Origin of the sequence: Chromobacterium fluminis (assembly GCF_011602385.1) — a bacterium.
GTDB classification, from domain to species: domain Bacteria; phylum Pseudomonadota; class Gammaproteobacteria; order Burkholderiales; family Chromobacteriaceae; genus Chromobacterium; species Chromobacterium fluminis.
Genome location: NZ_JAAOMA010000002.1, coordinates 113,051 through 168,191 on the forward strand (window position 1 = coordinate 113,051; position 55,141 = coordinate 168,191).

Below are 55,141 nucleotides of genomic sequence, written 5' to 3' on the forward strand. Positions count from 1 at the left end.
GGGATCACCGCGAGCGGCCAGCCATCATCATGGCCAACTTCGTCGACTTCGACTCCAGTTATGGCCACCGCCGCGACACCGCCGGCTACGCCCGCGCGCTGGAGGAGTTCGACGCGCGTCTGCCGGAAGTGATGGCGGCGCTCGGCGACGACGATATTCTGATCCTGTCCGCCGACCATGGCTGCGATCCTACCTGGGAAGGCACGGACCATACTCGCGAACATATCCCGGTGCTGTGCTACGGCAAGAACGTGCCGGCCGGCTCGCTGGGCGAACGCGCCACCTTCGCCGACATCGGCCAGACCGTGGCGGCTCACCTGGGCCTGAGCCCTATGGATTACGGCCAGTCCTTCCTGTGAGACGCGGCTGAATGCAATACGCCCCGGCGTTGGCGCGTCGGGGCTCTTTTGAATTTGGAGACTAAAGACGATGGCGACCCCACATATCAACGCCCAACCGGGCGATTTTGCCGAAACCGTGCTGATGCCGGGCGACCCGCTGCGCGCGAAGATGATCGCGGAAACCTTCCTGGAAGACGCCAAGCTGGTGACCACGGTGCGCAATGTGTTCGGCTACACCGGCACTTACCAGGGCAAACGCCTGTCGGTGATGGCCCACGGCATGGGCATTCCGTCCGCCAGCATCTACACCACCGAGCTGATCAAGGATTACGGCGTCAAGAACATCATCCGCATCGGCTCCTGCGGCGCGGTGACGCCCGACATCAAATTGCGCGAGCTCTTCGTCGCCATGGGCGCGTCCACCGACAGCAAGGTCAACCGCATGCGTTTCAACGACCACGACTACGCCGCCATCGCCGATTACGACCTGCTGCGCGCCGTGGTGGACACCGCGGCGGAGCAGGGCAAGCCGGTGACGGTGGGCAATGTGTTCTCCGCCGACCTGTTCTACGGCGTGCAGCCCAATATGCTGGAAGTGCTGGACAAAATGCAGGTCAAGGTCATCGAGATGGAGCTGGCCGGCATCTACAGCGTGGCCGCGCAATACGGCGCGCGCGCGGTGGGCATACTGACCGTGTCCGACATTATCCCCACCGGCGAGGCCACCAGCGCCGAAGAGCGCCAAACCACCTTCCGCGACATGATGGAAGTGGCTTTGGCCGCAGCGATCAAGCTGTAAGCGTTTGCTGATTGTCTGACAGCGCGACGGGGCTATTGGGCCCCGTTGTCGCGTCGTGAGGCGAAAAATCGAGATAAAAAACAAGGTTGCCCGTAATTTGCATTGCGGTGCGGAGGTAAGTTTGGCGTTGATTTAACAGCGATTTTTGTTGCTGTGACGCAAAAAGCCACGTTTTATAGTGCGATGCACAAAAAGCCTTGCAATGAAGCCAGTCTATGCAGATAATGAAACCTGCATCAGGACGTGGCATGCAAAGTGTGCGTTTTGGTGTTGTCTCCTCCATCCTCCTTCTTTAGGTGGAACTTGGCGCAACAAAGCTAGATGTTGCGCTTTTTTTTTTGCCCTGCCGCCGTCAAACCCTTCATTCCAACCGCATTTCCCCCTCGGAGCGGGCATCTTCGCCCGACAACCGGATTTCTGTTGTCTCACAATGGTTTGACAGCTGGATCAGGGCTGTAATAGAATCCGTAACTTTCAAGAATTACGATGGAAGAGTTCCATGAAGACCTTTTCTGCCAAGCCGCATGAGGTTAAACGCGACTGGTTTGTGGTCGATGCCAACGACAAGGTTTTGGGCCGCCTCGCTGCTGAGATCGCCCATCGCCTGCGTGGCAAGCACAAGCCGGAATACACCCCGCACGTAGATACCGGCGATTTCATCGTCGTGGTCAACGTCGAGAAGCTGCGCGTTACCGGTGCCAAGGCACAAGACAAGAAGTACTACCGTCACTCCGGCTACCCGGGTGGTATCTACGAGCGCAGCTTCACCGAACTGCAAGACAAGTTCCCTGAGCGCGTTCTGGAAAAAGCCGTTAAAGGCATGCTGCCGAAGGGCCCGCTGGGTTACGCCATGATCAAGAAGCTCAAGGTGTACTCCGGTTCCGAGCATCCGCACACTGCTCAACAGCCGAAAGTGCTGGAAATCTGATTTTAAGGCGTAGAAATGAACGGTAAATACTACTACGGCACCGGCCGTCGCAAGAGCTCCGTTGCTCGCGTGTTCATGCAAAAGGGTTCGGGCCAGATCATCGTCAACGGCAAGCCGGTTGATGAATATTTCGCTCGTGAAACCGGTCGCATGGTAATCCGCCAGCCGCTGGCTCTGACCGAGAACCTCGAATCCTTCGACATTAAGGTGAATGTTGTCGGCGGCGGCGAAACCGGCCAAGCCGGCGCGATCCGTCACGGCATCACCCGCGCGTTGATCGACTTCGACACCGCTCTGAAGCCGGCTCTGTCCGCTGCTGGTTACGTGACCCGCGACGCTCGTGAAGTTGAGCGTAAAAAAGTCGGCCTGCGCAAAGCTCGCCGCGCCAAGCAGTTCTCCAAGCGTTAATTCGCCGAATTCTGTTTTCAAGAAAACCGCCTGCGTTTGTCAGGCGGTTTTTTCTTTGCCTGTCGTTTTCCTGCTTTCTCTCTCCCATATTGCAAGGCAGCATCTCAGTGCCTACACTGTTGTTTTTGCGACGCGCTTTTACATAAAGGAATGGGCATGATCAAGGTGGGAATCGTCGGGGGCACCGGCTACACGGGTGTCGAATTGCTGCGCTTGCTGGCAGGTCATCCGTCGGCGCGCGTGACCGCGGTCACCTCGCGCAAGGAGGCCGGCATGAAGGTGGCCGACTTGTTTCCCAGCTTGCGAGGCCGCATCGATCTGGCGTTTTCCACTCCCGACGAAGCCCGGCTGCAGGACTGCGATGTGGTGTTTTTCGCCACACCCAATGGCATTGCGATGAACGAGACGCGCGAACTGCTGGCCGCCGGCGTGCGGGTGGTGGACCTGGCCGCCGATTATCGGATCCAGGATGTCGCCGAGTGGGAAAAATGGTATGGCATGAGCCACGGCTCGCCGGATCTGGTGGCCGAAGCGGTGTACGGGCTGCCGGAAATCAACCGCGAGGCCATACGCGGCGCGCGACTGGTGGCGAATCCGGGCTGCTATCCGACCGCGGTGCAGCTGGGCTTCCTGCCCTTGATCGAAGCCGGCGTGGTGGAGCTGTCCAGCCTGATCGCCGACTGCAAGTCCGGCGTGTCCGGCGCCGGGCGCAAGGCGGAAGTGGGCGCCTTGCTGGCCGAGGCCGGAGATTCCTTCAAGGCTTACGGTGTGGCCGGTCACCGCCATTTGCCTGAAATCCGCCAGGGCCTGGGCCGTGCGGCCGCGCAGCCGGTGGGGCTAACCTTTGTGCCGCACCTGACGCCGATGATACGCGGCATCCACGCCACGCTGTACGCGCGGTTGAAGGCGGATGTGGACGTGCAAGCGCTGTTCGAGCGCCGCTACGAGGGTGAAGCCTTCGTCGACGTGCTACCGGCTGGCAGCCATCCGGAGACGCGCTCGGTGCGAGGCGCCAATGTGTGCCGCATCGCCGCGCACAGGCCGCAGGGCGGCGACACCGTGGTGCTGTTGTCGGTGATAGACAATCTGGTCAAGGGCGCGGCCGGTCAGGCGGTGCAGAACATGAACTTGATGTTTGGACAGCCGGAGCAGGCGGGGTTGGACATCGTTCCCTTGCTGCCATGAGACACCGGCGCATGCGTGGAAAGAACTAGTTCGCTTGAAGACTCGCCATCGGCCCCAATATCCGACTAAAATAGTGGGTGAATGCCGCTCTGCCGGCTTGAGAAGGGGTTTGAGAAACCGCAGCGCGCGCAGCCAGGCCGCTGGCGAACCGTTGGCGGGTTTCTCAAGGCCCCGGAACTGAATTGCGAGGTTTGACATGACTAATGCTGCAACTGAAATGCCGTCCCCGATCAACTTCAGCCAAAGCGCTTGTTCCAAGGTGCAGGAGCTGATCGCCGAGGAAGGCAATCCCGATCTGAAACTGCGCGTCTTCGTGACCGGCGGCGGCTGCTCCGGCTTCCAGTACGGTTTCACATTTGACGAAATCGCAAATGAAGACGATACCGCTATAGAGAGACAAGGCGTGACCTTCCTGGTGGATCCGATGAGCTACCAGTATCTGGTCGGCGCTGAAATCGATTATCAGGAAAGCCTGGAGGGCTCCCAGTTCGTGATCCGCAATCCGAACGCCACCACCACCTGCGGTTGTGGTTCGTCGTTCTCGGTGTGATCCGGACGCGGTAGAATACAGGCTCGGGCTATTGCCCGGGCCTTTTTTATGGGGACAACAAAATGAATAAGCTGCCACCCGTCGTCTTGCCGAAGATCGAATTCACGCGTGAATTCGCGTTTAGCGATGCCGACTTCGAGCGCATTCGCAAACTGATCTACAAGGAAGCGGGCATTTCGTTGAACCCGTCGAAGAAAGACATGGTTTACGGCCGCCTGGTGCGTCGCATCCGCGAGTTGAAGCTTCCCGGTTTCGCCGCCTATGTCGATTTCCTCGAGTCGATCAGCGGCAAGCGCGAGTTCGAACAGTTCGTCAACGCGCTGACCACCAATCTGACTTTCTTCTTCCGCGAAGAACATCATTTCCCGCTGCTGGCCGAGCATCTGAAGAAGAAAGCGACGGCCGGCGGAGAACTGGCGATCTGGTGCGCGGCCTCGTCCACCGGCGAAGAACCGTATTCGCTGGCGATCACCGCGCTGGAGGCGGTGCCGGGCGCGCGCATCAGCGTGTTGGCCACCGACCTGGACACCAGCGTGCTGGAAACCGGCCGCAAGGGCATTTACGCCGCCGACAAGGTGGCGCGCCTGCCGCCGGGCTACGCCGCCAAGTATTTCGACAAGCAGCCGGACGGCAGCTTCCAGGCCAAGGCCCAGCTGCGAAATCTGATCACCTTCCAGCGTTTGAACCTGGTGGAGAGCAACTGGTCGGTCAAGCGCCAGTTCGACGCCATTTTCTGCCGCAACGTGATGATTTATTTCGACCGCGACACTCAGTTCGGCGTGCTCAAGCGCTTTGCGCCGCTCTTGAAGCCGGACGGCCTGCTGTTCGTCGGTCATTCCGAGAATTTCTATTTCGCGTCGGACTATTTCCATCTGCGCGGCAAGACGGTTTACGAGCACGCGAAGAAGCCGTAACGGCAGATCGCGGCTGGCAAGGTCAATGGGCAAGAGGGTCTTGCCCATTGGCTTTTGTGGAGAGTCGATGCGAGTAGTTGTTCTGGGCGCCGGCGTCATCGGCGTATCCACCGCCTGGTTTTTGGCGGAGAAGGGCCACCAGGTGGTGGTGGTGGACCGCGCCAGCGGCGCGGCGAGAGAAACCAGTTTCGCCAACGGCGGCCAGATTTCGGTCAGTCAGTCCGAGCCTTGGGCCAATCCGCGCGCGCCGTGGCGGGTATTGAGTTGGCTGTTGCGCGACGACGCGCCGCTGCTGTTCCGGCCGAGGCTGGATGCGCGGCAATGGCGCTGGGGCCTGGATTTCCTGCGCGAATGCCTGCCGGGGCGCAGCGAGCGCAATATGCGTCAGATGGTGGCGTTGGGCTTGTACAGTCGCGATACGTTGCGTGGTTTGCGCCGTGAGCTTGGCATCGATTACCAGCAATTGCAGCGGGGCATCCTGACCCTGCTGTTTTCCAATGCCGAACTGGCCCAGGCCCGGGCCGGCTGCTCGCAGCTGCAAAAACTGGGCGTGGAAAAAAGCCTGCTGACGCCGCTGCAGGCGCTGGAGCGGGAGCCGGCCTTGGCGCGCATTCTGCCCGAGTTGAGCGGCGCGTGCTGGAGCCCGGACGACGAGTCCGGCAATGTTCATCTGTTTACCGTCGCTCTAGCGCAGGCTTGCGCGCTGCGTGGCGTGGAATTCCGCTTTCAGACGCGGATCAATGCGCTGGAGCGCGCCGATGGAGAAGTGAGCGGAGTGTCCATTACCACCGCGGACGGGGCTTACGAGCGGATCGAGGCCGACGCTTATGTATTGGCGCTGGGTTCTTATTCGCCTTTGCTGGCGGCGCAGGCCGGCTTGCGCCTGCCGGTGTATCCGGCCAAGGGCTATTCCGCCACTCTGCCGATTTTGGATGCGGCCGCCGCGCCGTTGGCCAGCATTACCGACGAAGCCCACAAGGTGGTGGTGTCGCGGCTGGGCGACGAATTACGTATCGCCGGCACCGCAGAGCTGTCCGGCTATTCCACCCATCTGGAGCCGCGGCGTTGCGACTTGCTGCTGCAGCGCGGCCGCGCCTTGTTCGGCGACGCCTGCGACTGGGAGCGCGCGCGTTTCTGGAGCGGCCTGCGGCCGGCCACCCCGGGCAATGTGCCGCTGATCGGCCCCAGCCGCTTGCGGCGCTTGTATCTGAATACCGGCCACGGCACCTTGGGTTGGACCGAAGGCGCAGGTTCCGGTCGCGCGCTGGCCGAGATCATCAGCGGCGAAACGCCGGCGCTGGATTTTGCGTTTTGCCGTGCTTGAGCGATAGGCTCAACTGAAGCGAGTCGATGCTCGGCGCATGGTAAAATCGCGCCGATTCGGATTCCCATCGTCCGCCGTCGGCGGGCCAAGCCATTCATTTCCAGGAAAGATCGTCATGCGTATCGGAACGCCGCAAAGTCGCAGTGCCGTCAGGGTGATGTTGTTGGGCAGCGGGGAGCTGGGCAAGGAGGTGGTGATCGCCTTGCAGCGGCTGGGAGTGGAAACCGTCGCCGTGGATCGCTACGCCGGCGCGCCGGCGATGCAGGTGGCCCACGCCAGCCACGTGATCGATATGTCGGACGCCGCGGCCTTGCGCCGGCTGGTGGAGCAAGTGCGCCCGCATCTGATTGTGCCGGAGATCGAGGTCATCGCCACCGACGAGCTGTTGCGCATCGAGGCGGACGGTCTGGCCGAGGTGATACCCACCGCGCGCGCCGCCCATCTGACGATGAACCGCGAAGGGATACGGCGGCTGGCGGCGGAAGAGCTGGGCCTGCCCACCTCGCCGTACGCCTTCGCCTCCAGCTTGGAAGAACTGCAAGCCGCAATCGACGACGGCATCGGCTACCCCTGCCTGGTGAAGCCGGTGATGTCGTCCAGCGGCAAGGGCCAGTCGCTGTTGCGCGGGCCGGAGGACGTAGCCCAGGCTTGGCAATACGCCGCCAGCAGCGGCCGGGTGGACAAGGGCCGGGTGATCGTCGAGGGTTTCATCGATTTCGATTACGAGATTACCCAGCTGACCGTGCGCGCGGCGGACGGTGCGGGCGGCATCGCCACGCACTTCTGCGCGCCGGTCGGCCATTTGCAGCGCAGCGGCGATTACGTGGAGAGCTGGCAGCCCCAGCCCATGAGCGAACTGGCCTTGCTGCGCGCGCGCGAAGTGGCCAAGGCGGTGACCGACGCGCTGGGCGGCCGCGGCTTGTTCGGCGTGGAGCTGTTCATCAAGGGCGACCAGGTGTGGTTCTCCGAAGTGAGCCCGCGGCCGCATGATACCGGTTTGGTGACGCTGGCGACTCAGCGCTGGTCCGAATTCGAACTGCACGCGCGGGCCATTCTGGGCCTGCCGGTGGATACGGCGATGTTCAGCGCCGGCGCGTCGGCGGTGATATACGGTGGTTTGGACGAGGCCGGCATCGCTTTTGACGGCGTGGACGAGGCATTGCGAGTGCCGGGTGCGGACTTGCGTTTGTTCGGCAAGCCGGAAAGTTATTTGAAGCGCCGCATGGGCGTGGCGCTGGCTACGGCTGAGACGGTGGAACAGGCCCGCGAGCGGGCCAGAACGGCGGCCGCGTTGGTGCGACCGACGACGGGGAATAAAGCGTGAGCGATGAAGTGCGGGAAATGACGCCCTATCAATTATTGGGCGGCGAAGGCGTGGTGCGTTGGTTGACTGACCGTTTTTACGACATTATGGACAGCGATCCGGCGGTCAAGCCGCTGCGCGACATGCATCCGCAGGATCTGGCCGGTTCGCGCCAGAAGCTGTTCATGTTTCTGTCCGGCTGGCTGGGCGGCCCGTCCTTGTACATGGAAGCCTTCGGCCATCCGCGGCTGCGCATGCGCCATATGCCGTTTGCGGTGGACGAGGCGGCCCGCGATCAGTGGATGTCCTGCATGCGCCGCGCGGTGGATGAACTGGTGGCCGAGGATTGGCTGAAGCAAAAGCTGATCGAGGCCTTCCACAACACCGCCGACTTCATGCGCAATCAATAAAAAACTTGCGGCCGGCGCGCCAGTGTCCATGATGAGAGGAGGTTCTCGCATTTCATCTGGCGGAGATGGAGCGCATGGCGTGCAAGTTGTTGCTGTTGTGGCTGGGACTTTGGGCGGGTGCGGGCGCCGCGGCGGCGTGTCTGCCGCAAGCCTGGGCCTGCGCCTCTCCGTCCGACGGGGAGATCAAATCCGCGCTTCGGGACGCCGGCAAGGACATCACCATCGTCGGTCTGCGCTTTGAACGCGAAGCGGTCAGCAACCGTTTGTCGCTGTCCCCAGTGCTGGACCTGAACAAGCAAGCTCAGCTGTCCTTGCGTTTGACGCCCAAGCAGTTTGGCCTGCGTTTGAAAGTGAACACCGACTGAGCGCTGCTCCCCACTCCTTTTCGCCCCCTAGACCGCGAATACCCTCCAAGTCCCGGCATCGTTTCAGCTTCCGGACAGCGGCGGAATCGAGTAGGTGCCGGTGACATGGGCCACCGGTTCTTCCAGTTCGGCCGACAGCAGCAAAACTTCCCCCACTGCCAGCCGTTTGCCCAACTTCAGGATGCGGCCTTCCGCAATCACGTCCGCCGGCGGCGGTTTACGCAGGAAGTTGATGTTGAGGCTGGTGGTCACGGCCAGTTCCACCCTGCCTATCATCCCCAACACCACGGCGTACAGCGTGGCGTCGGCCAGCGCCATCAAGGCGGGGCCGGCGATGGTCCCGCCCGGCCGGATCAGGTCCGGGTTGAAGTGCATGCGCAACACCGCGCCGCCGTCGGCAATGGACTCGGTCCGAATGCCGAACAGGCGGACCAAGGGCAGTTCCTGGTCGATCAGGCTTTGGAATTCCGGGACGGATAGACGAGGCATAGGGCGCTCCGGCGCTGTGATCTAAACATCATCAAGCGCCGGAGCGCGGGCGTCAATGCCCGGCGGCTCGGCTTCAGCGCGGGCGGTGGCCGCGTTCGATCAAGACGCCGACGCGCTTGACGCCGGGCAGGATGCCCAGCTTGGTGACCGAGACCCTGGCCCAGGGCGCGCCGAAGTCTTCGCGGATCACCTTGGCGATGTATTCGGCCAACGCTTCCAGCAGCAGGAAATGCTGTTCGGACAGCGCCTTGCGCAGCCGTTCCACCACCACGCCGTAGTGTATGGTGTCGCCGATATTGTCGCTGTGACAGGGCGCTTCGCTGGGAATGCCGATTTCCAGGTCGATTTCAATGGTTTGCGGGGCTTTCCGCTCCCATTCGTAGACACCGATAATGGTGTCGGCGCGCACTTCGCGCAGGAATATGATGTCCATCAGTCTGTCTGGGAGTTGGGGTTTGCCGCCCGATACCGTAAAATCCGAAGCCTTCTATTCTAATGGATACACCATGACCACGACAGCTTTTGCCTTTGTTGTTGCGGCCTATCTGATCGGCTCGCTCTCGTTCGCGGTGATTGTCAGCAAGGCCATGGGCATGGCCGACCCGCGCAGTTACGGTTCCGGCAACCCTGGCGCCACCAATGTGCTGCGCAGCGGCAAGAAGCTGGCGGCGGCGCTGACCTTGCTCGGCGACGGGGTCAAGGGCTGGGTGGCGGTGGCGCTGACCGCCTGGTTCGGGCCGCAATACGGCCTGGGCGAGCAGGCGATCGCGATGTCGGCGCTGGCGGTGCTGATCGGCCACATGTGGCCGGTGTTCTTCGGTTTCAAGGGGGGCAAGGGCGTGGCCACCGCGGTGGGGGTGTTGCTGGGCTTTAGCCCGTGGCTGGCGCTGGCGGCGCTGGCTACCTGGTTGTTCGTCGCTTTCGTGCTGAAGATATCCTCGCTATCCGCCATCGTCGCCTGCGTGCTGACGCCGGTATACGCTTACTTCATCCTCGGGCCGCAAAGCGTTTACTTCGGCAGCTGCATCATCATCGCCATCCTGGTGGTGCATCGCCATAAGTCCAATCTGATCAAGCTTCTGACGGGGCAAGAGGACAAGATAGGCGACAAGGGCACGGACAAGGGCTCCTCCTGAGCTTTGTTCCGCCAATGGAAAGGCCGTCGCTTGCGACGGCCTTTTATTTTTGAGCGGTTCGAGTCAGCCGTCGGACAGTACCCGCAGATGGGCGGCCACGCTGCGGCCCAGCGCCGACAGGTCGTAGCCGCCTTCCAGCACCGATACCACGCGGCCGTCGGCGTAGAGATCGGCAATCTGCATCAGGTGACGGGTTACCCACTCGTAATCGGCCTCCACCAGCCCCAGCGAGCCCATATCGTCTTCGCGGTGAGCGTCGAAGCCGGCGGAGATGAACAAGATCTGCGGCCGGAAGTCGTGCAAGATCGGCAGCCACACCGTCTCCACCGCTTCGCGGAATTCGCGTCCGCCGCTGCCGGCTTTGAGCGGCACGTTGTGCATGTTCGGCCCCAGCGGTGCGTCGCCGCAATAGGGGTAGAACGGGTGCTGGAAGATGGACACCATCAGCACTCTGGGGTCGTCGCGCAGGATTTCCTCGGTGCCGTTGCCGTGATGGACGTCAAAGTCTATCACCGCCACTCGTTCGAATTGATAGTGGGCCAGCGCGTGGGTGACGCCGATCGCCAGATTGTTGAAGAAGCAGAAGCCCATCGCCTTGCCGCTTTCGGCGTGATGGCCGGGCGGGCGCACCGCGCAGAAGGCGTTGGGCGCTTTATCTTCGGCCACCAGTTCCACCGCTTTGACCACGGCGCCGGCGGCGCGTCGGGCGGCTTGCAGCGTGCCGGCGGACATCGCGGTGTCCGGGTCCACGCGAAAAGTGCCTATGCTGGGAGAGCAGGACTCCAGATATTCGAGATAGTGCGGAGGATGCACGCGCGCCAGTTGCTGTTCGGTGACTTCCGGCGCTTCGATCTCCTGCAGCCCGTCCAGTATCTGCGACGCCATGAGTTGATCGCGGATGGCGATCAGGCGCTCCGGGCATTCCGGGTGGCCCACGCCCATATTGTGCTGCAGACAGTCCGGGTGGGTGATGTAGGCGGTGAGCCCAGAGCGTTGCAAGCGATTTTTCAGCCAGGTCAACACGTGCGATTCCTTGTTGCGTACAATGGGCGCGGGATATGTGATATCGATAAATAGTGCGCGTAAGCGGGTGCAAATGCAATCTCTCTCCATTGCGTATCGTCAACTGAATCAGCTGATCCTGGGTAAGCCGCAGGCGATCCGCCTGGCCTTGACCTGCCTGATCGCTCGCGGGCATTTGCTGATCGAGGACGTTCCCGGCGTGGGCAAGACCACGCTGGCACACGGCTTGGCCGGGGTGTTGGGCCTGGAGTATCGCCGGGTGCAGTTCACCAGCGATCTGCTGCCCTCGGACATTTTGGGCGTCAATATCTACCAGCGAGATTCCGCCTCCTTCCATTTCCATCAGGGGCCGGTGTTTTCGCAGGTGCTGCTGGCCGATGAGATCAATCGCGCGTCGCCCAAGGTACAGTCCGCCTTGCTGGAGGCGATGGAAGAACGCCAGGTTTCGGTCGATGGCGCTACCTATCCCTTGCCCGAGCCCTTCTTCGTCATCGCCACCCAGAACCCGGCGGAACAAGCCGGCACCTTCCCTTTGCCGGAATCGCAACAGGACCGCTTCCTGATGCGCATTTCTTTGGGCTATCCGCCGCGCGAGGCCGAACTGGCCTTGCTGCAGGGCGAAGACCGCCGTCAGTTACTGGCTAAGCTGGTGCCGGCCCTGCGCCCCGGCGACTTGGTCGCGCTGCAGCGCCAGGCCGCAGAGCTGACCGTCAGTCCGGCCTTGGCCGGCTATGTGCTGGCCTTGGTCGAAGCCACGCGTCGGGACAGCCGCTTCGCCTCGGGGCTGAGTCCGCGCGCCGGTTTGGCGCTGGCGGCGGCGGCGCGCGCCTGGGCTTTGCTGGAAGGGCGCGATCATGTGTTGCCGGAGGACGTGAAAGCGGTTTTCCCCAGCGTGGCCGGCCATCGCCTGCTCGGCGGCAACGGCGGCGACGCCGCCAGCGGCCTGCTCGCCCATGTTCCCATTCCTTGATCCGCGTCGCCGTCTGCGGCAATGGATGTTGCGCCGCGCGATGCCGCAGCCGCATTGCCGGCTGGAGCAAAACCGCATCTATTTGCTGCCCACCCGTTTCGGCTTGACGCTGGGCCTGGTGGCGCTGGCGGTATGGATAGGCGCATTGAACTACGACGTCAGCCTGGCCTACGCCCTATCGTTTTGGGTGGCCGGCTTGCTGTTGGTGGCGGTGCTGCTGGCTTACCGGCAATTGGCCGGTCTGCAGCTGCGCGCGCTGGACGCGGAGCCGGTCTTCGCCGGCGACGCCGCGCGCTTCCGCGTGTTGCTGCGGCATGAGGACGGAGGCGAGCGTCAACTGAGCTTGGCGCTTGAGGACGGCGTGGAGACCCGGATTGAACGGCTGCCCGGCGGCGCGGAGTTCGAGGCGGGACTGAGTGTTTGTGGCAGCCGGCGCGGTTATATGGCTTTGCCGGCCTGTCAGATCTGGAGCGAGGCGCCGTTCGGCCTGGTGCGCGCCAGCGCTTGGGTCAGGCTGAGTGCCCAGGTGCTGCTGTTTCCCGCGCCCTTGCTGGACGGCCAGCGCGGCCGCAACCTGGGCGGTGGCGATCAGCCCTGTGATCAGCCGGGCGAGGAAGAGGACTTTTCTCATCTGGACGCGTATCGAGTCGGGGATTCGCCGCGCCGCATCGCCTGGAAAGTGCTGGCGCGCCGAGGCGCGCTGGTCAGCAAGCAATTTGCAGGGGAAGGACGCGCCGGCTTGCTGGCCTTGGACTGGCAGGATTACGGCCGAGGCGGCGACGTGGAGCTCAAGCTGTCGCGTTTGGCTTGGCGCGTCGAGCAGTGTGAGCGTCTGCGCCAACCTTATGTGCTGAAGCTGCCGACACGCAGCGTGGGCCCCCAGCCGCAACAGCGTTTATTAGCGCTGACGGCCCTGGCCTTGTATCTGGAGCTCGGCGATGAGCGTCCCTGATCGCGGCAGGGTGTGGCCGGTGTTGGCGGCGGTAGCCCTGAGCGCCGCGCCGCTATGGTTGCATCTGCCGTTCTGGCTGGTCGCCTTGGCCTTTGCCTTGTTGCTGGGCAAGGCGGTCTTGGTCTGGCGGCGCAGAGCGCCTCCGGCGTTCTGGTGGCTGTTGCCGCCCTTGCTCTTGGCCGCCTGGCTGTCCTGGCGCACGCTCGGCACTTTGGTGGGGCGCGAGGGCGGCGTCGGCATTTTGCTGCTGCTGCTGGGCTTCAAGGCGCAGGAGTGCGCTCAACTTCGGGATTGGCGGGTGTTGATCGCCCTGGGGGTGTTTCTGGCCGCCATGCCTTTGCTGTTTGACCAGTCGCCGTTGGCGGCGGCCTGGCTGGCTCTGAGCCTGTTGGCGCTGACCGGAGCGATGGCGGCGCTGGAGGGTGCGCCGTGGCGAGGCAGTCTGCGCTCGGCCGCGTCGGCCCTAGGCCTGGCGCTGCCCTTGATGCTGGTCTTGTTCGTGGTCATGCCGCGGCTGTCCGGCCCGCTGTGGAGCATGCCCAGCGAACCGGGCAGACAGGCGGTCAGCGGCCTGGGCGATAGTTTGGCGCCGGGCAGCGTCAGTCAGCTGATTCTGAGCCGGGAGCCGGCGTTTTCCGTCGTGTTTCCGCTGCGGCCGCCGCCGCGGGCGCAGATGTACTGGCGGGTCTTGTTGCTGGATCGCTTCGACGGCAGCCGCTGGAGCGGCGGTGAGGCGAGAGGCGCGGCGGCGGAGGGCGTCAGCGGCGGAGAGGCGGTGGAGTACGCGATCACGCTGGAGCCGGACAAGGGGCGCTTGCCGGCGCTGGATGTGCCGCAGCCGGGCGAGGGCGCGTCAAGTTTGCGATACGGCATGGTGTTGCGCGGAGACGGCAAGGACAGAAGGATGCAGCGCTTTTACGCCGTCAGCCGCTTAGGCGCGCGCTACCAGGCGGTTTTGTCCGACGCCGAGCGCGCGTTTTACCTGCGCTTGCCGCCCGGCAATTCCCGAGCGCGCGCTTGGGCGAGAGAGTTGGCGGCGAGCGGGGAGGGCGCTTTCGTGCAGGCGGCCTTGCAGGCGTTTCGAAGCCAGGGCTTTCGCTACACGCTGAATCCGCCCTTGTTGGACCAGCAAGACGAGATCGATCAATTCCTGTTTTCCAGCCGGCAAGGGTTTTGCGAGCATTACGCGTCGGCATTGGCGTTTCTGGCGCGCGCCGCCGGCATGCCGGCGCGGATTGTCGTCGGTTATCAGGGCGGCGAATACAACCCGGTGGGGCGTTTCTGGCAAGTGAAATCGTCTGACGCGCACGCTTGGGTCGAGATTTGGCTGGCGGAGAGGCGGCAATGGCTGCGCGTCGATCCCACTGGCGCGGTGGCGCCGCTGCGTCTGGCGGACGGCGCGGAACAAAGCGTGCCGGCGTTGAGGGAGCGCGGGATGGCGGGTTTGCCGCCTGCCTGGTTGCGCAATCTGCGTCAAAACTGGCAGGCTGCGGGCTTCGCCTGGCAGCAATGGGTGGTGGGCTACGACGCCGCTCGGCAGCGTAATGTGTTTCAAAGCTTGGGGCTGGGAGAGGGCGTGAGCGCGAGCAGCGTATTGCAGGCTTTGTTTGTTGGTGTCTTGCTGGCGAGTTTGCCGCTGGCTTGGTGGTGGCGACGGGGCCGCGGACGGGAAGAGCCGATGGCGCGGGGCTGGCGGCTGTTGTTGGAGCAACTGCGTCGGCGGCGGATAGAGGCCAGTTCTTGCGATGGCCCTTTGGAGCTGTTGCGTCGGGCCAAGCCCGGTTTGGCGGATGCGGAGTACCGACAGTTGAAGGCGCTGGTGCATGATTATGTGGCCTTGCGCTACCGCTCGCGCGCCGCAGAGGCCGCTCGGCAGCGGGACTGGCTGCGCCGCTGCCGCCGTTTTCGTCTGGCGCGCAAATAACGAAGCCCCCGGGAAGCCGGGGGCTGCTGGCGGCGACGGAAGCTGTCGCGCGCTACAACAGAAAGTCCTTGGAGATGCCCTTGCGGCGCAGGATGCGGCGCAGTTGTTCCAGGCCTTCAATCTGGATCTGGCGCACGCGTTCGCGGGTTAGACTCAGTGCGGCGGCCAACTCCTCCAGCGTGCAGATTTCGTAGCCGTTGAGGCCGTAACGGCGCTCGATCACCAGTTTTTGCTTCTCGTTCAGCTGGCCCAGCCATTCATGGACGAAGTGCTCCAACTGGCTGTTGTGCAACTGGATTTCTGGCTCGTCATGCTGCTCGTCTGGGATGGATTCACCGATCGACAGCATTGGGTCGATGTCCAGCGGCGCGTCCAGCGAGGCCATGCGCTCGTTGAGGTTCATCACCTTGCGCACATCGTCCACCGGCTTGCCCACCAGATGGGCGATTTCATCCAGCGTCGGCTCGCGGCCAATCTGGCTTTCCAGGTGGCGCGAAGCGCGCAGATAAACGTTGAGCTCCTTGATCACGTGCACCGGCAAGCGGATGGTGCGAGATTGATTCATGATGGCGCGCTCTATGCTCTGGCGTATCCACCAGGTGGCATAGGTGGAGAAGCGGAAGCCGCGCTCCGGATCGAACTTTTCCAGCGCGTGCATCAGACCGATATTGCCTTCCTCGATCAGATCCAACAGCGCCAGGCCGCGGTTGATGTAATGCTTGGCGATGTTCACCACCAGCCGCAGATTGTGTTCGATCATCTTTTGCCGCGCTTCGAACTCGCCGGCCACCACGCGGCGGGCCAGAGCCAGTTCTTCCTGCGGCGTCAACAGAGCGTTGTTGCCGATATCGTTGAGGTAGATTTGGGTGACGTCGGCAACTTCTTCGTATACCGGCTGCGCTTCGCCGACTTCCTCTGCCTCCACTTCGGCAACGGCTTCCTCATTGCTTTCCTCGTCGAGAATTTCTTGCTCTTCGAGAATGTCGAGTTCGCTACTCATGTTCTACCCCCGTCTCTTTCTGATCCTGGACGGGGGCCCCGGCCGCCCGTCAGGACTTATGGTCAAGGTACTGCATCGGATCCACCGGTTTGCCGAGGCGGCGGATTTCAAAGTGCAGTTTCACTTGGTCGGCGTCGGAATTGCCCATTTCGGCAATCTTCTGCCCTCGCTTGACAGACTGGCCCTCCTTTACGAGCAACTGGCTATTGTGGGCGTAGGCCGACAGGAAGGATTTATTGTGCTTGATGATGATCAGCTTGCCGTAGCCTCGAAGGCCGGTGCCGCTGTACACCACTTTGCCGTCTCCCGCCGCCAACACCGGCTGGCCGCTGCGGCCGCTGATGTCTATGCCCTTGCTGCTATCGGAATATCCCCGAATCATCTTGCCTTCCGTCGGCCACAGCCACGGCACCGCGTCTTCGTCCGCTTTCGCCGCGGGCTTGCTGGCCTCTGGCTTGCTGGACGGCGTCGCCGCCGGGGCTTCGACCTTGGCCGGAGCGCTTGCCGCCGCCGGCGCGCCGGCGGAGCTGATCGGGGCTTGAGCGTTCTTGTTGTTGCCCGGTCCTCCCTCGCTCTGGGCGGACAGGGTTTTTGCTGCTTCTGCGCTGTAAGGCAGTTTCAGGGCTTTGGGGTAGGCCTTGACACCGCCAGCTTGGACAGTTGCGCTTTCCATCGGAGCGCTTGACTGGGCCGGAGCGGCAGCCGTCGTCGGCTGGCCGGCGCTGGCCGCCGGGGAGGCGTCTCCGCCGGGCGGGGTCAAGCGCAGCAATTGTCCTACTTTGATATTGTTGTCCGGCAGGTTGTTCCAGGCCGCGACATCCTTGTATTTCAGGCCGTTGTTCAGAGAGATGCGGAACAGGTTTTCCCCCGGCTGAACCACATGGGTCTTTTCTCTTGTTGTTGCGCCCGCCGCCGAGGCAGTGCCTATCGGCGCGGCGGCCACTCCTCCGTTATCCTGGTACGGTATTGTCACCGCCGCACTATTGCCGGCTGTCGCGACGGGCGCCGAAGGCGGTGCGTTGCGAGCGGCGGCAGGCGTTGCGCTTTCCACGGGGGCAGGCTGCTGGACGATGCTGCTGCATCCGCTCAGAGCGATGCCGATCGAGGCCGTGAATATATATGCATAGCTGCAATGCATTTTTAGCATACTTTTGTTTTTTATAGTCTGTTTAAGTGATTTGATAAATTGTCGGACAAAGAAACTGTTGTGTTTTTGCAGTTTTAACTGCGTCCGGCAAGCAAGGGTACGAATTTCACCGGGTCCAGCCGGCTTTTTTGCAGGCCTTGCGCGGTTTTCTCTATCAGCCACAAGTACTGTTCCTCTTCGCCTATCGGCATGATCATGCGGCCGCCGTCGTTGAGTTGTTCGACCAGGGCCTGGGGAATGTTGCGCGCGGCGGCGGTCATGATGATGCCGTCGAAGGGCGCAGCCTCGGCCAGGCCGAAGTGGCCGTCGCCGTGAACCAGGCGGGCGTGCACCAGCTTGGCGGCGCGCAAATTGCGTCTGGCTTTGTCAAGAATGACGCCCAAGCGTTCAATGGAGTAGACCTCGGCGCCGGTCTTCAGCAGCACCGCGGTCTGGTAGCCGCAGCCGGTGCCGATCTCCAGAACCTTGCCCGGTTTCTTGCCATTCAACAGGATTTCCGTCATCCGCGCCACGGTGAAGGGCTGAGATATGGTCTGGCCGTGGCCTATGGGCAGCGACACGTCGTCATAGGCGCGGGTGGCCAGCGCCTGGTCTACAAACAGGTGACGCGGCACGTCCGACATCGCGGTCAGCACGCGTTCGTCGGCCACGCCGTTTTGGCGCAATCGCTCGACCATGCGGCGTCGGGTGCGGTCGGAAAGCATGCCGTAGGCCGGCTGGCCCGGCGTCAGCTGTGGTGTAGCCATGTTTTGATTCCGTCTAGTTGGCCATAGGCGGTTAAATCCAGCATCAGCGGCGTCACTGAAATATCGTTGTTGGCCAGCGCGCCGAAGTCCGTGCCCGCGCCGGCGTCCTGCACATTGCCGACCGGTCCTACCCAGTATATCGTCTCGCCGCGCGGATTCTGAGACTTGATCACCGGCTGCGCGCAGTGACGGCGGCCCAGGCGGGTGACGGTCAATTGACCCAGCGCTTCGGGGGCGATGTCGGGCACATTGACGTTGAGCAGCACCGGCTCGCGGAAGGGGTTGCGCTTGCAGCGTTCCACCAGTTGATCGACGACCAGACCGGCGCTGGCGAAGTGCTGGCCGCTATAACCGGCCAGCGACACCGCGATGGAGGGAATGCCCAGCATGAAGCCTTCGGTGGCGGCGGCCACGGTGCCGGAGTACAAGGTGTCGTCGCCCATATTGGGGCCGTGGTTGATGCCGCTGAACACCATGTCCGGTTTAAAGTCCAGCATGCCGGTCACGGCGAGGTGCACGCAGTCGGTGGGGGTGCCGTTGACGTAGTGAAAGCCGTTGGCGGCCTTGCGCACGGTCAAGGGGCGATCCAGGGTCAGGGAGTTGCTGGCGCCGCTGCGGTCCCGCTCCGGCGCGACAATGACGACCTCGCCGTGGCGGGACAGGGTTTGCGCCAGCATGGCCAGTCCCGGAGCGAAATAACCGTCGTCGTTGCTGATGAGAAACTTCATGCTGTCTTTCTATTGTTCTTGCCGGCAAAGGTGGCCCGGCTGATTGTATCGCTCCAACGATGACGCGGAAAAGTCCGGCGTGGAAGACCGACAAACAAAACCCGCCGGTGGGCGGGTTGGGGATGGCGGCTCAGGCGTAATAACGCTGGCTGAATTCCAACATGCGCTCGATCGGCAGCCGCGCCGCGTCCATTTGTTCCCGGCTGAGGTAGTCGATGCGCAAGCCCACGCCCTGTTGTGCGCGCTTGACCGCTTCGATGGTGTTCATCTTCATGTACGGACAGGAGTTGCATTGGCAGCCGGCGTAGATCGGCGCCTGGCGCAGGTCCAGATCCGGGCGGGCCAGACCCATGTTGTAGAGGATGCCGTCTTCGGTGGCGACGAAGATCACCGCGTCCGGGCTGCCGGAGAACTGCTTGACCCAATTGAGCATGCCGGAGGTGGAGCCTACGTAGTCGGCCTTCTTGAGCACCGGCAGCGGGCTTTCCGGGTGGGCGATCAGGTATTTTTCCGAGCCGGCGACCGCGAAGGCCTCGTCCAGAGCCGCTTCGTTGAATTTGTCGTGCACTTCGCACACCGCAGACCACAGCGGCATGTCATAGCCGTACTGGTAGTTGAGGTAGCCGCCCATATTGCGGTCCGGCGAGAAGATTACTTTTTTGCCTTCGGCGTACAGGTGGGCAATGATGTCGTCGACATTGCGGCTGGTGACGATCCAGTCGGACAACGCTTTGTGCTCGGCGCTGGAGTTGATGTAGGACACGTGTACGTGGTCCGGATGCTGCTTGCGCCATTTGGCCAAGGCGGCCACGTCGGTCTGAGTCACCAGAGAACAGGTGGAGCCCGCGTCGGGCAGAATCACTTCCGCCTGGGGGTTGAGGATTTTCGCGGTTTCCGCCATGAAGCGCACGCCGGCAAAAACGATGATGTCGGCATTGGCTTCCTTGGCGTACAAAGAAAGCTCCAGGCTGTCGCCAACCTTGTCGGCCATTTTCTGGATTTCAGGCTGGGTATAGTAATGAGCAAGCGTGACGACGCGTTTCGTCATGATGGATCGACTCCCGCCGCCATCCGGCCTCTGATGGAATCAGGAGCGTGGGCGACTTTGTGCGGTGCAGTAAAGAGCTATTGCTAAACAGTAAAGATTAACAATATTGTAGTGTCCGCGCCAGTCCATTCTTGTTAGGCGCTTGCGGTGGAGCGGAACGAGATGGATTCGGCTTGCCGGAGGTCAATATGACGTCAAGGTTCAGTCTGCATGATGATGGCTCGGCGGGCGGCGAGCACGACGACGAGCACGATTACAATCATCCGCATCGTCATCCCCATGGCGGGGTGACGGGCGCGGCGGCGCGCGCCGCCAGCATGCGCGCTTTGCGTTGGGTGGCGCTGCTGACGATAGGGTTTGCCTGCGTGGAGGCGGTGGGCGGCTGGGCGACGGGATCGCTGGCCTTGTTGTCCGACGCCGGCCACATGCTGACCGACTCCATCTCGCTGCTGCTGGCCTTGTGGGTTGCGCATATAGGCCGCCGTCCGGCGGACGAATCGCATTCTTTCGGCCACGGCCGGGCGGAGGTGATCGGCGCGTTTCTGAACAGCTTGTTCATGTTCGGCGTCATCGTCTTCATTGCGGTGGAGGCGGTGCGGCGTTTGCTGGAGCCGCATGCGGTCAACGGTCTGGGAGTAATGGGCATCGCGGTGGCGGGCTTGATGGTGAATGTGCTGGCCGCGTGGATCCTGAGCCGCGGAGCGCACAGCCTGAACAGCAAGGCGGCGCTGCTGCACGTAATGGGAGATTTGCTGGGCTCTCTGGCCGCGATCGCGGCCGGGGCCATTGTGTTTTGGACAGGCTGGACGCCGGCGGACCCGATCTTGTCCATGCTGGTGGCCTGCCTGATCCTGTCGTCGACTTGGCGGCTGTTGCGCAAGTCCTTGGCGGTGTTGATGGAAGAGGTGCCGGCGGAGCTGGATTTCAACCGCATCGGCCGCGCTTTGGGCGGCATCGCTGGGGTGAGGTCGGTGCATGATCTGCACATTTGGACCATGGCTGCCGACCGCGTGGCTTTGTCGGCGCATTTGCAGGTGAGCGCGCCACAGGATTGGCCGCGCATCCTGGTTGCCTGTCAACGCATGCTGTCGCGCGAGTTCGGCATCGATCATGTGACTTTGCAAGCGGAGTGGCCATTGCCGCCGCCGGCGGGGAAAACCGTGCCGGTTACCATTATTTCCGAGGATAAGCATCAATGAGGCCGCATTACCTGACACCGTTGTTTTCGCCTCGCAGCGTCGCCGTGATCGGCGCCAGCGACACGCCGGGCTCGATCGGGCAGGCGGTGTTCGCCAATCTGCTGGCGGGCAACTTCCAGGGCAAGTTGTTTCCGGTCAACCTCAACCACAAGGTGGTGGCCGGGGTGCCCGCGGTGGCTTCGGTGCGCCAGATCAGCGAGTCCGTGGACCTGGCGGTAGTGGTGACCGCCACTCGCACTTTGCCGGCGATCATGAAGGATTGCGGCAAGAAGGGCATCAAGGCGGTGCTGCTGGCCAAGGAGTTCGCGGACAGCGAGCAGCTGGAACGGGAGATCATCAACGAGACGCTGTCGATTAGCCGCCATTTCGGCATCCGCATCCTGGGGCCCAACGTACTAGGCTTAATGCGACCGGTGGCCGGCTTCAACGCCAGCAATTACACCAGCAAGGTGAGGCCGGGCAATTTGGCGTTGGTGTCGCAGTCGTCGGCGCTGTGCACGGCGATGCTGGATTGGGCGGACAGCAAGGGGATTGGTTTTTCCAGCGTGATTTCGGTGGGCAACGCCTTGGACGTCGGCTTCGGCGAAATTCTGGATTACCTGGTGGCGGACAACTTTACTCAAGGCATTCTGTTGCATGTCCACCACATCCACGATGCGCGCCGTTTCATGTCGGCTTTGCGCGCCGCGGCGCGGACCAAGCCGGTGGTGGTGATTAAGTCCGGCCGTTACGAAGACGCGGTGACCGGGGTTACGCACTCAAGCAATCTGGTGGAAAGCGGCGATGTGTTCGACGCCGCTCTGGCGCGCGCCGGCGTGCTGCGCGTGGACACCATTGCCCAGTTGTTCACCGCCGCCAAGGTGCTTGCCGCCAACTACCGGGTGGGCGGCAAGCGGCTGGCCATCGTCACCAACGGCATCGGCCCCGGCGTGCTGGCCGCGGACAGCGCCTATTCCAACCGGGTGGAGCTGGCCAAGCTTTCCGACGCCACCATGGAATTGCTCAACGGCGTCTTGCCGCGCAATTGGTCGCGAGGCAATCCACTGGACATCATCGGCGATGCCAGTCCGTCGCGTTTTCGCACCGCGGTGAAGGCCTGTCTGGACGATCCCAATGTGGATGGCGTGATGGTGGTGTTCACTCCGCAGGCCGGGACCGATCACCTGACTACCGCGCAGCTGATGATCGGCTTGCAGCGCGAATCTAGCAAACCGTTGTTTTTGTCCTGGTTGGGCGACGCCAAGGTGTCGGAAAGCCGCGAGCTGTTTTCCAAGGCCAAATGCGCGCACTTTCGCGCGCCGGAGTACGGCATCGAAGTATTCCGCAATCTGGCGGCTTATCAGCGCAACCAGCAGTTGCTGTTGCAGACGCCGGGGCCGCTGGAAGGCAAGCGCGCGGACCCTGATGTGGCAAAGGCGCGCAAGGTCATTGCCGCCGCGGTGAAGGACGGGCGGGATATCTTGTCCGAACGGGAGTCCAAGGAAGTGCTGGCCGCTTTCCAGATTCCGGTCAATCCCACCCGGCTGGCGCGTACCGCCAACGAGGCGGTCAAGCAGGCCGACAAGATTGGTTACCCTGTGGTGCTGAAGATCGATTCGCCGGACATTATTTATAAGTCCGATGTTGGCGGCGTGGAGCTGAACATCAGCAACGAGGCGACGCTGCGCGAGGCGTTCGACGCCATCATCAGCCGCACGCGGCAGGCAAGGCCGGAGGCGCGCATCGACGGGGTATCGGTGCAGCCGATGCGCAAGCGCCGCTTCGCCCGCGAAGTGATGGTGGGTGTTACCCACGACGAGGCTTTCGGTCCGGTGATCACTTTCGGCGCCGGGGGCATCGCGGTGGAAGTGATGCACGACCGCGCGTTGTCGCTGCCGCCGCTCAACGGTTATTTAGTGGCCAACATGATCCGCCATACCCGCATAGGCCAATTGCTGGGGGCGTTCAAGAATCTGCCGGCGGTGGATCAGGACGAGTTGGAGGATGTGCTGCTGCATGTGTCGGAAATGGTGTGCGAACTGCCGGAACTGCGCGAGATGGACATCAATCCGTTGGTGGCCGACGAGCAGGGGGTGATCGCGCTGGACGCCCGCATCATCGTGCGGCCGCGACGGCCGGATTTGAAGCGCTACGGCCATATGGCGATCATGCCTTATCCCAGCCACATGGTGGTGTGCGCCAAACTGAACGACGGCACCAACGTAATGGTGCGGCCGGTGCGGCCGGAAGATGCGGATATGCAACAGGAGTTCGTGCGCAATCTGTCCGAGGAAAGCCGTTACAACCGCTACCTGTCCAGCATCAAGCAATTGTCGCAAAGCATGTTGGTGCGCTTCACCCAGCTGGATTACGACCGCGAAATGGCGTTGGCGATGACGCGGGAGCATAAGGACGGCGAGGAAATGCTGGCGGTGGCGCGCTTCATCACCGATCCGGACAACGAAGGCTGCGAGTTCGCATTGGAAGTGGCCGACCGTTGGCAGGGCAAGGGCATAGGCTATCTATTGATGAGCGCCTTGTTCGACGCGGCGCGAGAGCAGGGCCTGAAAGTGATGCGCGGCGAGGTGTTGGCCGGCAACAAGGGCATGTTGAAACTAATGCACAAGCTGGGTTTTTCCGTGGAGCCGCACCCGGAAGACCGGGCCCTGACCATGGTGTCCAAGAGCTTGTAACGGCGGGCTTGACAGCCGTCTTGCATTAAGCGCTTGCAAGATAAGGGAAAACTGCCCTAAAATCGTGGGCTTTTCTCATACCGTTTTTATTCAAGGACAATCGACAATGGTAGTGATTCGTCTGGCACGTGGCGGCGCCAAGAACCGTCCGTTCTACAACATCGTGGTGACCGATTCCCGTAACCGTCGTGACGGTCGCTTCATCGAGCGCGTTGGCTTCTACAACCCGGTTGCCAACGAGAAGCAAGAGCGCGTCCGTTTCACCATGGACCGCCTGAACCACTGGGTAGGCGTTGGCGCTCAAGTTTCCGACGCCGTTGCCAAGCTGCTGAAAGAGCAGAAGGCCGCTGCCTAAGCGTTCGTTGACACATCAACTGACGGACTAGGCGCATGCGCAGCGAAGATCTCGTAGTGATGGGGTTTGTGCGTGGCGCCTTTGGTGTCAAGGGCTGGCTAAAAGTCCAGGCCGACACCGAATACGCTGACGGTCTGTTCGACTACCCGGTATGGTGGCTGGGCAAGGAGAACGACTGGAAGCCGTACACATTTGAAAACGGCGCTCTCCAGCCCAAGGCGCTTGCCGCCAAGCTGGAAGGCGTGGAAGACCGAGACGCGGCCGAAGTCTTGCGCGGCATGCAGATCGCTGTGCCGCGCGCAGAGTTGCCGGCTGCTGAAGAAGGCGAATACTACTGGGCTGATCTGATCGGCCTGGAAGTCGTCAATCAGCAAGGCGAAGTGCTGGGCAAAGTCAGTGAATTGATGGAAACCGGCGCCCACGATCTGTTGGTAGTGCAGGGTGCGGACGCTCAGCGCATGATTCCCTTCGTGGATCAGTATGTGCTGGAAGTCCAGCTTGCCGAAGGCAAGATCCAGGTGGACTGGGGTCTGGACTACTGATGCAGATCGACGCGGTAACGCTGTTTCCGGAGATGTTCGATTCCATCGCCCGCTTTGGCGTTAGCCAGCGGGCGCTTGATTTGGGCATTTGGGGTTTTCAGGCTTGGAATCCTCGTGATTTCACGCACGACAACTACCGCCGGGTTGACGACCGGCCTTATGGCGGCGGCCCCGGCATGGTGATGCAGATTGAGCCATTGGCGCAGTCGATCGCTGCAGCCAGGGTGAGGCAGGCGCAAGCCGGAGCCGAGCGCAGCCATGTGATTTATCTTTCACCGCAAGGCCGTCCGCTGACGCATGAGAAGGCGGCGGAGCTGTCGCAACGAGCGGGCTTGATCCTGCTGTGCGGCCGCTACGAGGGCGTGGATGAAAGATTGATCCAGCGCGAGGTCGACGAGGAGATTTCCATCGGCGACTACGTTTTGTCCGGCGGCGAGCTGCCGGCCATGGTGTTGATGGATGCGGTGGTGCGTTTGCTGCCAGGCGTCCTGAACGACGCGCAGTCGGCTTACGAAGATTCATTTGTGGACGGGCTTCTTGATTGTCCGCACTATACCCGACCCGAAGACTATCAGGGCATGCGGGTGCCGGATGTGTTGTTGTCCGGTAATCATGCGCTGATCGCTAAATGGCGGCTGAAACAGGCGCTGGGCAGGACGATGCAACGTCGCCCGGATTTGCTGCAAGGCCGTATTTTGACAAAACAGGAATCTCGGCTGCTGGCGGAGTACCAGCAGGAACAAGATCTCCAGAAAAACCAGGAGTAAATCATGGATCTGATCCAGAAACTCGAGCAAGAAGAAATCGCCCGCCTGGGCAAAACCCTGCCGGAATTCGCCCCGGGCGACACCATCGTCGTTCAGGTGAAGGTTAAGGAAGGCAACCGCGAACGTCTGCAGGCTTACGAAGGCGTGGTTATCGCCAAGAAAAACGCTGGCCTGAACAGCGCTTTCACCGTGCGCAAGATGTCCGCCGGCGAAGGCGTAGAGCGTACTTTCCAAACCTACTCTCCGCTGGTGGCTTCCGTTGAAGTGAAGCGCCGCGGCGATGTGCGTCGCGCCAAGCTGTACTACCTGCGCGGCCGTACCGGCAAATCCGCACGCATCAAGGAAAAACTGCCGGCTCGCAAGCAAGGCTAAGCCCTGTCGAGTCAGGCTTAGGCTTGATGATGGTTCAAAGCGCAAGGCGATGCCTTGCGCTTTTTTATTATCGGGGCGTCGGAGGCGGAAAATGGAATACAGCGCGGTAATCGACGCGCCGTTCGGGCAGATGGGCATCTTGTGTCTCGACGGCGTGCTGGTGAATTTGGAGTTCCTGGCCGAGCGGCAAGCTCTCAGGCCGCCGACGCCGCGCAGCCTGGAGCAAGAGGTGGCGGAGCAGCTGCGCGCTTATTTCGTCGATCCGCGCTTCGGCTTCAGCCTGCCCTATCGTTTGCGGGGTAGCGAGCACCAGCTGCGCGTTTGGGGCGAGATAGAGCGGATTCCTTGCGGGCAGATGACGCGCTACCAGGATATCGCCATGGCGCTGGGTTCGTCGGCGCGAGCGGTGGGTAATGCCTGCGGGCGCAATCCGGTGCCCATCATCGTGCCTTGCCACCGTGTGGTGGCGCGCAACAGTCTGGGCGGCTTCAATCGCTCATTGGGCCGGGAAACCGTCGACATCAAGCAGTGGCTGTTGGCCCATGAATTTGGGTGTTGATCGGCGGTGAGGTGGGCGCAAGACGGATGTTTTGCGCTTTTTGGCGCGTCGCCCTGAATGTTTTCCGCTAGGCCCGGCTCGCGCTTGATGAAGAGACAGAGCTTGCGAGGGAATGTTTTTGCCGGTGAGGCGGACAAAGAGTGAAGATTATTCAGGATAGGTGTTCCGCGCGGGCGGCTTGACGCGCACTTCAGCGGACGACAAAAATGGATGCAAGCAGCGAAGAGATGAAGGCGGCCGAAGACGCCATCGATGCGTTTTTGGACCAATTATGGTTGAGTGATGGTTTGTCCAAGAACACCCTGGCCGCGTATCGACGCGATCTGGGCAAGCTGGCCGCGCGCCTGGGAGGTCGAGGCGCACGTTTGACGGAGGCCGGGCCGGAGCAGCTGGAGCAGGCGTTATTGCTGGGGGTGGATCGCGAGAAACCTGCGACTCGGGCGCGGATGGTGTCGGCGATGAAGCGCTTTTATCAATACCTGACGCAGGCGGGTTTGCGCGACGACGATCCTTGCGCACGTCTGCGCGGGCCCAAACAAGGGCCGCGGTTGCCCAAGTCCCTGTCCGAGCGACATGTGGAAGCCTTGCTGGAGGCGCCCGATGTGGGCACGCCCTTGGGTCTGCGCGACCGGGCAATGCTGGAGCTGCTCTACGCCAGCGGCTTACGCGTGTCGGAGCTGGTGGGGCTGACGCTGCAGCAGGTGAACTTGCTGGACGGTTTGGTCAAGACCATGGGCAAGGGCAATAAGGAAAGACTGGTGCCTTTGGGCGAACTGGCTCAGGAGTGGCTGCAGCGCTATTTGGTCGAGGCGAGGCCGCTCTTGTTGGCGGGAGCGGTCTGCGACACGGTGTTCGTGACCCAGCGCAAGGCGGGCATGACGAGGCAGATGGCCTGGCATCTGATTTCGCAGTACGCCAAGCGGCAAGGTTTGCCGGCGGTGAGCCCGCATGTGTTGCGACATGCTTTCGCCACTCATCTGGTCAACCACGGCGCGGATTTGCGCGTGGTGCAGCTCTTGCTGGGGCATTCGGATATCTCCACCACGCAGATTTATACCCATGTGGCGCGGGAACGCTTGAAACAGCTGCACGCCAAGCATCATCCACGCGGTTGAGAAGAAAAGAAAAACGCCCGCGCTAGCGGGCGTTTTGTGTTGCGGAAGCAAGATCAAGCGGGTTCGGGCGTCAGGGCCTGGTGGTCGAATTGCAGCTCCACCTTGTCGTCCACCACGGTGACAGTAACTTCGCCGCCGGTGACCAGACGGCCGAACAGCAGCTCGTCTGCCAGCGCCTTGCGCAGCGTGTCCTGAATCAGACGCGCCATCGGGCGGGCGCCCATCAGCGGATCGAAACCGTTCTTCGCCAGGTAGCTGCGCAGTTCGTCGGTGAAGTGGATGTCCACCCGCTTCTCGGCCAACTGCTGTTCCAACTGCATCAGGAACTTGTCCACCACTTGCAGGATGATCTGCTCGTCCAGCGTCTTGAACGGGATGATGGCGTCCAGGCGGTTGCGGAATTCCGGACTGAACTGCTTCTTGATGTCTCCCATCTCGTCGCCGGTCGCCTTGGTCTGGGTGAAGCCCAGAGTGGGCTTGGACAAAGACTCGGCGCCTGCGTTGGTGGTCATGATGATCACCACGTTGCGGAAGTCCGCCTTGCGGCCGTTGTTGTCGGTCAGCGTGCCGTGATCCATCACTTGCAGCAGCACGTTGTAGATGTCCGGATGCGCTTTTTCGATCTCATCCAGCAACACCACCGCGTACGGATGCTTATTGACCGCCTCCGTCAGCTGGCCGCCCTGTTCGAATCCGACATAGCCCGGAGGGGCGCCGATCAGCCGCGACACCGCGTGGCGCTCCATATATTCGGACATGTCGAAGCGGATCAACTCCACGCCCAGGATATAGGCCAGCTGGCGCGCCACCTCGGTCTTGCCTACGCCGGTGGGGCCGGAGAACAGGAAGGAGCCGATCGGCTTTTGCGGATTGCCCAGACCGGAACGCGTCATCTTGATGGCGCTGGCTAGTCCCTCGATGGCTTTCTCCTGGCCGAACACCACGTTTTTCAGGTCGCGCTCCAGGTTCTTCAGCACGTTCTTGTCGTCGGACGACACGGTCTTGGGCGGAATGCGCGCGATCTTGGCGACGATGTCCTCGATCTCGGTTTTGTTGATGACCTTTTTCTGCTTGGATTTGGGCAGAATCTTCTGCGCGGCGCCGGCCTCGTCTATCACGTCGATGGCTTTGTCCGGCAGATGTCGATCGTTGATGAAGCGCGCGGACAGCTCCGCCGCGGTGGACAGCGCCGATTGCGTGTACTTGACGCCGTGGTGGGCCTCGAAGCGCGATTTCAGCCCCTTGAGGATTTCCACGGTCTGCTCCACCGTCGGTTCGTTGACGTCGATCTTCTGGAAACGGCGCGACAGCGCGTTGTCCTTCTCGAAGATACTGCGGTATTCGTTGTAGGTGGTCGCCCCGATACAGCGCAGGCTGCCGTTGGAGAGCGCAGGCTTGAGCAGGTTGGACGCATCTAGCGTGCCGCCCGAGGCCGCGCCGGCGCCGATCAGAGTGTGAATCTCGTCGATGAACAGAATCGCGTTGCTGTCCTCGGTCAGTTGCTTGATCACCGCCTTCAGCCGCTGTTCAAAATCGCCGCGGTATTTGGTGCCGGCCAGCAGCGCGCCCATGTCCAGCGCGTAGACGTTGGACTTGGCCAGAATCTCCGGCACTTCGCCGTTGACGATTCGGCGCGCCAGACCTTCAGCGATGGCGGTTTTGCCAACGCCGGCTTCGCCCACTAGCAGCGGATTGTTCTTGCGGCGGCGGCACAGGATCTGAACAGTGCGCTCCAACTCGGATTCGCGGCCGATCAGCGGGTCTATCTTGCCTTCGCGCGCCTGCTGGTTGAGGTTCTGCGTGTAATTTTCCAAGGCTCCGCCCGGACCGGTGGCCTGTTCCTCGCTTTCCGCTTCGCCGCTGCTGTCGCGAGGCTCTTGCGGTTGCTGTTGGGAGCGTTGCTTGGTAATTCCGTGAGAAATGAAATTCACCACGTCCAGCCGCGAAATGCCTTGCTGGTGCAGATAGTACACCGCGTGGGAGTCCTTCTCGCCAAAGATGGCCACCAGGATGTTAGCCCCGGTCACCTCTTTTTTGCCGGAAGACTGCACGTGCAGGATCGCGCGCTGAATCACGCGCTGGAAACCGAGTGTGGGTTGAGTTTCCACCTCCGCCTCTCCAGGCACGGTGGGGGTGTGCTCATCGATAAAATCGCCCAGCTGTTTTTTCAGCTGGTCGATATTGGCTCCACATGCGCGCAGTACTTCGGCAGCCGACGGGTTGTCGGTCATCGCGAGTAACAGATGCTCCACGCTGATGAACTCGTGGCGCTTGCGCCTTGCGTCCATGAACGCCATGTGCAGGCTTACTTCAAGCTCCTGGGCAATCATCAGTTTTCCTCCATAACGCACTGGAGCGGATGCTGGTGCGCTTTCGCATATTGCAACACCTGCTCGACCTTTGTTGCAGCCACGTCTTTGGTATAAACGCCACACACGCCGTGACCTTGCGTGTGGACTTGCAGCATGATGTGAGTGGCCTTTTCGCGGTTCATGTAGAAGAACTGCTGGAGAACCTGGATCACAAAATCCATCGGGGTAAAATCATCGTTCAATAACAAGACCTTATACATCGGGGGTGGGTTTTCCCTAACCCGGGACGCCTCTTGTATGGCATCGTCCTTGAACTGCGTAGACATGTCGGCTTTCGTGGAATCTGCGTCTTACTTCAATTTGGGTTCCCCGAGAGTTTTTTTCAAGGGGACTGGCACTTTTCCTCTACGACTTGACGATGAGCGGCGGGTTGCGTAGAAATGCAGCTGGTGCTTGGCTTAACTGTTTGGCATTTTTTGCCCTAGGCAAGCCAGACAACTCTTATTAAGCTCTAAGTTGGTCGGCTTCACCAGCCTTTTTTTGCAAGGAAGTAAGAATGGCATTAGGTACCGTTAAGTGGTTCAATGACGCTAAAGGCTTTGGCTTCATTACTCCGGATGAAGGCGGCGAGGATTTGTTCGCTCACTTCTCGGCCATCAACATGCAAGGCTTCAAAACCCTGAAAGAAGGGCAGCGTGTAAGCTTTGAAGTGGTGTCCGGTCCGAAGGGCAAGCAAGCGTCCAATATTCAGAACGCGTAACACCGGTTTTACTGTCTGTCTGCCGCAAGGCAAACAGCCCAGCTGATTGATGAAAAGCCCGCCTTCCGGCGGGCTTTTGTTGTTGTCAGGCCGCTTGTTTGGCCGCTCTCGGCGCGGCTGCGCCAAATTGGCGCGTCAGCGCAATGAAGGTGAGCGCGCCCGCGGCGGCCAGCAGCAGCCAGGGCAGGCCGGCTTGATGCTGGCGTTGAGCAAAGTCGTACAGCCAGCCGCCGGCGCCACCACCCAGGGCCAGTCCCAGCCTGCTGGCGCCCATATAGCTGGTCCTGGCTTCCGGACGGGTCAGGCTGGCCACCAGGGCTTCCCGCGCGGGCTCGGCGATGAGGGTGCCGAGAAAGAACGCCGTCAGGATGACGAAGGCGGCCAGCGGTTGCCGCCGCCGCGGCCAAGAACGCGGCAGCGCCGCCCAGGCAGACCCAGCGGAAGTCGAATTGCAGCAGCCAGGAGCCGAACAAGGCGCTGCCCAGGCTGGAGAGCAAAAGCTGCCACGGGGAGTCCGCGAGGGCCATGAGGCGGAACCCACAGTTTTTACCATCGGCGAAGCAGGCGGCGTCGGCTCAGGAGCAGGGCAGGGAAATTCTGCAGGGCACGCTGGCCAGACCCTGTCTGCGGTTCTCGTGTCTTCCGTCGCTTACCTCTGCGGTTTTGGTCTTTTGCTGCTGGATCTGGCCGAAGCGCCGCTGGAAATCCGCTGTAACACCGACCATTCGCCACAAATCATGCAGAACCTGTTGTCCGGTTTGGTACAGATGGGTTTTGTGTTGCGTTGCCCGGCGATGGCGGGCATTCAGATGGAAACATTGTGGCGTTCTCCCATCGTGGCTGTGGCGGCGGCTGGACATCCCCTGGCTGAGCGGGAACAGCCGCGGTATCTGGAGGAGGCGGCGGCTTACCGGATTGCGCCCCAGTACTGGGGCGTGGAGTGCGATGAATTGATACGCCGGCTGCGGCTGGCCCGCACTGTGGCCCAGCCCATCCATGCGGTTCAACCGGCGTCGGCGGCCAGGGAACTGGCCTTGCGCCACGGCTTTCTTTGCTTCATGCCGGAGTTGTCAATTTAGTCTGATCTGGCCGACAGTGTTTTGCGATGGCTGAAAATTGCCGATCTGCCGGCTTGGCAGTGGGAAATGACCATGGCCTGGCGCGCCGGCAAGCGCCGGGACGAAGGGAAGGAGTGGGTGTTGGACGCCGCCCGGGCCTTGGCCGGGCGGTGGGCGTCAATGGCGTCCGCTTAGCGACTCGGCCGCGCTTTGCGCCAGCTGGCTGTATTGCTGGCCGAATTCGGCCACCATCTGGCGCAATTTGGCGGTGTCGCGGGCAATGATGGTCTTGAGCAGATTTTCCAGGAAGAGTTGGGTCTGGTCCATCTGGCTCTTGCCGGCTCGCAAAATGGCGAACAGACAGCGTTGGGTGAGCGGCAGCAAGTCTTTCAGCGTGTGTTCCAGATAGCGGTTGCCGGCATAGAGATACAGGGTGTCGAGGAAATCGACGCCGTGTTCGTAAAAGCCCTGCAAATCGTCTTTGCGGTTGCATTCGGCCAACTGGGTGGTGACTTCGAAGAAGTGGGCCAGGTCGTCGTTCTGCCAGGAGGTGGCGAGGTTGCAGACGGCTTGATCCAGCAGCAGAAACCACAGTTCGAAGAAATGGCGCACATCCTGGCCGGTGATGCTGGATACCACCGCGCCGCGGCGCGGGAAAATCTCCACCAGATGGCGGCGTTGCAAAATCAATAAAGCTTCGCGCACGGACCCGCGGCTGACTTCCAGCTCCGACGCAATGCGCAATTCCTGAATGCGCTCCCCAGCTTGCATCGTGCCTTGTATGATTTGTTTGCCCAGGTATTGGGCGATTTGTTCGGTCAGTGAGTCGTTCGCTTTGAACGTCATCTTGCTCTCCGGAATAGAATATTATTATTTTCCTATGTTTGATATGCGAGGGCAATCAAACTGCAATGTTTGTCTGGCAGTAGTTTGTCCGACAGATTGTTGTTATCAAAACATTATCAGCGGTTTTGACGCCAACTGTTGTCAACTTGCCGCACTAGACAAGCATTACTGAGGTTTTGCTTGCGCATTCATCATATCAATCATACGATTAAAACGCTTGTTTGAAATGGCTGACACGAGAGGGGCTATCAAAATAGGCGAGAGGCGTCGGAGAGGTATTTCCGCCGTCTTGCGGACTCGGCCGGCGGCCGGCCCGCGCGGGGAAAGCAGCCTGGCAGGCGACGGGTGGCGCAAGCCGAATGTCGCCGCAAGCGGGCCGTCCCGCGAGGGCGTTGAAGCCGGCGCGGCGTTCGCGAATTTTAGCGGGTTGTGTCCGGTGTGGAACCGGGAGTGTGATTCAGGCCTTCGCCTTTGGCGAAGGCCTTTTTTCTTGCCGCTTATTCGGGGCGACGGCAGGCCATCAGGTAGTTGACGGCGGTATCGTCGCCCAGCGAGTAGATGCGGGTCAGCGGGTTGTAGCTCATGCCGCGGACGGCGTCCAGATCCAGACCGGCGTTTCGGGCCATGCGCGATAACTCCGAGGGCTTGAGGAAGCGGGCGTACTCGTGGGTGCCGCGAGGCAGCATGTTCAGCACGTATTCTGCGCCGACTACCGCCAGCAGATAGGATTTGGCGTTGCGGTTGAGCGTGGAGAAGAACACCCAGCCGCCGGGCTTGACCAGGCTGGCGCAGCTGCGCACCACGCTTTGAGGGTCCGGCACGTGTTCCAGCATTTCCATGCAGGTGACCACGTCGAAGCTGGCCGGCGCTTCCTCCGCCAGTTCCTCCACGGCCACGCAGCGGTAATCCACCGCCACGCCGGATTCCAGGCTGTGCAGTTGGGCCACTTTCAGCGACTTCTTGGCCAGGTCGATGCCGGTGACGGCGGCGCCGCGCGCGGCCATGCTCTCCGCCAGGATGCCGCCGCCGCAGCCCACGTCCAGCACTTGCTTGCCGGCGATGGCCGCGCGGTCGTCGATGAAGCCCAGGCGCAGTGGGTTGATTTCATGCAGCGGCTTGAATTCGCCGCTCATGTCCCACCATTTGTGCGCCAGTTGGCTGAATTTGTCGATTTCGGTTTCGTCTACATTGATCATGATTATTTCGCCAGGATGCGATGACGCCAGTCTTCGGCGCGCGCCTTGAGCGCGGCTTCGTCCAGAGTCTTGAGTTGGCGTTGTTCCAATAGGGCTTGGCCATTGACCCAGACGTGGCTGACTTGTTCGCGGCCGGCCGCGTACACCACGTGGGAGATCGGATCGAAGGCCGGCGCGGTTTCGATGGCGGATAGGTCGATGGCGATCAGGTCTGCCTGTTTGCCGGCCTTGATCGAGCCGACCTTGTCTGCGATGCCCAGCGCGCGGGCACCGTTGAGCGTGGCCATGCGGATGGCCGCGGCGGCCGGCACCGAGGTGGGGTCCAGCGTGCCCACTTTGGCCAGCAGCGCCGCCAGTCGGGTTTCCGCCAACATGTCCAACTTGTTGTTGGAGGCGGCGCCGTCGGTGCCTATGCCCACCGCGATGCCGGCCTGCAGCATCTTGGGAATGGGGGCGATGCCGGAAGCCAGTTTCATATTGGACGAGGGATTGTGCGCCACCGATACGCCGTGCTTGGCGGCGATTTCGATTTCCTCGTCGTTCAAATGCACCATGTGGGCGGCGATCAGACGCGGCGACAGCAAGCCCAGTTGTTGCAGGCGGGCCAGCGGGCGCTGGTGGCGTTCCTTGACGCTGTTGTTCACCTCGTCCGCGGTTTCGTGGATGTGGCAATGGATCAGCATGTCTTCCTGCTCGGCCAGCGTCACCACCTTGGCGAAGGTGTCGTCCGATACCGTATAAGGCGCGTGCGGCGCCAGCGTGAAGGTGATCAGTTCTTCGCCCAGGAACTGGCGACGTTCGGCCAGGGACTTGCTGATGTAGTCGTCGGCGTTGCTGGCGTAATTGGTGGGGAACTCCAGGATGGAACAGCCGACAAAGGTGCGCATGCCGGAGGCCAGGCCGGCGCGGGCCATCGCGCCGTGGTAGAAATACATGTCGTTGATGGTGGTGGTGCCGCCGCGGATCATTTCTCCCATCGCCAGCAGCGCGCCGTCGAACACGAAGTCGTCGCGCACGTGCTTGCCCTCGGCCGGCCAGATATGATTGGTCAGCCAGTCCATCAGCGCCTTGTCGTCGGCCAGGCCGCGCAAGAGCGTCATCGCGGAGTGGCCGTGAAGATTGATCAGGCCCGGCATCAGCACATGGTTGGGCAATTCCACGCGTTGATCCGCCTCCAGCGCGCCGGCTTGGTCGGCTGGAATAATCGCGGCAATCCTGCCATTCTTCAAAGCAATGGCGTGGTTTTCCAGGATTTCTCCGTCTTCCTCGACGGTAATGATCCAGCGGGCGGTGATAATTTTGTCATAACGGGACTGGGACATGGAGCAATCCTGGCGCGATTTTGAAGTGACGTGGATTGTAGGCCGAGGCTAAATTCAAGGCAATGACGGAGCGTGGAAAGCAGCGCCAGAGCGTGCCGGCGGCAGGCTTGCCGGATTCAAGCTTGACAAGGCGATGACTAGTGAATATTCCAGCATTTTGCCGGGATTATCCGGTGTATACTTTTGAAAATATGAACAACTGACGCATGGGCTCAATTGCCTGCGGCTAATGGCGAGCGATAATAAACGCAAACATGGCACACCACGCTGACGATAAATCCACAGCCAGTACCGGCCTCTCCCTTAGGGCTGTCTTTCTCATCGCCGTAGTGCTGGGCTTGCTGATTCCCGCGTCCATCATCAGTTATCTGAGCTTCAATATTCAAAGGGACGCGCTGACCGCCCAGCTGGAAACCGATCAAAAACGCCTGCTGGACATTGTGGCCCTGGGCATGCAGGAACCTTTGTGGAACCTGAGCCGCCAGGCGGGCAACCCCTTGATCGCGTCGGTGATGGAAGATGCGCGGGTCGTTTCCATCCGCGTCACCGACACCCAGTCCAATCAGATATTTCTGTCCTCTGTGCGCGCGGAGCGCCGCATCGGCAGCGTGTCCTTCGTGGAAAAACCAGTGATCTACCGCGGCGAGGAAATCGGCCAGGTGACGCTGGAGTTCGACAACGAGCATCTCGCCATCGCGCTCAATAACCAGATCAAGAACATCCTGATGATTTTGGCGGCGCAGCTGGTGTTGTCCATCCTGCTGATCATGAGCATTTTGCATTCGCGTTTCCTCAGCCCGATGAAGGCGTTGACCGAGCAGGCGCGTTTGCTGGCCGAACTCAAGCTGGATCGGCCGTTCGAATGGCAGCGCCGCGACGAGATCGGCCATCTTGGCAAGCATTTAGAATGGACTCGAGCCGAACTCAAGCGCTTGCTGGACGAGTTGCGGGCCAAGACGCTGGCGCTGGAAGCGGACATTTCCCGTCGCCGCGAGGTGGAGGACGCGCTGCGCCGCTCCGAGAACAAATACCGCGAGTTGTTTTGGTCCAACCTCGACGGCATCGTGATCAGCTCGCTGGACGGCCAGGTGATAGACGCCAACCCCGCCTTTCTCAACCTGATGTGCTACAGCCTGGATCAGCTCAAGCTGCAGAATTTCTGGACTTTGGTGGGACCGGAGAGCGAGGCGCTGGAGCGCTTCAATCTGGACAACAAGGTATTGCGCTTCGGCTATTGCGACGAGTTCGAGGCCACCTATATCAACCGCTTCGGCAATCCGGTGCCGGTCAGCGTCAAGACCGTGGCGATGCGCGACGCCTTCGGCCGCATCAACGCGGTGTGGCGCATGGTGCGCGACATCTCCGAGAAACGCGCGGCGGAGGAGAGGGTGCAGCTGGCGGCCAAGGTGTTCGAGAACACCGTGGAAGGCATCATGATCACCGACGCCGACAAACGTATCCGCAGCGTCAACCGCGCCTTCACCGAGATCACGGGCTACACCCAGCACGAGGTGCTGGGCCAGAAGACCAGCGTGTTGTCCTCCGGCCGCCACGACCAGCCGTTCTACGAGCAGATGTGGCAGTCCATCGCCGACCACGGCTCTTGGCAGGGCGAGCTGTGGAACCGCCGCAAGAACGGCGAGGTGTTCCCGGAATGGCTGGCGATCAACGCGGTGCGCAACAGTCTGGGCGAAATCACCCACTATGTGGCCATCTTCAGCGATCTGACCGAACGCAAGGCGGCCGACGAGCGCATCCAGTTCCTCGCGCATTTCGACGTATTGACCAGCTTGCCCAACCGCGTGCACATGCAGGACCGGGTGGAGCTGGCGATTCACAACGCCGGCCGCGACAACGAACGGCTGGCGCTGTTGTTGCTGGACCTGGATCGTTTCAAGACCGTTAACGAATCGCTGGGCCACACTGCCGGTGACACCCTGCTGCAGGTGGCGGCTGACCGCATCAAGGGCGTACTGGGGCCGGGAGAGATGCTGGCGCGTCAGGGCGGCGACGAATTCATCGTGCTGCTGCCGGTGATTTCCGATCCCGGCGAAGCGGCGTTGGCGGCGGAGCGCATCCGCGACGCTTTCTCCGCCTCGATAGAACTGCACAATCATGTGATCACCATCACGCCATCGATAGGCATCAGCGTTTATCCGGACGACGGCCGCGACTACGAAACTCTGGTGCGCAACGCCGACGCGGCGATGTACCACGCTAAATCTTCGGGCCGCAACAGTTACAAGTTTTACACCGCCGACCTCAACGCCCGCGCTCGCGAAATCCTGGCGATCGAAAGCCAGTTGCGCTTTGCGCTAGAGCGCGAGGAGTTCGTGCTGCACTACCAGCCGCAGGTGGAAATGGCCAGCGGCCGCATTATCGGCGCGGAAGCACTGATCCGCTGGAACCACCCATCGCTGGGCGTGCTGGGGCCAGTGCGCTTCATCGAAGTGGCGGAAGAGCGCGGCTTCATCGTGCAGATTGGCAACTGGGTGATAGGCGAGGCCACTCGTCAATTGGCCGCCTGGCGCAGTCAGGGCCTGCCGGAATTGACTCTGGCCATCAATCTGTCCGCCTTGCAGTTCCGCCAGTCCGATCTGGCCGAGCAGATTACCTCGGCGCTGGCCGCTAACGGCCTGCCCGGCCATGCGCTGGACATCGAGGTAACCGAGAGCGTGGTGATGGAGGACGCGATGGCTACCATCCAGGCCATCGACAATATAAAAAATATGGGGTTGAAGTTGTCCATCGACGACTTCGGCACCGGCTATTCCAGCCTGTCCTATCTGAAGCGCTTCAAAGCGGACAAGCTGAAGATCGACCGCTCCTTCGTACGCGACATCCCCCACGACGCCGACGACACCGCCATTGCCCGCGCCATCATCAATATGGCCAAGAACCTAAATATGAAGGTAGTGGCGGAAGGGGTGGAGACGATAGAGCAATGGCACTTCCTGCAACGCGAGGGCTGCGAGTACGTGCAAGGCTACTTGATCGCCCGGCCGCTGCCGGCGGACGAGTTCGTCAAACTGCTGGCTCAGGACTGCCTGTTGCCGCAGGAGTGAGCTGACCCAAGGTTGGGCGGGAGCACGCTGATGACTTTCAGGATTGGCGACGATGCGGTGGATATCGGCAAGGAAGTGCTGTCGCGCAGCCTGGATTTCGTGCCTATTCCCATCCTGATTTCGGAGTCCGACGCCAAGCTGGACCAGCCCGGCCGGCGGGTTCACCGCTATCTCAACCGCGCGTTCCTGCAACAGATAGGCTACACCTTGGAGCAGATGCCGGATATGGAGGCCTGGTTCCGTCTGGCTTATCCCGATCCGGCCTACCGCTTGGAGGTGGAGCAAAGCTGGTTGCAGGCAGTGAAGGACAGCTTGGCGCTGGGCCGCAACCTGGCGGAGATGACGGTGCACGTGTGCTGCGCCGACGGCCGGCTGCGGTGGTTCATCGTCACCGCGCAACTGCACGCCGACCTGCTGCCCAATTGGCACATCGTCACCTTTCGCGACGTGGACGATCTCAAGTGCATGATGGACGATAACGCTCGTCTGTCGCGCACAGATTTTCTCACTGGCTTGATCAATCGCCGCGAGGCGGTGCGCCAGTTGGAGTCCGCCTGGCTTCAATGGCTGCAAACGCGCCGGCCATTCGCCGTGCTGTTGTGCGATATCGACCACTTTAAGCTGGTGAACGACCGTTTCGGCCATGACGGCGGCGACTACGTGCTGGTGGAGGCGACGCGTTTGTTGCGCGAGGCGTTTCCGGATTTGCTCTGTTCGCGCTGGGGCGGGGAGGAGTTCCTGCTGCTGGCTCCGGACGCCGACAAGGCCAAGGCGGCGACGCTGGCGGAGCGTGCCCGGCAGCGGCTCGCCAGCGCCAATCTGCAGTGGCAGCAGCAGCCGGTGCCGTTGACGCTGAGCATAGGCCATGTCTGTGTGCAGCCGGGTCTGGAGGTGGACGCCTTGCTGCAGCGCGCCGACGCCGCGCTTTACCGTGCCAAGGCCGCCGGACGGAATTGCTGTCGAGAGGGATGAAGCCGGCGGACGGTCATTGAGCGGCCGCCGTGGGGCCGGCCATGGCCTGTCTCAAGTAGTCGATGAAAACCCGCAGCTTCGCCGGCTGGTGCAAGTGGTGAGGATAATACAGATAAAAGGCCTCCGCCGGCGGCATCCATTCCTCCAGCACGGTTACCAGATGGCCGTCCGCCAGATAGGGCTCGGCCATCGTCTGCGGTAAATAAGCGAGACCGAGTCCGGCCAGCGCGACGTGCAGCGCCGCGAGGCTGTCGCTGGTGGTTAGCGGACCTTGCACCGCGACGTCCAACGGCCGTCCAGCATCGCTGAATTGCCAGCGGTAGACCTGGCCACTGCTGGTGAAGCGATAGCGCAGGCAATCGTGTTGTTGCAGCTGGGCCGGATGCTCGGGCGCGCCGCGCGCCTGCAGGTAGCCAGGGCTTGCCGCCACGCAAAAGCGGAAGGGGGCGCTGACTGCCACCGCCTGCATGTCTTGCTGCAGGCTTTCGCCAAAGCGCAGGCCGGCGTCCAGGCCGCGCTCCACGATATCCACCAATTGATTGTTCACGTCCAGTTCCAGCTTCAGCTGCGGATAGGCGCGCATGAAGCCGGGCAGCAGCGGATACAGCAACAGACCGGCGGCGGTGTGGGGCAAGGTCAGCTTCAGCGTGCCGCTGACCTGCCCTTGCCATTGACGGGTGTCGTCCAGTGCGCCGTCCAGCTGTTCCAGCAGAGGCGTTATCCGCGCCAGCAGCGCCTGGCCGGCCTCAGTCAGCCCAACCTTGCGGGTGGTGCGGTTCAAGAGGCGCACGCCCAATTGGGCTTCCAACTGGCGCAGAGTCTGGCTTAGCGCCGAGGGTGTGATCTCTTGCTGGGCGGCTGCGCGGGTGAAGCTGCCGTGCCGGGCTATCAGACGGAAAGCTTGCAGCGCATGCAAAGAGTTTTGCGTCATTGTGAAGTTTTTCTACGTAATTTATGCAGATTAATCCTATTTTTCCGGTGGATGCAAGCGCATATGCTTCAGGCATTCTAACCGACCACGAAAGATGGCAGACATGAAGCAACGTATCCTGGGCCGTAATGGCCCTTCCGTTTCCGCGCTGGGCTTGGGTTGCATGGGCATGAGCGCTTTCTACGGCGCGCATGACGATGCGGAATCGCTGAGCACGCTGAATCACGCGCTCGATCGCGGCGTCAATCTGCTGGACACCGCCGATATGTACGGCCCCTATCGCAATGAGGAGTTGTTGGCGCAAGTATTGAAGTCGCGCCGCCAGGAGGTGGTGTTGGCCACCAAGTTCGGCATCGTGATGGACTCGGCCAATCCCGCCGCGCGCGGCGTCAACGGCCGGCCGGAATACGTGCGCAGCAGCTGCGAAGGCAGTCTCAAACGGCTGGGCGTCGACGTCATCGACCTTTATTACCTGCACCGCGTGGACCCGCAGGTGCCGATCGAAGAAACCGTGGGCGCGATGGCGGAGCTGGTGCGCGCTGGGAAGGTCCGTTACCTGGGCCTGTCCGAGGCCGCGCCCGACACCTTGCGCCGCGCGCACGCGGTTCATCCCATCCACGCGCTGCAAAGTGAATACTCGTTGTGGACACGGGACCCGGAGCAGCAAACGCTGGCTGTGTGTCGGGAACTGGGCGTCGGTTTTGTCGCCTACAGCCCGTTGGGCCGCGGATTCCTGACCGGAGCGATTCGAAGCCCGGACGACTTCGACGCCGACGACTACCGGCGCGGCAATCCGCGCTTTCTCGGCGAGAATTTCCGCCGCAATCTGGCGCTGGTGGAGCGGGTGAAAGCCTTGGCCGAAGCCAAGGGCTGCACGCCGGCGCAATTGGCGCTGGCCTGGGTGCTGGCGCACGGAGATCACATCGTCGCCATCCCCGGCGCGCGCCGCATCCGCAATCTGGACGACAATCTGGGCGCGCTGGCGCTGGAACTGAGTCCGGCGGAGCGGACGGAAATCGACGCGGTCTTTCCGCCGGAGGCCGTCAGCGGCTTGCGCTACGCGTCCGAGGTGATGGCGACGGTGCAGCGCTGAGCGCGGTTCTAGCGGTCTCGCCGCCAGTCGCGGCGGTCGCGCTCATGGCCGCGGCCATGGTCGTGATCGTCGTCGCCATGCCAGCCGTGGCGTTCGTGTTCGCGCCTGTACTCATGGCCGCGTTGAACCTGCTGATAACGCGGCACGTAGACTTGGCGGTACCACTCGTCGCGAACGAAGTAGACTGGCCGGCCGCAGGCGCCGTAGCGGCCGCAGTAGCGACGCCAATCCTTCATGTGGCCGGGCGGCACCCGCAGATACATCGGCGCCACCGCCACCGGGGCGGGCTGGATGACCACCGGTTGCGGATAGATCAGCTGCGGCGGCGGGAAACCGCCCAGGCTGAGTTGTCCGTAGAAGCCGGGCTGGCCGATGGTGATGGAGACGCCGGCCTGGGTCGGCATGGCGCAGAGCCATGCCGAGGCGCTCAGCGCGGCGAATGCGAATAGACGTTTCATGGCGAATGTCCTTTTAGTCGTACAAGCGAGTGTTGTACTGCCAATATCGTCCGACACTATTGCGCATGCGCGAAGCTGAAGGACGGAATGATGTCTATTGTTGGCGGAAAGGAGGTTTAGCAAACAAAAGCAAAACTTCCCGACCGAGATGGACAGCTTGGCAAGGCGCCCAGCATTGAAACGCCCTGGCTGGGTTGCCGCGAGTCTTGCCTTCTATAGGAAACGCTTTCATGCAAAAACTTCTGCAAGTCCACTTTGATTTTTCCGGTCCTTTCGGCGACGAGATGGCAAGCCGGTTGCAGGAGCTGGCGGCGTCCATCAACCAGGAGCCCGGCTTCATCTGGAAAATATGGACGGAGAACCCGGACCGGCAAGAGGCCGGCGGCATTTATCTGTTTGCCAGCGAAGAAACGGCGCAAGCTTATCTGCGTATGCACAGCGCAAGACTGAAAGCCTTGGGGGTGACCGAGGTCAGCGGCAGAATTTTCGACGTGAATCTGGCGCTCAGCGAGCTCAATCATGCGGGCTTTGCGCGGGGGCCGGAGCCGCTTGGGGCTGAGTAGTCGGCAGCCCTGGTCAGTGGGACTCCGCGCCGACGGCCTTGTCCACGCGTGAAAAGCACGATGCGGGGGGAGGGGGCGCGGGAAAAGAAAAAGCCGCTCGCCGGAAGGCGGGCGGCTTGGTGGCGCCGTAGGCTTGACGCGCTTATTCCGGACGCATTTGCGGGAACAGAATGACGTCGCGGATGGACGGCGCGTCGGTCAGGAGCATCACCAGGCGGTCGATGCCGATGCCGCAGCCGCCGGTCGGCGGCAGGCCGTATTCCATCGCGCGGATGTAGTCGGCGTCGTAGTGCATCGCCTCGTCGTCGCCGGCGTCCTTCTGCGCCACCTGGGACAGGAAACGCGCGGCCTGGTCTTCCGGATCGTTCAACTCGGAGTAGCCGTTGGCGTGCTCGCGGCCGACGATGAATAGTTCGAAACGCTCGGTCAGGCCCGGCTTGCTGTCGGAACCGCGCGCCAGCGGGGACACTTCCACCGGGTAGTCGATGATGAAGGTCGGGTTCCACAACAGGCTTTCGGCGCACTCTTCAAACAGTGCCAGTTGCAGGCTGCCCAGGCCCGGCGCCGGCGGCAGCTTGCCGCCCAGGCGCTTGATCTCGCTGGCCACCCAGGCCGCGTCGTCCAGTTGAGCATCTGTGTATTGCGGGTTGTAGTGCTTGATCGCGCCGACGATGGTGAAACGGTCGAACGGTTTGCCCAGATCCACTTCCTTGCCTTGATAGCTGACGGTGGTGGAACCGCAGGATACCAGCGCGCATTCGCGGATGATGGTTTCGGTCATCTCCATCATGCGCTGGTAGTCGCTGTAAGCTTCGTAAAACTCGATCATGGTGAACTCGGGGTTGTGGCGCGTGCTCATCCCCTCGTTGCGGAAATTGCGGTTGATTTCGAACACGCGCTCCAGGCCGCCCACCACCAGGCGCTTCAGGTACAGCTCCGGCGCGATGCGCAGGTACAAGGGCATGTCCAGCGCGTTGTGGTGGGTGACGAAAGGCTTGGCCGCGGCGCCGCCCGGAATCGGGTGCATCATCGGGGTTTCCACTTCCAGATAATCCTGGCCCACCATCACGTCGCGCACCTTCTGGATGATCTTGGAACGCTTGATGAAGGTCTGGCGGCTTTCCTCGTTCATGATCAGGTCGGCGTAGCGCTGACGGTACTTGGTTTCCTGATCGGTGATGCCGTGGAATTTTTCCGGCAGCGGGCGGATGTTCTTGGACAGCAGGCGCACTTCGCTGGCCTGCACCGTCAGTTCGCCGGTTTTGGTCTTGAACAGCGTGCCTTTGACGGCGACGATATCGCCCAGGTCCCAGTGCTTGAACTCGGCGTGCAGTGCTTCGCCCACGCCGTCATTGGAGATGTAGGCCTGGATGCGGCCGCTGCCGTCTTGCAGCGTGGCGAAGCTGGCCTTGCCCATCACACGTTTCAACATCATGCGGCCGGCAACGGCAACCTCGATCTTTTCGGCTTCCAGCGCTTCTTTTTCCTTGCCGGCGTGAGCGTTCTGCAGGGCTTGCGCGAAGTGGCTGCGTTTGAAGTCGTTGGGGAAGGCGATGCGCTGTTCGCGGATGCTCTTCAGCTTTTGGCGGCGCTCCGCCATGATCTGGTTTTCGTCCTGGCTGGGCGATGTTTGCTCGTGTTCAGACATGTTCACTCCGTAATTCAATGCAATGGCTGTTGGCCGCCGCGCGGGCGGCGGCCGGGTTAAGCGGGTTTAGGTTCAGACGCCCTGTTTCAGGCTGGCTTCGATGAAGCCGTCCAGGTCGCCGTCCATGACGCCCTTGATGTTGCCCACTTCATAGCTGGTGCGCAGGTCCTTGATGCGGGACTGGTCGAAGACGTAGGAGCGGATCTGATGACCCCAGCCCACATCGGTCTTGGTATCTTCCAGCGCCTGCTTGGCCTCGTTGCGCTTTTTCAGTTCCAGTTCGTACAGCTTGGCGCGCAGCATCTGCATCGCTTCGTCGCGGTTGCGGTGTTGGGAGCGGTCGTTCTGGCACTGCACCACGATCCCGGTGGGATTGTGGGTGATGCGCACGGCGGAGTCGGTCTTGTTGATGTGCTGACCGCCGGCGCCGGAGGCGCGGTAGGTGTCGACGCGCAGATCGGCCGGATTGATGTCGATCACGAAGCTGTCGTCCACTTCCGGATAGACGAAGACCGAGGAGAAGGAGGTGTGGCGGCGCGCGTTGGAGTCGAAGGGCGACACGCGCACCAGGCGGTGCACGCCCACTTCGGAGCGCAGCAGGCCGTAGGCGTATTCGCCGCTGATCTTCAGCGTGGCGCTGGTGATGCCGGCCACTTCGCCTTCGGATTCTTCCAGCACTTCCACGCTGAAGCCCTTGCGTTCGGCGTAGCGGATATACATGCGCAGCAGCATGCCGGCCCAGTCCTGGGCCTCGGTGCCGCCGGCGCCGGCCTGGATGTCCAGGAAGCAGTTGTTCGGGTCCATCGGGTCGTGGAACATCCGGCGGAATTCCAGCTGCGCGAGCTTGGCTTCGGCGGTGTCCAGATCGGTCTGCACGGCCAGGATGGTGTCGTCGTCGTTTTCGGCGCGGCCCATCTCGAACAATTCGGCGCTGTCGCCGACCATGGCGCTGATCTCGTCGATCACCAGCACCACGTCTTCAAGCTGTTTGCGCTCGCGGCCCAATTCCTGGGCGCGCTTGGGGTCGTTCCAGATATCCGGGTCTTCGGTCAGGCGGGACACTTCTTCCAGACGGTCTTTTTTACCGTCGTAGTCAAAGATACCCCCGGATATCGGCGCCACGGGTGGCCAGGTCGTCGATCTTGGCCGCGATTTGGTTCAGTACTTCGACTTCAATCATGCTCAACTCCAAATGGCAGTCTGTTAAATATAGGCAGTCGGGAAATCGGGTCTTGATCAAAGACAAAAAAGCGCACCGTAAGGTGCGCTTTTGCTGAAAAGACTTGGGATGGATCAGCCAAACAGGTGAGCGATGGCGGCGCGCTCTTCTTCCAGTTCGGCCAGGGTGAAGTTCATCCGCTCGCGGCTGAACTCGTCGATTTCCAGACCTTGCACAATCTTGTATTCGCCATTTTCGCATACAACCGGGAAGCCGTACATCACGCCTTCCGGGATGCCGTAGGAGCCGTCGGACGGAATGCCCATGGTCACCCATTTGCCTTGGCTGCCCAGCACCCAGTCGTGGACGTGGTCGATGGCGGCGTTGGCGGCGGAAGCGGCGGAGGAGAGACCACGCGCTTCGATGATGGCGGCGCCGCGCTTGCCCACGGTGGGCAGGAATACGTCGCGGTTCCAGGCTTCGTCGTTGATCATGGCCTTGACCGGCTGGCCGGCGATGCTGGCAAAGCGGTAGTCGGCGTACATGGTCGGCGAGTGGTTGCCCCATACCGCCAGTTTTTCGATGGCGGCCACCGGCTTGCCGGTTTTGGCGGCGATCTGGGACAGCGCGCGGTTGTGGTCAAGACGCAACATGGCGGTGAAGTTTTTCGGATTCAGGTCCGGAGCGGACTTCATCGCGATCCAGGCGTTGGTGTTGGCCGGGTTGCCCACTACCAGCACTTTCACGTCGCGGGCGGCGTGGTCGTTCAGCGCCTTGCCCTGCACGGTGAAGATGGCGCCGTTGGCTTCCAGCAGATCCTTGCGCTCCATGCCCTTGCTGCGCGGGCGGGCGCCCACCAGCAGCGCGACCTTGACGTCCTTGAAGGCCACGTTCGGGTCGTCGGTGGCGACCATGCCGGCCAACAGCGGGAAAGCGCAGTCTTCCAGTTCCATCATCACGCCCTTGAGGGCGGTTTGCGCTTGCGGCAGGTCCAGCAGTTGCAGGACGACCGGTTGATCCTTGCCGAGCATTTCGCCGCTGGCAATGCGGAACAGCAGACTGTAGCCGATCTGGCCGGCTGCGCCGGTGACGGCGACGCGAACGGGAGCTTTCATTGGCGGACTCTCCTTTGATGTATCCGATAATGACGATATGCAGATGTTGCTCTGCAGCATTGAATGCTTTTGTGCGGCTGAGTGTAACACGGAGTATAGCCAATGTGGGGGTGGAATCCTCATCAGAAAAGCTGATAGGGCCAGTAAAGTCTTGTATCTTATATAAGACTTGTATTTACGCTTGATTTGTTTGGTGATACAACAGAGAACATGACAGATCGACCGCTGCGTAGACAGCCGCTGTACAGCCAGATCAAGCAGCAGTTGCTGCGCCGGATCGGCGATGGCGAGTGGCAGGAGAACGATGCCTTGCCCAGCGAATGGGACTTGGCGGACGAGCTGGGCGCAAGCCAGGGCACGGTGCGCAAGGCTTTGAGCGAACTGGTGGCCGACGGTCTTTTGTACCGCGCGCAGGGCAGGGGCACTTTTGTGGCGCCGGCGCCCAGCGAGTGGGGCGAAGGCCTGCTGCTGACGCCGGGCCTGTTCAACGAGCAGCCGGACGATCTGGCGCGGGAGTTCCTCGGCATTTCGCGGGGCAACGCCAGCGACGACATGGCCGCGGCATTGCAATTGCGGCGCGCTGCGCCTTTATTGAGAGTTCGGCAGCTGTGGCGTTGGCACGGCATCCCGGTCGCGGTGGACGAGGCCTTCTTGCCGGCCGACGAGTTCGAGGGGCTGGACGCGCGCTGGCTGCGCGGCTCGTCCGGGGTGTACCAGGCGCTGCAGCAGCGCTTCGGCATCCGTTTGAAAGTATTGTGCGAGCAGTTCCGCGCGCTGATGCTGCCGCGCGAGGAAAGCGCCTTGCTCGGCGTCACCGGCATGGTGGCCGAAGCGCCTGCCTTGAGCCTGATTCGGATTTCCGGCTCGATGGAGGGCGTGCCGCTGGAGTGGCGGCAGCGTTACTGTTTGACGCACAACTGGGCTTATACCGCCCGCCGGGCTTGACGCGGCGGGCTTTTGACGTGACGTGGAGGGCTGGGCCGGCGGCGAAAGACGGGCCTCGGCCAGCCAGTTTTGCTAGAATCCCCGGGTCATATTGCACCGCGATATTCCTGGTGCGGCATGAGCGGTAATGACGGGCATCCAGCCATAACAAAAACGGAGCCCTTCAAGCGGGCGGCCTCGTAAGCGGGCCGTCTGTTGTGTAACCTCTTGGTTCTAAAAACATCCAAGGAAGCCATATGCAGAAGCAACGACCAAAGCACCTGGATCTGGCCAAGATCAGATTGCCGATCCCCGGCATCGTCTCGATCTTGCACCGGATCAGCGGTGTTGCGCTGTTCTTTTCTCTCCCACTGTTGATTTACCTGTTGCATGGTTCGCTGAGTTCGGCCGAATCGTTCGAAACCTACCGCGCCGTGGTGGGCAACCCGCTGATGAAGCTGGTGTTGCTCGGCTTGTTGTGGGCCTATATGCACCACTTCTGTGCCGGTATCCGTTTCCTCTTCCTCGATATTCATAAAGGTCTCGAACTGCAGACCGCCCGCGCCACCGCCAAGACCGTTGTGGCAGTCAGCCTGGCGCTGACCGTGGTTCTGGGAGTTGCTCTATGGTAAATCGCAATGTCGTCGGCGCCGGCTATGGCCTGCGCGATTGGATCATGCAGCGCGTCACCGCGGTGATCATGTTGATCTACACCGTGGCTTTGGCTTTGTTCCTGTTGACCATGCCGTCCGGCTACGAAGGCTGGAAGGCGTTCTTCGGCCAGTTCTGGGTGCAATTGCTGACTCAGGTGAGCTTGATCGCCCTGTTCCTCCACGTATGGGTGGGCATCCGCGATCTGTGGATGGACTATGTGAAGCCGGCGGGCATTCGCCTGGCGCTGCACGTGTTCACCATCGTCTGGCTGGTTTCCTGTTTTATCTATTCCGTTAAAGTGGTCTGGGGGCTGTAATGGGTATTCCTGTTCGTCATTTCGACGCCGTTATCGTTGGGGCAGGCGGAGCAGGCATGCGCGCGGCCTTGCAATTGTCCGAGGCCGGCCTGAAGACAGCTGTGCTGTCCAAGGTATTCCCGACCCGCTCCCACACTGTTGCCGCCCAGGGCGGCGTGTCCGCTTCGCTCGGCAATTCCGAGGAAGATCATTGGCACTGGCATATGTACGACACCGTCAAGGGGTCGGACTGGCTGGGCGATCAGGACGCCATCGAATTCATGTGCCGCGAAGCGCCCAAGGTGGTGGTGGAGCTGGAGCACTTCGGCATGCCGTTCGACCGCAACGCCGATGGTTCCATCTATCAGCGCCCGTTCGGCGGCCATATGTCGAACTTCGGCGAGAAGCCGGTGCGCCGCGCTTGCGCCGCCGCGGACCGGACCGGCCACGCCATGCTGCACGCGCTGTACCAGCGCAATGTGCGCGCCAACACCCATTTCTTCGTTGAATGGATGGCGCTGGACCTGATCCGCGACGCCGACGGCAATGTCCAGGGCGTGATCGCCATGGAAATGGAAACCTCGGAAATCGTCGTGTTCCAGGCCAAGGCCACCCTGTTCGCCACCGGCGGCGCCGGCCGCATCTTCGCTTCGTCGACCAATGCCTTCATCAATACCGGCGACGGTTTGGGCATGGCCGCTCGCGCCGGCATTCCGCTGGAAGACATGGAGTTCTGGCAGTTCCACCCGACCGGCGTGGCCGGCGCGGGCGTGCTGATCACCGAAGGCGTGCGCGGCGAAGGAGGCATTCTGCGCAATGCGCAGGGCGAGCGTTTCATGGAGCGCTACGCGCCCAACGCCAAGGATCTGGCCTCCCGCGACGTGGTGTCGCGCGCGATGGTGACCGAGATCAACGAAGGCCGCGGCTGCGGTCCGAACAAGGATCACGTGCTGCTGGACATCACCCATCTGGATCCGGAAGTGATCATGTCCAAGCTGCCGGGCATCCGCGAGATCTCGATCAAGTTCGCCGGCGTGGACCCGATCAAGGCCCCGATTCCGGTGGTGCCCACCTGCCATTACCAGATGGGCGGCATTCCCACCAACTACCACGGCGAAGTGGTGGTGCACGGCGAAAAAGTGCAGGGCTTCTATGCTGCCGGCGAATGTGCGTGCGCGTCGGTGCACGGCGCCAACCGCCTGGGCACCAACTCGCTGTTGGACTTGCTGGTGTTCGGCAAGAGCTCGGCCAACTCCATGATCGAGTTCATCAAGCAGCATCCGGAAGATCTGCCGGAACTGGCGCAGGCCGATGTAGAACGTTCGCTGGCCCGCGTCGAGCGTCTGAACACGCAGACCGGCGGCGTGCAGGTCAACGACGCACGCGAAGCCATGCAGCGCACCATGCAGGCGCACTGCGGCGTGTTCCGCTTCAAGGACATGCTGGCCGAAGGCGTGGAGAAGATTCTGGAAGTGGAGAAACTGGTGCAGCGCACTGAGATCTCCGACAAGTCCAATGTCTTCAACACCGCCCGCATTGAAGCGCTGGAGCTGGAAAACCTGATCGAAGTGGCCAAGGCCACCATGATTTCGGCCAACGCCCGCACCGAATCGCGCGGCGCCCATGTGCGCGACGACGCCAAGGACTCCGAGGAAACCCCGAACGGCCGCGACGACAAGAACTGGCTGAAGCACACGCTGTGGTATCGCGAAGCCAACCGTCTGGACTACAAGCCGGTCAATCTGAAGCCGCTGTCGGTCGATACGATCGCGCTGAAGACCCGCTCCTACTAAGGGTTCCATCAAGATGACTACCGAAACCGTCAAATTCCGCATCTACCGCTACAATCCGGAAACCGATGCCAAGCCGTACATGCAGGACATCAGCGTGGAGATGAGCTCCACCGAGCACAAGCTCCTGGACGCGCTGGTCAAGCTGAAGGTGAAGGACGATACGCTGAGCTTTCGCCGCTCCTGTCGCGAAGGCGTGTGCGGTTCCGACGCCATGAACATCAACGGCAAGAACGGCCTGGCCTGCCTGACCGACTTCCGCGACCTGAAACAGCCGATCGAACTGCGTCCGCTGCCGGGTCTGCCGGTGATCCGCGATCTGATCGTGGACATGACCCAGTTCTTCAAGCAGTACCACTCGATCAAGCCTTACGTGATCAACGACACGCCGCCGCCGGAGCGCGAACGCAAGCAGTCTCCGGAAGACCGCAAGGAACTGGACGGCCTGTACGAGTGCATTTTGTGCGCTTGCTGCTCGACGTCCTGCCCGTCCTTCTGGTGGAACCCGGACAAGTTCGTCGGTCCGGCCGGCCTGTTGGCCGCCTACCGCTTCATCGCGGACACGCGCGACGAAGCCACCAAGGAGCGTCTGGACAACCTGGAAGATCCGTACCGCTTGTTCCGTTGCCACACCATCATGAACTGCGTGGACGTGTGTCCCAAGGGCCTGAATCCGACCAAGGCGATTGGCAAGATCAAGGACCTGATGGTCAAGCGTGCAGTATGACCGCCTACGATCCGATTGAACTCAAGCGGATCCGTTGGCGGTCCCGGCGGGGGCTGCTGGAGCTGGATCTGGTGCTGGAGAAGTTCTTCGCCGGCCCCTTCGACCAGCTGGCCCCGGCCGAGATTGAGGCTTATAGGCGGTTGTTGGACTTGCCCGATACCGATTTTCTGGACGTCGTCAGCGGCAAGGCCGATTTGGACGATCCGGAAGAGATGGCCATCGTGGCGATTCTCCGCTCGCTCTGACGGCTATGCATCACCCCAATTACAACGACCATAAACCGACTGGGAGTATTGCTGTGGAAACTAATCGCAAAGTAACGCTCACATACAACGAGGGTAAGGAAACTCTGGATTTGCCGGTCCAGAGCGGCACTTTGGGGCCGGATGTCGTCGACATCCGCACCTTCTCCAAAACCGGCATGTTCACGTTCGACCCGGGCTTCCTGGCCACCGCCAGCTGCGAATCCGGCATTACCTTCATCGACGGCGATCTGGGCCAGCTCTACTACCGCGGCTACCCGATCGAGCAACTCGCCGAGAAAAGCGACTACCTTGAAGTCTGCTACCTGCTGCTGAACGGCGAACTGCCGACCGCGGCGCAGCGCAAGGAATTTGAACGCGGCATCATGCGCCACAATATGCTGCATGATCAGCTGATGAGCCTGTTCAAGGGCTTCCGCCGCGACGCGCATCCGATGGCCGTGATGGTGGGCGTGGTGGGCGCGCTGTCCGCCTTCTACCATGACTCGCTGGACATCTCCAATCCTGAGCATCGCCGCATTTCCGCGCATCGCCTGGTGGCCAAGCTGCCGACCATCGCCGCGCAAGCTTACCGCTACAACAAGGGCCTGCCGTTCTCCTACCCGAAAAACGGCCTGACCTACGCGGAAAACTTCCTGCACATGATGTTCTCCACCCCGTGCGAAGAATACAAGGTGAACCCGGTGCTGGCGCGCGCGCTGGACCGCATCTTCACTCTGCACGCGGACCATGAGCAGAACGCCTCCACCTCCACCGTGCGTCTGGCCGGCTCCTCCGGCGCCAATCCCTTCGCCTGCATCGCCGCCGGCATCGCCTGCCTGTGGGGCCCGTCTCACGGCGGCGCCAACGAAGCCGTGCTGAAGATGCTGGATGAGATCGGCAGCGTGGAAAACGTGGCCGACTTCATGCAAGGCGTGAAGGACAAGCGCTACAAACTGATGGGCTTCGGCCATCGCGTGTACAAGAACATGGACCCGCGCGCCTCCATCATGAAGCAGACCTGCGACGAAGTGCTGAACGAGCTGGGCCTGCACAACGATCCCAAGTTCAAACTGGCGATGGAACTGGAAAAGATCGCGTTGTCCGATCCGTATTTCATCGAGCGCAAGCTGTACCCGAACGTGGACTTCTACTCCGGCATTGTGCTGTCGGCGATCGGCATCCCGGTGTCGATGTTCACCCCGATCTTCGCGCTGGCCCGCACCGTGGGCTGGATCGCCCACTGGAGCGAGATGATCTCCGACCCGGCGATGAAGATCGGCCGTCCGCGTCAGTTGTACACCGGCGCCCCTCGCCGCGATTTCACCGCGGTGGAGAAACGCAAGTAAGCAGGAACGAGGGTTGGCTGGAGCAGGGCTTCAGCCAGCCTTTTTTTCCGGCCCGACGGCGGGCCGAGGCAGGGCAGAGTGTTATGGGAAGCACAACAAAAGTTTTTCCGATAGCGTTTTCCCCATGCTGCAACAGGGAGTTCGCGCCAGGGCGTAGCTGGCCGGATTCCGAACAGAAACGACAAAGGGTAGCCCCATGATGCAATCCATGTACAGCCATTCTTACCTGTTCGGTGGGAATGCACCGTTCATCGAGGAGCTGTACGAACAGTACCTCGCTGACGCCAATTCCGTTCCGAATGAGTGGCGCGACTATTTCGACAAGCTGGCGCAAGCGCCGGGCGCTGCCGAACGCGATGTGCCGCACATGCCGATCCAGGAATCCTTTATTCAGCTGGCCAAAAAGCCGGCCGCCGGCCAGCGCGCCGGCAGCGGGGCTGAATGGGACACCATGCAAAAGCAGGTGGGGGTGCTGAAACTGATTTCCGCCTACCGCGTGCTGGGCAGCCGCCAGGCCAACCTGGACCCGCTCAAGCGCATGGATCAGGAACTGGTGCGCGAACTGGATCCGGCTACCCATGGACTGACCGGCGCCGATATGGCGGTGCAATTCAACGCCGGCTCGCTGGTGGGCTCGCAGAAGATGCCGCTGTCCGACATCCTGGCGCGTCTGAAGCAGACCTACTGCGGCAATATCGGCGTCGAGTACATGCACATCACCAAGTCGGATGAAAAGCATTGGGTGCAAAAACGCTTTGAGGGCGACTTGTCCACGCCGCATTACGACGCGGCCAAGAAGCAGCGCATCCTGAAGCAGATCACCGCCGCAGAGACGCTGGAACGCTATCTGCACACCAAATACGTCGGCCAGAAGCGCTTCTCGCTGGAAGGCGGCGAGTCCGCCATCGCCGCGCTGGACCATCTGATCCAGAACGCCACCGGCCAAGGCGTGCAGGAACTGATCATCGGCATGGCTCACCGCGGCCGTTTGAACGTGCTGGTCAATACTCTGGGCAAACTGCCGCGCGACCTGTTCGCCGAATTCGAAGGCAAGGCCGCCCAGCAAATGGCCTCCGGCGACGTGAAGTACCACATGGGCTTCTCGTCCGACATCCCGACCGCCGACGGCCCGATGCATGTGTCGCTGGCCTTCAACCCTTCTCACCTGGAAATCGTCAACCCGGTGGTGGAGGGCTCGGTGCGCGCGCGCCAAGAGCGTCGCAAGGACGCGGAACGCAAGACCGCGGTGCCGGTACTGATCCACGGCGATTCCGCCTTTGGCGGCCTGGGCGTCAACCAGGGCACTTTCAACCTGTCGCAGACCCGCGGTTACGGCACCGGCGGCACGATACACATCGTGATCAACAATCAGGTGGGTTTCACCACCTCGGATACCCGCGACATCCGCTCCACCATGTATTGCACCGACGTGGCCAAGATGATCGAAGCGCCGATCTTCCACGTCAACGGCGATGATCCGGAAGCCGTCTGCTATGTGATGCAGGCCGCGCTGGACTACCGCATGACCTTCAAGAAGGACGTGGTCATCGATCTGGTGTGCTATCGCAAACTGGGCCACAACGAGGGCGACGATCCCTTCCTGACCCAGCCGATGATGTACAAGAAGATCGCCAAGCACCAAGGCGTGCGCGCGATGTACGCCGAGCGTCTGGTGCAGGAAGGCGTGCTGAAGGCGGAAGAAGCCGACGCGCAGATCCAGGCCTACCGCGACGCGCTGGACAAGGGCGAGCACGTAGAGCAGACCGCGCTGACCAACTACAAGCGCGAGCACGCGCTGGACTTCAGCCAGTATCTGGGCACCCATTGGGCGCACCCGACCGACACCTCCTTGCCGCAGGCCGATATCCAGCGTCTGACCGACAAGTTCACCTCGCTGCCGGACGGCTTCAAGCTGCACCCGACGGTGCAGAAGGTGCTGGCCGCACGCAAGGCGATGGCCGCGGGCGAGCAGAACGCGGACTGGGGCATGGCCGAGACCCTGGCTTACGCCAGCCTGGTGACCAACGGCTTTGGCGTGCGCCTGTCCGGCGAAGACTCCGGCCGCGGCACTTTCTCCCATCGCCATTCGGTTTTGCACGACCAGAACCGCGAGAGTTGGGACCAAGGCAGCTATGTGCCGCTGCGCAATATGTCCGACAACCAGGCCGATTTCCTGGTGATCGACTCCATCCTGAACGAAGAAGCGGTGCTGGCCTATGAATACGGTTATGCCTGTTCCGCTCCGGATCAGTTGGTGATTTGGGAAGCTCAGTTCGGCGACTTCGCCAACGGCGCCCAGGTGGCCATCGACCAGTTCATTTCCTCCGGCGAGACCAAGTGGGGCCGTCTGTGCGGCCTGACCACCATCCTGCCGCATGGCTACGACGGCCAAGGCCCGGAACATTCGTCCGCGCGCCTGGAGCGTTGGCTGCAACTGTGCGCCGAGCACAATATGCAGGTGGTGATGCCGTCCGAAGCTTCGCAGATGTTCCACATGCTGCGTCGTCAGGTGCTGCGCCCGTACCGCAAGCCGCTGGTGATCTTCCTGTCCAAGCGCCTGCTGCGTTTCAAGGATTCGATGAGCCCGATCGAAGCGTTCACCAGCGGCAGCTTCCGCCCGGTGATCGGCGACTCGGTGGTGCAGGACGCCAAGAAGGTCAAGCGCGTGTTGCTGTGCGCCGGCCAGGTGTATTACGACCTTGCCGCCGCCCGCAAGGAGCGCGGTCTGGACGACGATATCGCCATCGTGCGCATCGAGCAGCTTTACCCGTTCCCGACCGAGCAGGTGGCCGCCGAGCTGGCACGCTTCCCGCAGGCTCGCGAAGTGATGTGGGTGCAGGAAGAGCCGCGCAACCAGGGCGCGTGGTACCAGATCCGTCACCGCCTGGAAGGCCTGCTGGGCGCCAAGCAGTCGTTGTCCTTTGCCGGCCGTCCGTCGTCCGCTTCCCCGGCCGTAGGCTATATGAGCAAACACGTCGCCCAACTCAAGGCTTTCGTTGAAGAAGCCATGTCGGTCGCCAAATAACCACTGAATGAGTTCGAGGCAGCCGGAGGGCTGCCTCTACATGGAGAAGAACATGCTGATTGAAGTCACTGTCCCGCAACTGCCCGAGTCCGTATCCGAAGCCACGCTGATGAGCTGGCACAAGAAGGTTGGCCAAGCCGTCAGCCGCGACGAGAACCTGATCGACCTGGAAACCGACAAGGTGGTGCTGGAACTGCCGGCGCCCCAGGCAGGCGTGATCGTTGAAATCATCGTGGAAGATGGCGCCACCGTGGTGTCCGGCCAGTTGATCGCCAAGATCGACACCGCCGCCAAGGCCGGCGACGTGGCTCCGGCCGCTGCCGCCGCGCCGGCTCCGGCAGCCGCCCCTGCGCCCGCCGCCGCACC

General features: G+C 61.7%; 57 protein-coding genes (2 of these 57 cut by a window edge). 38 read left to right on the forward strand and 19 right to left on the reverse strand.

The window, feature by feature from the left end; translation table 11 throughout:
* The 11 genes from HA052_RS01950 to HA052_RS02000 form a co-directional block, all read left to right on the forward strand.
* Positions 1-359, forward strand: the 3' end of a protein-coding gene (locus HA052_RS01950; RefSeq protein ID WP_166450577.1) for a phosphopentomutase. The gene continues 856 nt to the left of window position 1, outside the view; only the last 359 of its 1,215 coding nucleotides appear in the window; its start codon lies off the left edge, out of view; the stop codon is at positions 357-359.
* Positions 360-429: 70 nt separating this feature from the next.
* Positions 430-1,140: a purine-nucleoside phosphorylase gene (deoD, locus tag HA052_RS01955; protein WP_081544276.1), complete on the forward strand. Its 711-nt coding sequence runs from the start codon at positions 430-432 to the stop codon at positions 1,138-1,140.
* A 499-nt stretch (positions 1,141-1,639) separates the two neighbouring features.
* Positions 1,640-2,068 carry a 50S ribosomal protein L13 gene (rplM, locus tag HA052_RS01960; RefSeq protein WP_081544277.1) on the forward strand — a complete coding sequence of 143 codons (429 nt, stop codon included), beginning with the start codon at positions 1,640-1,642 and terminating at the stop codon, positions 2,066-2,068.
* A 15-nt stretch (positions 2,069-2,083) separates the two neighbouring features.
* A complete protein-coding gene (gene rpsI, locus HA052_RS01965; protein WP_019102900.1) occupies positions 2,084-2,476 on the forward strand; it encodes a 30S ribosomal protein S9 in 393 nt (130 codons plus the stop codon).
* A 156-nt stretch (positions 2,477-2,632) separates the two neighbouring features.
* Positions 2,633-3,661, forward strand: a complete 1,029-nt coding sequence (gene argC, locus HA052_RS01970; protein ID WP_166450578.1) for an N-acetyl-gamma-glutamyl-phosphate reductase — start codon at positions 2,633-2,635, stop codon at positions 3,659-3,661.
* A 217-nt stretch (positions 3,662-3,878) separates the two neighbouring features.
* Positions 3,879-4,211 (forward strand): iron-sulfur cluster insertion protein ErpA, encoded by a 333-nt coding sequence (gene erpA / locus HA052_RS01975; protein WP_019102898.1) that lies wholly within the window; start codon positions 3,879-3,881, stop codon positions 4,209-4,211.
* 62 nt (positions 4,212-4,273) lie between these two features.
* Positions 4,274-5,125 (forward strand): CheR family methyltransferase, encoded by an 852-nt coding sequence (locus tag HA052_RS01980; protein WP_166450579.1) that lies wholly within the window; start codon positions 4,274-4,276, stop codon positions 5,123-5,125.
* A 67-nt stretch (positions 5,126-5,192) separates the two neighbouring features.
* Complete coding sequence (locus HA052_RS01985) at positions 5,193-6,449, forward strand: D-amino acid dehydrogenase (RefSeq protein ID WP_166450580.1); 1,257 nt, start codon at positions 5,193-5,195, stop codon at positions 6,447-6,449.
* Positions 6,450-6,564: 115 nt separating this feature from the next.
* Positions 6,565-7,773: a formate-dependent phosphoribosylglycinamide formyltransferase gene (purT, locus tag HA052_RS01990; protein ID WP_166450581.1), complete on the forward strand. Its 1,209-nt coding sequence runs from the start codon at positions 6,565-6,567 to the stop codon at positions 7,771-7,773.
* Positions 7,770-8,162 (forward strand): group II truncated hemoglobin, encoded by a 393-nt coding sequence (locus tag HA052_RS01995; protein WP_254894454.1) that lies wholly within the window; start codon positions 7,770-7,772, stop codon positions 8,160-8,162. Before purT ends, HA052_RS01995 begins: the two co-directional genes overlap by 4 nt.
* 74 nt (positions 8,163-8,236) lie before the next feature.
* Positions 8,237-8,527 carry a hypothetical protein gene (locus tag HA052_RS02000; protein WP_166450582.1) on the forward strand — a complete coding sequence of 97 codons (291 nt, stop codon included), beginning with the start codon at positions 8,237-8,239 and terminating at the stop codon, positions 8,525-8,527.
* A gap of 63 nt (positions 8,528-8,590) precedes the next feature.
* Here the strand turns inward: HA052_RS02000 and HA052_RS02005 are convergent, their stop codons facing one another.
* Positions 8,591-9,016 (reverse strand): PaaI family thioesterase, encoded by a 426-nt coding sequence (locus tag HA052_RS02005; RefSeq protein ID WP_081554369.1) that lies wholly within the window; start codon positions 9,014-9,016, stop codon positions 8,591-8,593.
* Between the two features lie 73 nt (positions 9,017-9,089).
* Entirely contained in the window at positions 9,090-9,449 is a 360-nt protein-coding gene (locus tag HA052_RS02010; protein ID WP_048415680.1) for a dihydroneopterin aldolase, read from the reverse strand.
* Positions 9,450-9,522: 73 nt separating this feature from the next.
* Between HA052_RS02010 and plsY the strand changes: the two genes are divergently transcribed.
* The gene (gene plsY / locus HA052_RS02015; protein WP_081544283.1) at positions 9,523-10,152 is read left to right on the forward strand and encodes a glycerol-3-phosphate 1-O-acyltransferase PlsY; all 630 of its coding nucleotides are present in this window, start codon (positions 9,523-9,525) and stop codon (positions 10,150-10,152) included.
* A gap of 63 nt (positions 10,153-10,215) precedes the next feature.
* Here the strand turns inward: plsY and HA052_RS02020 are convergent, their stop codons facing one another.
* Positions 10,216-11,175 (reverse strand): histone deacetylase family protein, encoded by a 960-nt coding sequence (locus HA052_RS02020; RefSeq protein ID WP_244269578.1) that lies wholly within the window; start codon positions 11,173-11,175, stop codon positions 10,216-10,218.
* A 73-nt stretch (positions 11,176-11,248) separates the two neighbouring features.
* Between HA052_RS02020 and HA052_RS02025 the strand changes: the two genes are divergently transcribed.
* Genes HA052_RS02025 through HA052_RS02035 form a run of 3 tightly spaced genes read left to right on the forward strand, consistent with a single transcriptional unit; the run spans position 11,249 to position 15,021 of the window.
* Positions 11,249-12,145, forward strand: coding sequence for an AAA family ATPase (locus HA052_RS02025; protein ID WP_166450583.1), 897 nt, complete (start codon positions 11,249-11,251; stop codon positions 12,143-12,145).
* Complete coding sequence (locus tag HA052_RS02030; protein WP_166450584.1) at positions 12,129-13,097, forward strand: DUF58 domain-containing protein; 969 nt, start codon at positions 12,129-12,131, stop codon at positions 13,095-13,097. Before HA052_RS02025 ends, HA052_RS02030 begins: the two co-directional genes overlap by 17 nt.
* Positions 13,084-15,021: a transglutaminase TgpA family protein gene (locus HA052_RS02035; RefSeq protein ID WP_166450585.1), complete on the forward strand. Its 1,938-nt coding sequence runs from the start codon at positions 13,084-13,086 to the stop codon at positions 15,019-15,021. Before HA052_RS02030 ends, HA052_RS02035 begins: the two co-directional genes overlap by 14 nt.
* Positions 15,022-15,073: 52 nt before the next feature.
* Here HA052_RS02035 and rpoS read toward each other — a convergent pair whose 3' ends face one another.
* From rpoS to nadA, 5 genes are all read right to left on the reverse strand, one after another.
* Entirely contained in the window at positions 15,074-16,021 is a 948-nt protein-coding gene (gene rpoS, locus HA052_RS02040; RefSeq protein WP_019102885.1) for an RNA polymerase sigma factor RpoS, read from the reverse strand.
* Positions 16,022-16,070: 49 nt separating this feature from the next.
* Positions 16,071-17,330 carry a peptidoglycan DD-metalloendopeptidase family protein gene (locus HA052_RS02045; protein ID WP_346774533.1) on the reverse strand — a complete coding sequence of 420 codons (1,260 nt, stop codon included), beginning with the start codon at positions 17,328-17,330 and terminating at the stop codon, positions 16,071-16,073.
* Positions 17,243-17,914: a protein-L-isoaspartate(D-aspartate) O-methyltransferase gene (locus tag HA052_RS02050; protein WP_019102883.1), complete on the reverse strand. Its 672-nt coding sequence runs from the start codon at positions 17,912-17,914 to the stop codon at positions 17,243-17,245. Before HA052_RS02050 ends, HA052_RS02045 begins: the two co-directional genes overlap by 88 nt.
* Positions 17,896-18,642, reverse strand: coding sequence for a 5'/3'-nucleotidase SurE (gene surE / locus HA052_RS02055; protein WP_166450586.1), 747 nt, complete (start codon positions 18,640-18,642; stop codon positions 17,896-17,898). Before surE ends, HA052_RS02050 begins: the two co-directional genes overlap by 19 nt.
* A gap of 130 nt (positions 18,643-18,772) precedes the next feature.
* On the reverse strand, positions 18,773-19,690 hold the full coding sequence (nadA, locus tag HA052_RS02060; protein WP_166450587.1) for a quinolinate synthase NadA: 918 nt from the start codon (positions 19,688-19,690) through the stop codon (positions 18,773-18,775).
* A 188-nt stretch (positions 19,691-19,878) separates the two neighbouring features.
* Between nadA and HA052_RS02065 the strand changes: the two genes are divergently transcribed.
* The 8 genes from HA052_RS02065 to xerD all read left to right on the forward strand — a co-directional run bounded on the left by HA052_RS02065 (position 19,879) and on the right by xerD (position 27,271).
* A complete protein-coding gene (locus HA052_RS02065) occupies positions 19,879-20,889 on the forward strand; it encodes a cation diffusion facilitator family transporter (protein ID WP_166450588.1) in 1,011 nt (336 codons plus the stop codon).
* The gene (locus tag HA052_RS02070; protein ID WP_081544291.1) at positions 20,886-23,561 is read left to right on the forward strand and encodes a bifunctional acetate--CoA ligase family protein/GNAT family N-acetyltransferase; all 2,676 of its coding nucleotides are present in this window, start codon (positions 20,886-20,888) and stop codon (positions 23,559-23,561) included. The genes HA052_RS02065 and HA052_RS02070 overlap by 4 nt, the downstream gene beginning before the upstream one ends.
* A gap of 106 nt (positions 23,562-23,667) precedes the next feature.
* On the forward strand, positions 23,668-23,916 hold the full coding sequence (rpsP, locus tag HA052_RS02075; protein ID WP_019102878.1) for a 30S ribosomal protein S16: 249 nt from the start codon (positions 23,668-23,670) through the stop codon (positions 23,914-23,916).
* 35 nt (positions 23,917-23,951) lie between these two features.
* Positions 23,952-24,458, forward strand: coding sequence for a ribosome maturation factor RimM (rimM, locus tag HA052_RS02080; RefSeq protein ID WP_166450589.1), 507 nt, complete (start codon positions 23,952-23,954; stop codon positions 24,456-24,458).
* On the forward strand, positions 24,458-25,225 hold the full coding sequence (gene trmD, locus HA052_RS02085) for a tRNA (guanosine(37)-N1)-methyltransferase TrmD (RefSeq protein ID WP_081544293.1): 768 nt from the start codon (positions 24,458-24,460) through the stop codon (positions 25,223-25,225). Before rimM ends, trmD begins: the two co-directional genes overlap by 1 nt.
* A 3-nt stretch (positions 25,226-25,228) precedes the next feature.
* The gene (rplS, locus tag HA052_RS02090; protein ID WP_019102875.1) at positions 25,229-25,597 is read left to right on the forward strand and encodes a 50S ribosomal protein L19; all 369 of its coding nucleotides are present in this window, start codon (positions 25,229-25,231) and stop codon (positions 25,595-25,597) included.
* Positions 25,598-25,688: 91 nt separating this feature from the next.
* Positions 25,689-26,156 (forward strand): methylated-DNA--[protein]-cysteine S-methyltransferase, encoded by a 468-nt coding sequence (locus HA052_RS02095; RefSeq protein WP_166450590.1) that lies wholly within the window; start codon positions 25,689-25,691, stop codon positions 26,154-26,156.
* A gap of 206 nt (positions 26,157-26,362) precedes the next feature.
* Positions 26,363-27,271, forward strand: a complete 909-nt coding sequence (xerD, locus tag HA052_RS02100; protein WP_240937248.1) for a site-specific tyrosine recombinase XerD — start codon at positions 26,363-26,365, stop codon at positions 27,269-27,271.
* Positions 27,272-27,324: 53 nt separating this feature from the next.
* Here the strand turns inward: xerD and clpA are convergent, their stop codons facing one another.
* Both clpA and clpS read right to left on the reverse strand, forming a co-directional pair.
* Positions 27,325-29,601, reverse strand: coding sequence for an ATP-dependent Clp protease ATP-binding subunit ClpA (clpA, locus tag HA052_RS02105; RefSeq protein ID WP_081544296.1), 2,277 nt, complete (start codon positions 29,599-29,601; stop codon positions 27,325-27,327).
* Positions 29,601-29,909 carry an ATP-dependent Clp protease adapter ClpS gene (clpS, locus tag HA052_RS02110; RefSeq protein ID WP_019101854.1) on the reverse strand — a complete coding sequence of 103 codons (309 nt, stop codon included), beginning with the start codon at positions 29,907-29,909 and terminating at the stop codon, positions 29,601-29,603. The genes clpA and clpS overlap by 1 nt, the downstream gene beginning before the upstream one ends.
* 230 nt (positions 29,910-30,139) lie before the next feature.
* On the opposite strand from clpS, the gene HA052_RS02115 reads away from it, so the two are divergent.
* Entirely contained in the window at positions 30,140-30,343 is a 204-nt protein-coding gene (locus HA052_RS02115) for a cold-shock protein (RefSeq protein WP_019101271.1), read from the forward strand.
* Positions 30,344-30,428: 85 nt separating this feature from the next.
* Here HA052_RS02115 and HA052_RS02120 read toward each other — a convergent pair whose 3' ends face one another.
* Positions 30,429-30,656 carry a hypothetical protein gene (locus HA052_RS02120; protein WP_166450591.1) on the reverse strand — a complete coding sequence of 76 codons (228 nt, stop codon included), beginning with the start codon at positions 30,654-30,656 and terminating at the stop codon, positions 30,429-30,431.
* A 55-nt stretch (positions 30,657-30,711) separates the two neighbouring features.
* On the opposite strand from HA052_RS02120, the gene HA052_RS02125 reads away from it, so the two are divergent.
* Positions 30,712-31,422 carry a LysR substrate-binding domain-containing protein gene (locus HA052_RS02125; RefSeq protein WP_166450592.1) on the forward strand — a complete coding sequence of 237 codons (711 nt, stop codon included), beginning with the start codon at positions 30,712-30,714 and terminating at the stop codon, positions 31,420-31,422.
* 156 nt (positions 31,423-31,578) lie between these two features.
* Here HA052_RS02125 and HA052_RS02130 read toward each other — a convergent pair whose 3' ends face one another.
* From HA052_RS02130 to HA052_RS02140, 3 genes are all read right to left on the reverse strand, one after another.
* On the reverse strand, positions 31,579-32,247 hold the full coding sequence (locus tag HA052_RS02130; protein WP_081544298.1) for a GntR family transcriptional regulator: 669 nt from the start codon (positions 32,245-32,247) through the stop codon (positions 31,579-31,581).
* 497 nt (positions 32,248-32,744) lie between these two features.
* Positions 32,745-33,443 carry a bifunctional 2-polyprenyl-6-hydroxyphenol methylase/3-demethylubiquinol 3-O-methyltransferase UbiG gene (ubiG, locus tag HA052_RS02135; RefSeq protein ID WP_166450593.1) on the reverse strand — a complete coding sequence of 233 codons (699 nt, stop codon included), beginning with the start codon at positions 33,441-33,443 and terminating at the stop codon, positions 32,745-32,747.
* 2 nt (positions 33,444-33,445) lie between these two features.
* On the reverse strand, positions 33,446-34,765 hold the full coding sequence (locus HA052_RS02140; protein WP_081544300.1) for a TRZ/ATZ family hydrolase: 1,320 nt from the start codon (positions 34,763-34,765) through the stop codon (positions 33,446-33,448).
* A 254-nt stretch (positions 34,766-35,019) separates the two neighbouring features.
* Between HA052_RS02140 and HA052_RS02145 the strand changes: the two genes are divergently transcribed.
* Positions 35,020-37,830 carry a bifunctional diguanylate cyclase/phosphodiesterase gene (locus tag HA052_RS02145; RefSeq protein WP_166450594.1) on the forward strand — a complete coding sequence of 937 codons (2,811 nt, stop codon included), beginning with the start codon at positions 35,020-35,022 and terminating at the stop codon, positions 37,828-37,830.
* Positions 37,831-37,860: 30 nt separating this feature from the next.
* The gene (locus tag HA052_RS02150) at positions 37,861-38,802 is read left to right on the forward strand and encodes a sensor domain-containing diguanylate cyclase (RefSeq protein ID WP_166450595.1); all 942 of its coding nucleotides are present in this window, start codon (positions 37,861-37,863) and stop codon (positions 38,800-38,802) included.
* Between the two features lie 13 nt (positions 38,803-38,815).
* On the opposite strand, the gene HA052_RS02155 is transcribed toward HA052_RS02150, so the two are convergent.
* Positions 38,816-39,733: a LysR family transcriptional regulator gene (locus HA052_RS02155; protein ID WP_166450596.1), complete on the reverse strand. Its 918-nt coding sequence runs from the start codon at positions 39,731-39,733 to the stop codon at positions 38,816-38,818.
* A gap of 103 nt (positions 39,734-39,836) precedes the next feature.
* Between HA052_RS02155 and HA052_RS02160 the strand changes: the two genes are divergently transcribed.
* A complete protein-coding gene (locus HA052_RS02160) occupies positions 39,837-40,826 on the forward strand; it encodes an aldo/keto reductase (RefSeq protein ID WP_166450597.1) in 990 nt (329 codons plus the stop codon).
* A gap of 8 nt (positions 40,827-40,834) precedes the next feature.
* Here the strand turns inward: HA052_RS02160 and HA052_RS02165 are convergent, their stop codons facing one another.
* Positions 40,835-41,284, reverse strand: coding sequence for a hypothetical protein (locus HA052_RS02165; RefSeq protein WP_166450598.1), 450 nt, complete (start codon positions 41,282-41,284; stop codon positions 40,835-40,837).
* 230 nt (positions 41,285-41,514) lie between these two features.
* Between HA052_RS02165 and HA052_RS02170 the strand changes: the two genes are divergently transcribed.
* Positions 41,515-41,847 carry a monooxygenase gene (locus HA052_RS02170; protein WP_081544306.1) on the forward strand — a complete coding sequence of 111 codons (333 nt, stop codon included), beginning with the start codon at positions 41,515-41,517 and terminating at the stop codon, positions 41,845-41,847.
* 142 nt (positions 41,848-41,989) lie between these two features.
* Here HA052_RS02170 and lysS read toward each other — a convergent pair whose 3' ends face one another.
* The 3 genes from lysS to HA052_RS02185 form a co-directional block, all read right to left on the reverse strand.
* Positions 41,990-43,495 carry a lysine--tRNA ligase gene (gene lysS / locus HA052_RS02175; protein ID WP_166450599.1) on the reverse strand — a complete coding sequence of 502 codons (1,506 nt, stop codon included), beginning with the start codon at positions 43,493-43,495 and terminating at the stop codon, positions 41,990-41,992.
* A 72-nt stretch (positions 43,496-43,567) separates the two neighbouring features.
* A protein-coding gene (gene prfB, locus HA052_RS02180; protein WP_166450674.1) for a peptide chain release factor 2 occupies positions 43,568-44,672 on the reverse strand; the annotation gives its coding sequence in 2 pieces (ribosomal slippage) (positions 43,568-44,590 and positions 44,592-44,672; 1,104 coding nt in all).
* A 116-nt stretch (positions 44,673-44,788) separates the two neighbouring features.
* Entirely contained in the window at positions 44,789-45,769 is a 981-nt protein-coding gene (locus HA052_RS02185; RefSeq protein WP_166450600.1) for a malate dehydrogenase, read from the reverse strand.
* Between the two features lie 210 nt (positions 45,770-45,979).
* Between HA052_RS02185 and HA052_RS02190 the strand changes: the two genes are divergently transcribed.
* From HA052_RS02190 to odhB, 9 genes are all read left to right on the forward strand, one after another.
* Positions 45,980-46,714 (forward strand): GntR family transcriptional regulator, encoded by a 735-nt coding sequence (locus HA052_RS02190; protein ID WP_043632316.1) that lies wholly within the window; start codon positions 45,980-45,982, stop codon positions 46,712-46,714.
* 236 nt (positions 46,715-46,950) lie between these two features.
* A complete protein-coding gene (gene sdhC / locus HA052_RS02195) occupies positions 46,951-47,325 on the forward strand; it encodes a succinate dehydrogenase, cytochrome b556 subunit (RefSeq protein ID WP_019103264.1) in 375 nt (124 codons plus the stop codon).
* Positions 47,319-47,663 carry a succinate dehydrogenase, hydrophobic membrane anchor protein gene (sdhD, locus tag HA052_RS02200; protein WP_081544310.1) on the forward strand — a complete coding sequence of 115 codons (345 nt, stop codon included), beginning with the start codon at positions 47,319-47,321 and terminating at the stop codon, positions 47,661-47,663. Before sdhC ends, sdhD begins: the two co-directional genes overlap by 7 nt.
* Positions 47,663-49,435 (forward strand): succinate dehydrogenase flavoprotein subunit, encoded by a 1,773-nt coding sequence (gene sdhA, locus HA052_RS02205; RefSeq protein ID WP_081544311.1) that lies wholly within the window; start codon positions 47,663-47,665, stop codon positions 49,433-49,435. Before sdhD ends, sdhA begins: the two co-directional genes overlap by 1 nt.
* Positions 49,436-49,448: 13 nt before the next feature.
* A complete protein-coding gene (locus HA052_RS02210; RefSeq protein WP_019103261.1) occupies positions 49,449-50,159 on the forward strand; it encodes a succinate dehydrogenase iron-sulfur subunit in 711 nt (236 codons plus the stop codon).
* Positions 50,156-50,404: an FAD assembly factor SdhE gene (locus HA052_RS02215; protein WP_019103260.1), complete on the forward strand. Its 249-nt coding sequence runs from the start codon at positions 50,156-50,158 to the stop codon at positions 50,402-50,404. Before HA052_RS02210 ends, HA052_RS02215 begins: the two co-directional genes overlap by 4 nt.
* A gap of 53 nt (positions 50,405-50,457) precedes the next feature.
* Positions 50,458-51,750, forward strand: a complete 1,293-nt coding sequence (gene gltA, locus HA052_RS02220) for a citrate synthase (protein WP_081544313.1) — start codon at positions 50,458-50,460, stop codon at positions 51,748-51,750.
* Positions 51,751-51,946: 196 nt separating this feature from the next.
* A complete protein-coding gene (locus HA052_RS02225) occupies positions 51,947-54,775 on the forward strand; it encodes a 2-oxoglutarate dehydrogenase E1 component (protein ID WP_166450601.1) in 2,829 nt (942 codons plus the stop codon).
* Between the two features lie 52 nt (positions 54,776-54,827).
* Positions 54,828-55,141 carry the 5' portion of a 2-oxoglutarate dehydrogenase complex dihydrolipoyllysine-residue succinyltransferase gene (gene odhB / locus HA052_RS02230; RefSeq protein WP_081544315.1) on the forward strand. 928 nt of this gene lie beyond the right edge of the window, so only the first 314 of its 1,242 coding nucleotides appear in the window; its start codon is at positions 54,828-54,830; its stop codon lies off the right edge, out of view.

Excerpts from the sequence above, each read along its gene's own strand:
- deoD (WP_081544276.1), top strand. The coding sequence starts at position 430 with ATGGCGACCCCACATATCAACGCCCAACCGGGCGATTTTGCCGAAACC.
- rplM (WP_081544277.1), top strand. The coding sequence starts at position 1,640 with ATGAAGACCTTTTCTGCCAAGCCGCATGAGGTTAAACGCGACTGGTTT.
- rpsI (WP_019102900.1), top strand. The coding sequence starts at position 2,084 with ATGAACGGTAAATACTACTACGGCACCGGCCGTCGCAAGAGCTCCGTT.
- argC (WP_166450578.1), top strand. The coding sequence starts at position 2,633 with ATGATCAAGGTGGGAATCGTCGGGGGCACCGGCTACACGGGTGTCGAA.
- erpA (WP_019102898.1), top strand. The coding sequence starts at position 3,879 with ATGCCGTCCCCGATCAACTTCAGCCAAAGCGCTTGTTCCAAGGTGCAG.
- HA052_RS01980 (WP_166450579.1), top strand. The coding sequence starts at position 4,274 with ATGAATAAGCTGCCACCCGTCGTCTTGCCGAAGATCGAATTCACGCGT.
- HA052_RS01985 (WP_166450580.1), top strand. The coding sequence starts at position 5,193 with ATGCGAGTAGTTGTTCTGGGCGCCGGCGTCATCGGCGTATCCACCGCC.
- purT (WP_166450581.1), top strand. The coding sequence starts at position 6,565 with ATGCGTATCGGAACGCCGCAAAGTCGCAGTGCCGTCAGGGTGATGTTG.
- HA052_RS02000 (WP_166450582.1), top strand. The coding sequence starts at position 8,237 with ATGGCGTGCAAGTTGTTGCTGTTGTGGCTGGGACTTTGGGCGGGTGCG.
- HA052_RS02005 (WP_081554369.1), bottom strand. The coding sequence starts at position 9,016 with ATGCCTCGTCTATCCGTCCCGGAATTCCAAAGCCTGATCGACCAGGAA.
- HA052_RS02010 (WP_048415680.1), bottom strand. The coding sequence starts at position 9,449 with ATGGACATCATATTCCTGCGCGAAGTGCGCGCCGACACCATTATCGGT.
- plsY (WP_081544283.1), top strand. The coding sequence starts at position 9,523 with ATGACCACGACAGCTTTTGCCTTTGTTGTTGCGGCCTATCTGATCGGC.
- HA052_RS02025 (WP_166450583.1), top strand. The coding sequence starts at position 11,249 with ATGCAATCTCTCTCCATTGCGTATCGTCAACTGAATCAGCTGATCCTG.
- HA052_RS02030 (WP_166450584.1), top strand. The coding sequence starts at position 12,129 with ATGTTCCCATTCCTTGATCCGCGTCGCCGTCTGCGGCAATGGATGTTG.
- HA052_RS02035 (WP_166450585.1), top strand. The coding sequence starts at position 13,084 with ATGAGCGTCCCTGATCGCGGCAGGGTGTGGCCGGTGTTGGCGGCGGTA.
- rpoS (WP_019102885.1), bottom strand. The coding sequence starts at position 16,021 with ATGAGTAGCGAACTCGACATTCTCGAAGAGCAAGAAATTCTCGACGAG.
- HA052_RS02050 (WP_019102883.1), bottom strand. The coding sequence starts at position 17,914 with ATGGCTACACCACAGCTGACGCCGGGCCAGCCGGCCTACGGCATGCTT.
- surE (WP_166450586.1), bottom strand. The coding sequence starts at position 18,642 with ATGAAGTTTCTCATCAGCAACGACGACGGTTATTTCGCTCCGGGACTG.
- nadA (WP_166450587.1), bottom strand. The coding sequence starts at position 19,690 with ATGACGAAACGCGTCGTCACGCTTGCTCATTACTATACCCAGCCTGAA.
- HA052_RS02065 (WP_166450588.1), top strand. The coding sequence starts at position 19,879 with ATGACGTCAAGGTTCAGTCTGCATGATGATGGCTCGGCGGGCGGCGAG.
- HA052_RS02070 (WP_081544291.1), top strand. The coding sequence starts at position 20,886 with ATGAGGCCGCATTACCTGACACCGTTGTTTTCGCCTCGCAGCGTCGCC.
- rpsP (WP_019102878.1), top strand. The coding sequence starts at position 23,668 with ATGGTAGTGATTCGTCTGGCACGTGGCGGCGCCAAGAACCGTCCGTTC.
- rimM (WP_166450589.1), top strand. The coding sequence starts at position 23,952 with ATGCGCAGCGAAGATCTCGTAGTGATGGGGTTTGTGCGTGGCGCCTTT.
- trmD (WP_081544293.1), top strand. The coding sequence starts at position 24,458 with ATGCAGATCGACGCGGTAACGCTGTTTCCGGAGATGTTCGATTCCATC.
- rplS (WP_019102875.1), top strand. The coding sequence starts at position 25,229 with ATGGATCTGATCCAGAAACTCGAGCAAGAAGAAATCGCCCGCCTGGGC.
- HA052_RS02095 (WP_166450590.1), top strand. The coding sequence starts at position 25,689 with ATGGAATACAGCGCGGTAATCGACGCGCCGTTCGGGCAGATGGGCATC.
- xerD (WP_240937248.1), top strand. The coding sequence starts at position 26,363 with ATGGATGCAAGCAGCGAAGAGATGAAGGCGGCCGAAGACGCCATCGAT.
- clpA (WP_081544296.1), bottom strand. The coding sequence starts at position 29,601 with ATGATTGCCCAGGAGCTTGAAGTAAGCCTGCACATGGCGTTCATGGAC.
- clpS (WP_019101854.1), bottom strand. The coding sequence starts at position 29,909 with ATGTCTACGCAGTTCAAGGACGATGCCATACAAGAGGCGTCCCGGGTT.
- HA052_RS02115 (WP_019101271.1), top strand. The coding sequence starts at position 30,140 with ATGGCATTAGGTACCGTTAAGTGGTTCAATGACGCTAAAGGCTTTGGC.
- HA052_RS02125 (WP_166450592.1), top strand. The coding sequence starts at position 30,712 with ATGACGAAGGCGGCCAGCGGTTGCCGCCGCCGCGGCCAAGAACGCGGC.
- HA052_RS02130 (WP_081544298.1), bottom strand. The coding sequence starts at position 32,247 with ATGACGTTCAAAGCGAACGACTCACTGACCGAACAAATCGCCCAATAC.
- ubiG (WP_166450593.1), bottom strand. The coding sequence starts at position 33,443 with ATGATCAATGTAGACGAAACCGAAATCGACAAATTCAGCCAACTGGCG.
- HA052_RS02140 (WP_081544300.1), bottom strand. The coding sequence starts at position 34,765 with ATGTCCCAGTCCCGTTATGACAAAATTATCACCGCCCGCTGGATCATT.
- HA052_RS02145 (WP_166450594.1), top strand. The coding sequence starts at position 35,020 with ATGGCACACCACGCTGACGATAAATCCACAGCCAGTACCGGCCTCTCC.
- HA052_RS02150 (WP_166450595.1), top strand. The coding sequence starts at position 37,861 with ATGACTTTCAGGATTGGCGACGATGCGGTGGATATCGGCAAGGAAGTG.
- HA052_RS02155 (WP_166450596.1), bottom strand. The coding sequence starts at position 39,733 with ATGACGCAAAACTCTTTGCATGCGCTGCAAGCTTTCCGTCTGATAGCC.
- HA052_RS02160 (WP_166450597.1), top strand. The coding sequence starts at position 39,837 with ATGAAGCAACGTATCCTGGGCCGTAATGGCCCTTCCGTTTCCGCGCTG.
- HA052_RS02165 (WP_166450598.1), bottom strand. The coding sequence starts at position 41,284 with ATGAAACGTCTATTCGCATTCGCCGCGCTGAGCGCCTCGGCATGGCTC.
- HA052_RS02170 (WP_081544306.1), top strand. The coding sequence starts at position 41,515 with ATGCAAAAACTTCTGCAAGTCCACTTTGATTTTTCCGGTCCTTTCGGC.
- lysS (WP_166450599.1), bottom strand. The coding sequence starts at position 43,495 with ATGTCTGAACACGAGCAAACATCGCCCAGCCAGGACGAAAACCAGATC.
- HA052_RS02185 (WP_166450600.1), bottom strand. The coding sequence starts at position 45,769 with ATGAAAGCTCCCGTTCGCGTCGCCGTCACCGGCGCAGCCGGCCAGATC.
- HA052_RS02190 (WP_043632316.1), top strand. The coding sequence starts at position 45,980 with ATGACAGATCGACCGCTGCGTAGACAGCCGCTGTACAGCCAGATCAAG.
- sdhC (WP_019103264.1), top strand. The coding sequence starts at position 46,951 with ATGCAGAAGCAACGACCAAAGCACCTGGATCTGGCCAAGATCAGATTG.
- sdhD (WP_081544310.1), top strand. The coding sequence starts at position 47,319 with ATGGTAAATCGCAATGTCGTCGGCGCCGGCTATGGCCTGCGCGATTGG.
- sdhA (WP_081544311.1), top strand. The coding sequence starts at position 47,663 with ATGGGTATTCCTGTTCGTCATTTCGACGCCGTTATCGTTGGGGCAGGC.
- HA052_RS02210 (WP_019103261.1), top strand. The coding sequence starts at position 49,449 with ATGACTACCGAAACCGTCAAATTCCGCATCTACCGCTACAATCCGGAA.
- HA052_RS02215 (WP_019103260.1), top strand. The coding sequence starts at position 50,156 with ATGACCGCCTACGATCCGATTGAACTCAAGCGGATCCGTTGGCGGTCC.
- HA052_RS02225 (WP_166450601.1), top strand. The coding sequence starts at position 51,947 with ATGATGCAATCCATGTACAGCCATTCTTACCTGTTCGGTGGGAATGCA.